The sequence below is a fragment of the Phenylobacterium sp. genome, assembly GCF_013822795.1.
In the GTDB taxonomy this organism is placed as follows: Bacteria; Pseudomonadota; Alphaproteobacteria; order Caulobacterales; family Caulobacteraceae; genus Phenylobacterium.
In genome coordinates, this window is record NZ_PNLB01000009.1 from 1 (window position 1) to 55,469 (window position 55,469).

53 protein-coding genes, 1 other RNA gene and 1 pseudogene (1 of these 55 running past the window's edge) are annotated in these 55,469 nt (G+C 68.2%); 37 read left to right on the forward strand and 18 right to left on the reverse strand.

Features of this window, described 5'->3' with window-relative positions:
- On the reverse strand, positions 1-343 hold a 343-nt coding region (locus tag C0481_RS09530; RefSeq protein ID WP_293403330.1), incomplete at its 3' end, for a carboxyl transferase domain-containing protein.
- Between the two features lie 146 nt (positions 344-489).
- Here C0481_RS09530 and C0481_RS09535 point away from each other — a divergent pair.
- Positions 490-1,899 carry an XRE family transcriptional regulator gene (locus tag C0481_RS09535; RefSeq protein WP_293403025.1) on the forward strand — a complete coding sequence of 470 codons (1,410 nt, stop codon included), beginning with the start codon at positions 490-492 and terminating at the stop codon, positions 1,897-1,899.
- Here C0481_RS09535 and C0481_RS09540 read toward each other — a convergent pair.
- From C0481_RS09540 to C0481_RS09560, 5 genes are all read right to left on the reverse strand, one after another.
- Positions 1,896-2,369 (reverse strand): DUF411 domain-containing protein, encoded by a 474-nt coding sequence (locus C0481_RS09540; RefSeq protein ID WP_293403027.1) that lies wholly within the window; start codon positions 2,367-2,369, stop codon positions 1,896-1,898. The genes C0481_RS09535 and C0481_RS09540 overlap by 4 nt on opposite strands.
- Positions 2,370-2,462: 93 nt before the next feature.
- Complete coding sequence (locus C0481_RS09545; protein ID WP_293403029.1) at positions 2,463-2,579, reverse strand: DUF2474 domain-containing protein; 117 nt, start codon at positions 2,577-2,579, stop codon at positions 2,463-2,465.
- Positions 2,579-3,580 carry a cytochrome d ubiquinol oxidase subunit II gene (gene cydB / locus C0481_RS09550; RefSeq protein WP_293403031.1) on the reverse strand — a complete coding sequence of 334 codons (1,002 nt, stop codon included), beginning with the start codon at positions 3,578-3,580 and terminating at the stop codon, positions 2,579-2,581. Before cydB ends, C0481_RS09545 begins: the two co-directional genes overlap by 1 nt.
- Positions 3,577-5,004, reverse strand: a complete 1,428-nt coding sequence (locus C0481_RS09555; RefSeq protein ID WP_293403033.1) for a cytochrome ubiquinol oxidase subunit I — start codon at positions 5,002-5,004, stop codon at positions 3,577-3,579. The genes cydB and C0481_RS09555 overlap by 4 nt, the downstream gene beginning before the upstream one ends.
- Positions 4,997-5,590 carry a GbsR/MarR family transcriptional regulator gene (locus C0481_RS09560; RefSeq protein ID WP_293403035.1) on the reverse strand — a complete coding sequence of 198 codons (594 nt, stop codon included), beginning with the start codon at positions 5,588-5,590 and terminating at the stop codon, positions 4,997-4,999. Before C0481_RS09560 ends, C0481_RS09555 begins: the two co-directional genes overlap by 8 nt.
- 144 nt (positions 5,591-5,734) lie before the next feature.
- On the opposite strand from C0481_RS09560, the gene dusA reads away from it, so the two are divergent.
- Positions 5,735-6,769, forward strand: a complete 1,035-nt coding sequence (gene dusA, locus C0481_RS09565) for a tRNA dihydrouridine(20/20a) synthase DusA (RefSeq protein WP_293403037.1) — start codon at positions 5,735-5,737, stop codon at positions 6,767-6,769.
- Here the strand turns inward: dusA and C0481_RS09570 are convergent.
- The 3 genes from C0481_RS09570 to C0481_RS09580 form a co-directional block, all read right to left on the reverse strand.
- A complete protein-coding gene (locus C0481_RS09570; RefSeq protein WP_293403039.1) occupies positions 6,713-7,216 on the reverse strand; it encodes a TIGR02281 family clan AA aspartic protease in 504 nt (167 codons plus the stop codon). The genes dusA and C0481_RS09570 overlap by 57 nt on opposite strands.
- A gap of 131 nt (positions 7,217-7,347) precedes the next feature.
- Positions 7,348-7,566, reverse strand: coding sequence for a DUF1289 domain-containing protein (locus C0481_RS09575; RefSeq protein WP_293403041.1), 219 nt, complete (start codon positions 7,564-7,566; stop codon positions 7,348-7,350).
- Between the two features lie 19 nt (positions 7,567-7,585).
- Positions 7,586-8,008 carry a PaaI family thioesterase gene (locus C0481_RS09580; RefSeq protein WP_293403043.1) on the reverse strand — a complete coding sequence of 141 codons (423 nt, stop codon included), beginning with the start codon at positions 8,006-8,008 and terminating at the stop codon, positions 7,586-7,588.
- A gap of 173 nt (positions 8,009-8,181) precedes the next feature.
- Here C0481_RS09580 and C0481_RS09585 point away from each other — a divergent pair, with 173 nt between their 5' ends.
- Both C0481_RS09585 and C0481_RS09590 read left to right on the forward strand, forming a co-directional pair.
- Positions 8,182-8,499 carry a hypothetical protein gene (locus tag C0481_RS09585; protein WP_293403045.1) on the forward strand — a complete coding sequence of 106 codons (318 nt, stop codon included), beginning with the start codon at positions 8,182-8,184 and terminating at the stop codon, positions 8,497-8,499.
- 146 nt (positions 8,500-8,645) lie between these two features.
- Positions 8,646-10,103, forward strand: a complete 1,458-nt coding sequence (locus C0481_RS09590) for a phospholipase D-like domain-containing protein (RefSeq protein WP_293403047.1) — start codon at positions 8,646-8,648, stop codon at positions 10,101-10,103.
- Here the strand turns inward: C0481_RS09590 and C0481_RS09595 are convergent.
- Positions 10,090-10,821 (reverse strand): endonuclease/exonuclease/phosphatase family protein, encoded by a 732-nt coding sequence (locus C0481_RS09595; protein ID WP_293403049.1) that lies wholly within the window; start codon positions 10,819-10,821, stop codon positions 10,090-10,092. The genes C0481_RS09590 and C0481_RS09595 overlap by 14 nt on opposite strands.
- A gap of 221 nt (positions 10,822-11,042) precedes the next feature.
- Here C0481_RS09595 and C0481_RS09600 point away from each other — a divergent pair, with 221 nt between their 5' ends.
- The 4 genes from C0481_RS09600 (at position 11,043) to C0481_RS09615 (ending at position 15,197) form a co-directional block, all read left to right on the forward strand.
- The gene (locus C0481_RS09600; protein WP_293403051.1) at positions 11,043-12,245 is read left to right on the forward strand and encodes an acyl-CoA dehydrogenase family protein; all 1,203 of its coding nucleotides are present in this window, start codon (positions 11,043-11,045) and stop codon (positions 12,243-12,245) included.
- A gap of 85 nt (positions 12,246-12,330) precedes the next feature.
- A complete protein-coding gene (locus tag C0481_RS09605; protein ID WP_293403053.1) occupies positions 12,331-13,476 on the forward strand; it encodes an acyl-CoA dehydrogenase family protein in 1,146 nt (381 codons plus the stop codon).
- 177 nt (positions 13,477-13,653) lie between these two features.
- Positions 13,654-14,688 carry an aldo/keto reductase gene (locus C0481_RS09610; RefSeq protein ID WP_293403055.1) on the forward strand — a complete coding sequence of 345 codons (1,035 nt, stop codon included), beginning with the start codon at positions 13,654-13,656 and terminating at the stop codon, positions 14,686-14,688.
- A gap of 80 nt (positions 14,689-14,768) precedes the next feature.
- On the forward strand, positions 14,769-15,197 hold the full coding sequence (locus tag C0481_RS09615; protein WP_293403057.1) for a VOC family protein: 429 nt from the start codon (positions 14,769-14,771) through the stop codon (positions 15,195-15,197).
- Here C0481_RS09615 and C0481_RS09620 read toward each other — a convergent pair.
- Positions 15,194-15,775, reverse strand: coding sequence for a gamma carbonic anhydrase family protein (locus C0481_RS09620; RefSeq protein WP_293403059.1), 582 nt, complete (start codon positions 15,773-15,775; stop codon positions 15,194-15,196). The two genes, C0481_RS09615 and C0481_RS09620, sit on opposite strands and share 4 nt — an antisense overlap.
- 107 nt (positions 15,776-15,882) lie before the next feature.
- Between C0481_RS09620 and C0481_RS09625 the strand changes: the two genes are divergently transcribed.
- The 4 genes from C0481_RS09625 (at position 15,883) to C0481_RS09640 (ending at position 18,864) form a co-directional block, all read left to right on the forward strand.
- Positions 15,883-16,776 carry a DMT family transporter gene (locus C0481_RS09625; RefSeq protein WP_293403061.1) on the forward strand — a complete coding sequence of 298 codons (894 nt, stop codon included), beginning with the start codon at positions 15,883-15,885 and terminating at the stop codon, positions 16,774-16,776.
- Complete coding sequence (locus tag C0481_RS09630; protein ID WP_293403063.1) at positions 16,773-17,498, forward strand: N-acetylmuramoyl-L-alanine amidase; 726 nt, start codon at positions 16,773-16,775, stop codon at positions 17,496-17,498. Before C0481_RS09625 ends, C0481_RS09630 begins: the two co-directional genes overlap by 4 nt.
- Positions 17,495-18,010, forward strand: a complete 516-nt coding sequence (locus C0481_RS09635; protein WP_293403065.1) for a GNAT family N-acetyltransferase — start codon at positions 17,495-17,497, stop codon at positions 18,008-18,010. The genes C0481_RS09630 and C0481_RS09635 overlap by 4 nt, the downstream gene beginning before the upstream one ends.
- A gap of 86 nt (positions 18,011-18,096) precedes the next feature.
- Positions 18,097-18,864, forward strand: a complete 768-nt coding sequence (locus C0481_RS09640) for an SDR family oxidoreductase (protein ID WP_293403067.1) — start codon at positions 18,097-18,099, stop codon at positions 18,862-18,864.
- Between the two features lie 166 nt (positions 18,865-19,030).
- Here the strand turns inward: C0481_RS09640 and C0481_RS09645 are convergent, their stop codons facing one another.
- Both C0481_RS09645 and C0481_RS09650 read right to left on the reverse strand, forming a co-directional pair.
- Positions 19,031-19,255, reverse strand: coding sequence for a hypothetical protein (locus C0481_RS09645; protein ID WP_293403069.1), 225 nt, complete (start codon positions 19,253-19,255; stop codon positions 19,031-19,033).
- Positions 19,256-19,390: 135 nt separating this feature from the next.
- On the reverse strand, positions 19,391-20,017 hold the full coding sequence (locus tag C0481_RS09650; protein WP_293403071.1) for a TetR/AcrR family transcriptional regulator C-terminal domain-containing protein: 627 nt from the start codon (positions 20,015-20,017) through the stop codon (positions 19,391-19,393).
- A gap of 87 nt (positions 20,018-20,104) precedes the next feature.
- Here C0481_RS09650 and C0481_RS09655 point away from each other — a divergent pair, with 87 nt between their 5' ends.
- From C0481_RS09655 to murD, 10 genes are all read left to right on the forward strand, one after another.
- Positions 20,105-21,427 carry a cytochrome P450 gene (locus C0481_RS09655; RefSeq protein WP_293403073.1) on the forward strand — a complete coding sequence of 441 codons (1,323 nt, stop codon included), beginning with the start codon at positions 20,105-20,107 and terminating at the stop codon, positions 21,425-21,427.
- 34 nt (positions 21,428-21,461) lie between these two features.
- Positions 21,462-21,840: RNase P RNA component class A (rnpB, locus tag C0481_RS09660), an RNA gene on the forward strand.
- 286 nt (positions 21,841-22,126) lie between these two features.
- The gene (locus C0481_RS09665) at positions 22,127-22,591 is read left to right on the forward strand and encodes a division/cell wall cluster transcriptional repressor MraZ (protein ID WP_183769392.1); all 465 of its coding nucleotides are present in this window, start codon (positions 22,127-22,129) and stop codon (positions 22,589-22,591) included.
- Positions 22,592-23,521: a 16S rRNA (cytosine(1402)-N(4))-methyltransferase RsmH gene (gene rsmH, locus C0481_RS09670; protein ID WP_293403078.1), complete on the forward strand. Its 930-nt coding sequence runs from the start codon at positions 22,592-22,594 to the stop codon at positions 23,519-23,521.
- Positions 23,518-23,841, forward strand: a complete 324-nt coding sequence (locus C0481_RS09675; protein ID WP_293403080.1) for a cell division protein FtsL — start codon at positions 23,518-23,520, stop codon at positions 23,839-23,841. Before rsmH ends, C0481_RS09675 begins: the two co-directional genes overlap by 4 nt.
- The gene (locus C0481_RS09680; RefSeq protein ID WP_293403082.1) at positions 23,838-25,592 is read left to right on the forward strand and encodes a penicillin-binding protein 2; all 1,755 of its coding nucleotides are present in this window, start codon (positions 23,838-23,840) and stop codon (positions 25,590-25,592) included. Before C0481_RS09675 ends, C0481_RS09680 begins: the two co-directional genes overlap by 4 nt.
- Positions 25,592-27,046, forward strand: coding sequence for a UDP-N-acetylmuramoyl-L-alanyl-D-glutamate--2,6-diaminopimelate ligase (locus tag C0481_RS09685; protein ID WP_293403084.1), 1,455 nt, complete (start codon positions 25,592-25,594; stop codon positions 27,044-27,046). The genes C0481_RS09680 and C0481_RS09685 overlap by 1 nt, the downstream gene beginning before the upstream one ends.
- Positions 27,039-28,436, forward strand: coding sequence for a UDP-N-acetylmuramoyl-tripeptide--D-alanyl-D-alanine ligase (gene murF, locus C0481_RS09690; RefSeq protein ID WP_293403086.1), 1,398 nt, complete (start codon positions 27,039-27,041; stop codon positions 28,434-28,436). The genes C0481_RS09685 and murF overlap by 8 nt, the downstream gene beginning before the upstream one ends.
- Positions 28,436-29,545: a phospho-N-acetylmuramoyl-pentapeptide-transferase gene (gene mraY / locus C0481_RS09695; protein ID WP_293403088.1), complete on the forward strand. Its 1,110-nt coding sequence runs from the start codon at positions 28,436-28,438 to the stop codon at positions 29,543-29,545. The genes murF and mraY overlap by 1 nt, the downstream gene beginning before the upstream one ends.
- Before the next feature lie 19 nt (positions 29,546-29,564).
- Complete coding sequence (gene murD, locus C0481_RS09700; RefSeq protein WP_293403090.1) at positions 29,565-30,980, forward strand: UDP-N-acetylmuramoyl-L-alanine--D-glutamate ligase; 1,416 nt, start codon at positions 29,565-29,567, stop codon at positions 30,978-30,980.
- Here the strand turns inward: murD and C0481_RS09705 are convergent.
- Positions 30,977-31,963 carry a class I SAM-dependent methyltransferase gene (locus C0481_RS09705; protein ID WP_293403092.1) on the reverse strand — a complete coding sequence of 329 codons (987 nt, stop codon included), beginning with the start codon at positions 31,961-31,963 and terminating at the stop codon, positions 30,977-30,979. The two genes, murD and C0481_RS09705, sit on opposite strands and share 4 nt — an antisense overlap.
- Here C0481_RS09705 and ftsW point away from each other — a divergent pair.
- From ftsW to C0481_RS09730, 5 genes are read left to right on the forward strand one after another with little or no spacing between them, the layout of a single operon-like run.
- Positions 31,962-33,146 carry a putative lipid II flippase FtsW gene (gene ftsW, locus C0481_RS09710; protein WP_293403094.1) on the forward strand — a complete coding sequence of 395 codons (1,185 nt, stop codon included), beginning with the start codon at positions 31,962-31,964 and terminating at the stop codon, positions 33,144-33,146. The two genes, C0481_RS09705 and ftsW, sit on opposite strands and share 2 nt — an antisense overlap.
- Positions 33,147-33,155: 9 nt before the next feature.
- Complete coding sequence (gene murG, locus C0481_RS09715) at positions 33,156-34,253, forward strand: undecaprenyldiphospho-muramoylpentapeptide beta-N-acetylglucosaminyltransferase (RefSeq protein WP_293403096.1); 1,098 nt, start codon at positions 33,156-33,158, stop codon at positions 34,251-34,253.
- Positions 34,250-35,662, forward strand: coding sequence for a UDP-N-acetylmuramate--L-alanine ligase (gene murC, locus C0481_RS09720; protein ID WP_293403098.1), 1,413 nt, complete (start codon positions 34,250-34,252; stop codon positions 35,660-35,662). Before murG ends, murC begins: the two co-directional genes overlap by 4 nt.
- The gene (gene murB / locus C0481_RS09725) at positions 35,659-36,567 is read left to right on the forward strand and encodes a UDP-N-acetylmuramate dehydrogenase (protein WP_293403100.1); all 909 of its coding nucleotides are present in this window, start codon (positions 35,659-35,661) and stop codon (positions 36,565-36,567) included. The genes murC and murB overlap by 4 nt, the downstream gene beginning before the upstream one ends.
- Positions 36,568-36,571: 4 nt before the next feature.
- Positions 36,572-37,120, forward strand: coding sequence for a histidine phosphatase family protein (locus C0481_RS09730; RefSeq protein WP_293403102.1), 549 nt, complete (start codon positions 36,572-36,574; stop codon positions 37,118-37,120).
- Here the strand turns inward: C0481_RS09730 and C0481_RS09735 are convergent.
- Positions 37,117-37,884 carry a THxN family PEP-CTERM protein gene (locus C0481_RS09735; protein WP_293403332.1) on the reverse strand — a complete coding sequence of 256 codons (768 nt, stop codon included), beginning with the start codon at positions 37,882-37,884 and terminating at the stop codon, positions 37,117-37,119. The two genes, C0481_RS09730 and C0481_RS09735, sit on opposite strands and share 4 nt — an antisense overlap.
- Positions 37,885-38,202: 318 nt before the next feature.
- Here C0481_RS09735 and C0481_RS09740 point away from each other — a divergent pair, with 318 nt between their 5' ends.
- The 5 genes from C0481_RS09740 (at position 38,203) to ftsZ (ending at position 44,703) form a co-directional block, all read left to right on the forward strand.
- Positions 38,203-39,579 carry a M20/M25/M40 family metallo-hydrolase gene (locus C0481_RS09740; protein ID WP_293403104.1) on the forward strand — a complete coding sequence of 459 codons (1,377 nt, stop codon included), beginning with the start codon at positions 38,203-38,205 and terminating at the stop codon, positions 39,577-39,579.
- Positions 39,576-40,523 carry a D-alanine--D-alanine ligase gene (locus C0481_RS09745; protein ID WP_293403106.1) on the forward strand — a complete coding sequence of 316 codons (948 nt, stop codon included), beginning with the start codon at positions 39,576-39,578 and terminating at the stop codon, positions 40,521-40,523. The genes C0481_RS09740 and C0481_RS09745 overlap by 4 nt, the downstream gene beginning before the upstream one ends.
- A 172-nt stretch (positions 40,524-40,695) precedes the next feature.
- Complete coding sequence (locus C0481_RS09750) at positions 40,696-41,403, forward strand: cell division protein FtsQ/DivIB (RefSeq protein ID WP_293403334.1); 708 nt, start codon at positions 40,696-40,698, stop codon at positions 41,401-41,403.
- A 23-nt stretch (positions 41,404-41,426) separates the two neighbouring features.
- A complete protein-coding gene (gene ftsA / locus C0481_RS09755) occupies positions 41,427-42,755 on the forward strand; it encodes a cell division protein FtsA (protein ID WP_293403108.1) in 1,329 nt (442 codons plus the stop codon).
- Between the two features lie 328 nt (positions 42,756-43,083).
- A complete protein-coding gene (ftsZ, locus tag C0481_RS09760; RefSeq protein WP_293403110.1) occupies positions 43,084-44,703 on the forward strand; it encodes a cell division protein FtsZ in 1,620 nt (539 codons plus the stop codon).
- Between the two features lie 55 nt (positions 44,704-44,758).
- On the opposite strand, the gene C0481_RS09765 is transcribed toward ftsZ, so the two are convergent.
- On the reverse strand, positions 44,759-45,514 hold the full coding sequence (locus C0481_RS09765) for a GNAT family N-acetyltransferase (RefSeq protein WP_293403112.1): 756 nt from the start codon (positions 45,512-45,514) through the stop codon (positions 44,759-44,761).
- 359 nt (positions 45,515-45,873) lie between these two features.
- Between C0481_RS09765 and lpxC the strand changes: the two genes are divergently transcribed.
- The 5 genes and pseudogenes from lpxC to C0481_RS09790 all read left to right on the forward strand — a co-directional run bounded on the left by lpxC (position 45,874) and on the right by C0481_RS09790 (position 52,644).
- Positions 45,874-46,767, forward strand: coding sequence for a UDP-3-O-acyl-N-acetylglucosamine deacetylase (lpxC, locus tag C0481_RS09770; protein ID WP_293403114.1), 894 nt, complete (start codon positions 45,874-45,876; stop codon positions 46,765-46,767).
- Between the two features lie 267 nt (positions 46,768-47,034).
- Positions 47,035-47,910: pseudogene (locus C0481_RS09775) on the forward strand (outer membrane protein assembly factor BamD); the annotation flags it as partial.
- Between the two features lie 214 nt (positions 47,911-48,124).
- Complete coding sequence (recN, locus tag C0481_RS09780; protein ID WP_293403116.1) at positions 48,125-49,822, forward strand: DNA repair protein RecN; 1,698 nt, start codon at positions 48,125-48,127, stop codon at positions 49,820-49,822.
- Complete coding sequence (gene ligA / locus C0481_RS09785) at positions 49,815-52,166, forward strand: NAD-dependent DNA ligase LigA (protein ID WP_293403118.1); 2,352 nt, start codon at positions 49,815-49,817, stop codon at positions 52,164-52,166. The genes recN and ligA overlap by 8 nt, the downstream gene beginning before the upstream one ends.
- 67 nt (positions 52,167-52,233) lie before the next feature.
- Positions 52,234-52,644: an EVE domain-containing protein gene (locus C0481_RS09790; protein ID WP_293403120.1), complete on the forward strand. Its 411-nt coding sequence runs from the start codon at positions 52,234-52,236 to the stop codon at positions 52,642-52,644.
- A gap of 145 nt (positions 52,645-52,789) precedes the next feature.
- On the opposite strand, the gene C0481_RS09795 is transcribed toward C0481_RS09790, so the two are convergent.
- Both C0481_RS09795 and C0481_RS09800 read right to left on the reverse strand, forming a co-directional pair.
- Positions 52,790-54,607 carry an aminopeptidase P family protein gene (locus C0481_RS09795; RefSeq protein WP_293403122.1) on the reverse strand — a complete coding sequence of 606 codons (1,818 nt, stop codon included), beginning with the start codon at positions 54,605-54,607 and terminating at the stop codon, positions 52,790-52,792.
- A gap of 37 nt (positions 54,608-54,644) precedes the next feature.
- Positions 54,645-55,469, reverse strand: the 3' portion of a protein-coding gene (locus tag C0481_RS09800; RefSeq protein WP_293403124.1) for an MFS transporter. It continues 348 nt past the right edge of the window; the window shows 825 of its 1,173 coding nt (coding positions 349-1,173); its start codon lies beyond the right edge, outside the window; it ends in the stop codon at positions 54,645-54,647.

The following is a 55,469-nucleotide window of genomic DNA, read 5'->3' on the forward strand; positions in this document are numbered from 1 at the left end:
GGGCGTGGGCGTTCGACAGCGAGCCGCCGAACACCGTGAAGTCCTTGGAGAACACGAACACCAGCCGGCCGTTGATCCGGCCCCAGCCGGTCACCACCCCGTCGCCGGGCACCTTGTTGTCGGCCATCCCGAAGTCGGTCGCCCGGTGCTCGACGAACATGTCGAACTCCTCGAACGAGCCCTCGTCCAGCAGCAGGTCCAGCCGCTCGCGCGCCGTCAGCTTGCCCTTGCCGTGCTGGCTGGCGATCCGACGCTCGCCGCCGCCAAGACGCGCCTCTCCGCGGCGCTTCTCAAGCTCTTCAAGGATGTGCTTGGCGCCCGTCGGCGCGAGGTTGCGGACGATGGAATTCACGGGCCTGGCCTTAGGTCTGCAGCGCCATCGAAAGCAGGCGCGGACCTGCGATAGGCGCCATGGCAGGTGACGTCATGTGAATAGAGGCGCTATTGTGAAAAACACGCTTCACAAATTCACATTCTGCAAAGTTGCAAATGTCGCAAAAGCTGTTCGTCGGACCGAAGGTGCGCCGCCTGCGCGAGGCGCGGGGATGGAAGCTGGAGCCTTGTGCGGCAAGGCTTGGCTTGTCGGTGAGCTATCTCTCGCAGATCGAGGCCAATCAGCGGCCGGTCACCGCCCGGGTGCTGATCTCGATGATGCGAGTGTTCGATGTGGACGCCGCATCGCTCGACGCGGACGACGATCAGCGGATGATCGCCGACCTGCGCGAGGCGACGGCGGAATCGGCCGCCGAGGCGCCGGCCCCGTCGTTGGCGGAGCTGAAGCTGGTGGTGACCAACGCGCCGAGCTTTGCGCGGCACTATCTGGATCTGCACCGCGCGCACCGTCGTGCTGGCGAGCGGCTGAGCGCCACCGACGAGGCCCTGGCCTTGGACGAGACGGTCGCGGCCAGCGCACAGCTGCCCTACGAGGAGGTGCGCGACTACTTCCACTACAAGAACAATTACATCCACGCGCTGGACGTGGCGGCCGAGGAACTGCACCGCCGGTGCGGGCTGGCGCCGGAGATCCCGCTGGAGTCGGCGCTGGAGGCCTATCTGCGCGACAAGCTGCAGGTCGCCGTGCGGCGGGTGGCCGAGGGCGACCTGATGCGCCGCTACGATCCCGGCAAGCGGGAACTGACGCTGAACATGGCGCAGCCGGCCGAAACCCGGACCTTCCAGATGGCCTGCCATGTGGTCGCCGCCGAACTGGGCGAGATCATCGAGGCCGAGCTGGAGGCGTCGGAATTGCGCAGCCCGGCGGCGGTCGACATTTGCCGGATCAGCCTGACCAACTATGCGGCCGGGGCGCTGGTGCTGCCGTACGAGGCGTTCCGCCAAGCGGCGCAGGAGCTGCGGCACGACATCGATGCCCTGACCCTGCGTTTCCAGTCCAGCTTCGAGCAGACCTGCCATCGCCTAAGCACCCTGCAGCGGCCCAGCGCGCGCGGGGTGCCGTTCTACTTCGTGCGGGTCGACCCGGCCGGAAACATCACCAAGCGCCACAGCGCCACCCGGTTCCAGTTCGCGCGGTTCGGCGGCACCTGTCCGCTGTGGAACGTGCACGAGGCGTTCGGGCGTGACGGCCGCATCCTGACCCAGGTGGCCGAGATGCCGGACGGCGCGCGCTATCTGTGCCTGGCCTGGAGCGTCCTGAAGCGATCGGGCGGCCACGGCACGCCGGATCGGCGCTACGCCCTGGGACTGGGCTGCGAGGTCGAGTACGCCGACGCCATCGTCTATTCCGACGGGGTCGACTTGAAGGGGCCGCCTGCGCGGATCGGGGTCAGCTGCCGGATCTGCGAGCGCGACGATTGCCTGCAACGGGCGTTTCCGCCCGTTGACCGCAGCTTCCGCGTGTCGCGCACGGAACGCTCGATCGTGCCGTTCTCGCTCAGCTAGCCGTGGCGGGCGAAGACCTGGGTCTTGCCTGATCGATCGAGCAGCAGCAGCGTCGCATAGGCCTCGGTCTGGCCGCTGGGGATTTCCATGCCGGGCGAGCCGATCGGCATGCCCGGAACGGTGAGGCCGAGCGCCTTGGGCCGCTCGTTCAACAGGCGCACAACGTCGGCGGGCGGCACGTGCCCCTCGACGACATAGCCGCCGATCAGGCCGGTGTGGCAGGAGGACAGCTCGAAGGGCATGCCGTGCTTGTCGCGGATCGGGGCGAGGTCCTCGACCTCGTGCACCGTCGGCTTGAAGCCGGCCTTGGCCATGTGGGTGATCCAGCCCTTGCAGCAGCCGCACCAGGGGGTCTTGTAGACCACCAGATCGCGGGTCGGCGCGGCTTGGGCGCAGCCCGCCGCCAGCAGCAGGGCAGATGCCGCTAGCAGCAGGCGCCGCCGATTGGGGGCCGGGTTCGACGAACTCATCAACTCAAACACCATTACTCACAGGATGGTCCCCGCAGGCGGGGGAGACCCGCCCACAGGGAAGATACGCACCGGGCGCGCGGGCCCCTCAGGTCACAGCAGCCAGGCGCGGATCAGGTAGCTGACGGCGCCGACCGTCAGGACGCCGGCCAACCAGAGGCCGACAAACCAGGCCAGCCGCCGCCAGGACGAGGAAGAGGGCGTGGCCATCAGTGATAGCCCTCCTGGCCGACCTTGCCGCGAAACACCCAGTACGAGTAGCCGGTGTAGGCGAGGATGATCGGGATAAGCACCGACGCCCCGACCAGCATGAACAGCAGGCTGGAGTCGGGCGCAGCGGCTTGCCAGATCGTCACTGCGCCGGGCACGACATAGGGGAACATGCTGATCCCTAGTCCCACGAAGCTGAGCCCGAAGAGGGCGAGCGCCAGCAGGAAGGGCCAACGTTCGTGGCCCTTGCGCAGGCTGCGGAAGAACAGCACCGCGCCGATCAGCACCAGCAGCGGCACCTGGGCGGTGAGCAGGACGCTCGGCCAGGCGAACCAGTTCTCGTAGTAGGCGCCTTCCAGGAACGGCGTGACCGCGCTGACCACGGCGATGAGCAGCACTGTGCCGGCGCCGAGCCAGGCCGACATGCGCCGCATGTGGGACTGCGTTTCGCCCTCGGTCTTCATGACCAGCCAGGTGGCCCCGAGCAGGGCGTAGCCGACGACGAGGCTGACGCCGGTGAGCAAGCTGAACGGCGTCAGCCAGTCCCACCAGCCGCCGGCGTACTGGCGGCCCTCGACGGAGATCCCTTGAAGCAGCGCCCCCAGGGTCACGCCCTGGGCGAAGGCGGCGACCACCGAGCCGGCCGTGAAGGCGACGTCCCAGAACGGGCGATGGCCCGGGTCACGCCAGCGGAACTCGAAGGCCACGCCGCGGAAGATCAGCGCCAGCAGCATGGCGATGATCGGGGCGTAGAGGGCGGGCAGCACGATCGCATAGGCCAGCGGGAAGGCGGCCATCAGCCCGCCGCCGCCCAGCACCAGCCACGTCTCGTTGCCGTCCCAGACCGGGGCGACCGAGTTCATCGCCGAGTCCCGCTCGGGGCCAGGCTTGAAGGTGGGGAACAGGATGCCGATGCCGAGGTCGAAACCGTCCATGACGACGTAGGCGAAGACTGCGAAGGCGATGACGAACGCCCAGACGAAGGGGAGGTCGAGGCTCACGAGGCGTCTCCCTGGCCGGCGCGGTGGACGGGGATGCCGGGGGCCGGGGTGATGCCGGCGGTGCGGACCGGATGATCGGGGGCGGGCTCCAGGCCCGGCTCGCCCGGATGGGGCGCGTGGCTCATCAGTTTGAGGATGTAGCCCGTGCCGGCCGAGAACACGATGAAGTAGACGGCGACGAAGGCCAGCAGCGAGGCGGCGACGGCCGGCGCGTCGAGCGGCGCGGCCGACTGCGAGGTGCGCAACAGGCCATAGACCGTGAACGGTTGGCGGCCGACCTCGGTCGTCACCCATCCCGCGAGCACGGCGACGAAGCCGGTCGGGCCCATGACCAGGGCGAAGCGATGCAGCCAGCTCCAATCGTAGAGCTTGCGGCGGGTGCGGGCGAACAGGCTCACCGCGCCCAGGGTCAGCATCAGCATGCCAAGGCCGACCATGATCCGGAACGACCAGAAGACGATGTCGACGTGCGGCCAGTCCTCGCGCGGCACGGTGTCGAGGCCGGCCAAAGGCGCGTTCGGGTCATGCTTGAGGATCAGCGAGGAGGCTTTGGGGATCGAGACCGCGGCATGGACTGTGGCCGCCTTCTCGTCGGGGATGCCGAACAGGATCAGCGGGGCGCCGTCCGGATGGCTCTGGAAGTGGCCTTCCATGGCCATGACCTTGGCGGGCTGGTGCTCCAGGGTGTTGAGGCCGTGCATGTCGCCGGCGAAGATCTGGATCGGGGCGGCCACGGCGATCATGCCCATGGCCATGTTGAACATGACCCGCGCCCCGGCGTTGCCCTTGTCCTTCAGCAGGTGCCAGGCCCCGACTGCGCCGACCACCAGCGCAGTGGTCAGATAGGCGCCGAGCACGGTGTGGACGAGCCGGTAGGGGAATGAGGGGTTGAAGACGATGGCCCACCAGTCGGCCGGTTCGAACTGGCCGGCGGCGTTCATCACAAAGCCCTGCGGCGTCTGCATCCAGCTGTTGGCCGAGAGGATCCAGAAGGCCGAGATGAAGGTGCCGATCGCGACCGCCAGGGTGGCCATGTAGTGCAGCTTGGGCCCCACGCGGTTCATGCCGAACAGCATCACGCCCAGGAAGCCGGCCTCCAGGAAGAAGGCGGTCATCACCTCGTAGGCCATCAGCGGGCCGATCACCGGTCCGGCCTTGTCGGAGAACACCGACCAGTTGGTGCCGAACTGGTAGGACATGGTGATGCCCGAGACGACGCCCATGGCGAAGGCCAGGGCGAAGATCTTCAGCCAGTACTTGAAGAGGTTGAGATAGACCTCCTTGCCGGTCTTCAGCCACAGCCCCTCGAGCACGGCCAGGTAACTGGCCAGCCCGATCGAGAAGGCCGGGAAGATGAAGTGGAAGGAGACGGTGAAGGCGAACTGGGCCCGCGCCAGGGTGAGCGCGCTGATGTCGTCAAACATCGGCCGGGCCCTCGGACTTGGCGCGGCGGCGCGACTTGCCGCCGGCGACGACCTTAAGGCGGTCCTTGATCTCGAAAACCTTCTGCACCTTGGAGCCCACCTCGAGCAGTTGGATCAGGGTCTGCGTCTCGAGCTTCTGGATGTCCTCCGACCAGCGGGTGACGAGCTCGATGAGGCCGTGCATCTCGGCCATCCGGGCCTGGGCGTGGCGTTCGTCCTCGGTGGCCGGCGTCTCGACCAGCGCCTGGCGCAGCATCGATAGGGTCGGGTCGATCTCCCGTTTGCGCCGTTCCTCGGCGAGGATGCGCACGATCTCCCAGATGTCTTCGGGCGTCGAGAAGTACTCGCGCCGGTCGCCGGGCTTGTGCTGCAGCTTCACCAACCGCCAGGACGACAGCTCCTTCAGGCCCATGCTGACGTTCGAGCGGGAAAAGCCGAGCTTTTCGGTGATGTCGTCTGCATTGAGCGGCTGCTCGGCTAGGAATAGCAGGGCGTAGATCTGGCCGACTGTGCGGCTGATGCCCCAGCGGCTCCCCATCTCGCCGAAGTGGAGGACGAAGGCCTGGGTGAGGGGAGGGAGATTCATTTTCACGAACTTTCAGGAATTTCTGAAAATTAGGAAATCGGTGACGCTGGGTCAATGCCCTCGACGGCGGCTGAACGCCGCGCGGGTGGAAAGCGAGCGCTCCCTGTACTAAGTGGCCCCCGAAGACAGCCCCGAGCGACCCGATTGGCCACCCAGACCGAACATCGCGACAGCTACCGTCTGTCCGTCGCCCCTATGATGGACTGGACGGACCGGCACTGCCGGAGCCTGCACCGCACCCTGTCGGCGCGGGCGCTGCTCTACACCGAGATGCTGACCACTGGGGCGGTGCTGCACGGCGACCGCGAGCGGCTGCTGGCCTATGACCCCGCCGAGCATCCGGTGGCGCTGCAGCTGGGCGGCTCGGATCCGGCTGACCTAGTCGCCGCCGCGAAGATCGGCGAGGCCGAGGGCTATGACGAGATCAACCTCAATGTCGGCTGCCCGTCCGATCGGGTGCAGAGCGGGCGGTTCGGCGCCTGCCTGATGCGCGAGCCCGAGCTGGTGGCCGAGTGCATGTCGGCCATGGGCGCGGCGGTGAAGGTCCCCGTGACCGTCAAATGCCGGATCGGCGTCGACGACCAAGACCCGGAGGAAAGCCTGTTCCAGCTGGTCGACCTCGGCGCGCAGGCCGGTGTGTCGCTCTTCGTCGTCCACGCGCGCAAGGCGTGGCTGAAGGGGCTGTCGCCGAAGGAAAACCGCGACGTGCCGCCGCTGGACTATCCGCTGGTGCACCGGTTGAAGCGTGAGCGGCCCGACCTGACCATCGTGATCAACGGCGGGATCGGCTCGCTGGACGAGGCCGAGCCGCATCTGGACGCCGTCGACGGCGTGATGCTGGGGCGCGCAGCCTATCACACGCCCGCGCTGCTGGGGCAGGTCGACCGGCGGGTGTTCGGCGCCGATGTCGAGGATATCGACAGCTTCCGCGCGGTCGAGCTCTACCGGCCGTATGTGGAGCGCGAGCTGGCGGCCGGCACGCATCTGGCGGCCATCACCCGGCACATGCTGGGCCTGTTCCACGGCCTGCCGGGCGCGCGCGCCTGGCGGCGGGTGCTGACGGTCGAAGGGGTGAAGGCCGGCGCCGGCATGGACGTGATCGACGCAGCCTTGGCCGAAGTCCTACGGGCGCAGGATGAGCGCCGTGCGCGTGGCCTCGAAGCTGGCGAGGCGGCCTAGATAGGTCATGCCGAGCAGCGAGCTTTCCAGCCCGCTCTCGATCACCATGGCCTGTACGTCGTTCAGCGCGGCCCCAGCCACCGAAACGCGGCCAAGGGTGACGGCCGCGGCGCGGGTCTCGCCCGAGGCGGTGACGACCTTGTAGTTGTAGTCGAGCTTGTCGGTGGCGATGCCCAGGCGCTGGGCGTCGGCCAGGGTCAGGGCGACGGCGCTGGCGCCGGTGTCGACCAGGAAGCGCACCCGCGAGCCGTTGACGTCCGCTTCGGCCCAATAGTGGCCGTCGCCGCCCTTGGCGATCGAGGCGGGTTGGGCGTGCGTCACGGCCTGGGGCGCGATGGCGAGGGCTGCGCGCAGTTCCGGCTTCGGATTGGTGAAGGTGTTCAACGCTTCGGCCGCACCCACCGCAGACACGGCGCCCAGAAGCGCCACTATCGCCAGTTTGAGCATGTCCCACACCTCGCCGCTTCGGCTCACCGCGGGCCGTTTTCGGCCCTGTTCGGCGCGGACATTACGCTGACGGGGTTTGCAAGGCGTGAATCGAAGCTTGCCAAAAACCTAACTACAGCAAAGGTTTAAGGTTAAAACATTCCCAACTTTTCTGGGCGGATCTGGCCGCGGCGCGAGGGCAGTTCGGCCATGATCCGGGTGCGGTCCTCGTCGCTCAGCTTGGCCCAGCCGGCGACCTCGCTAAGGCGGCGATAGCAGCCGAGGCAGAGCCCGCTCTCGCCATCGACGACGCACACCTTGATGCAGGGGGTCTTGATCGGGGCGGGCGGTCTGGCAGGGGTGTCGGTCATGGTTCCAGGCGAGATTTGATCAGGGGATAGCGTAGGTGACGGTGGCCTGCGCCGCCAGCCGGTCCGGATGTTCGGTCCAGAGCCGAACGTCGCAGACGGCGTTGCGTCGGCCGAGCCGCAGCATCTTCGCCTCGGCGTGAAGATCCCCTGGCTGGGCCCCACGCAGGAAATTCATCACTAGAGAACTGGTCACGGCCATCAGTTGGTCGCCGATGTGAGCGAGGATCAGCGCGTAGGCTGCGGTGTCGGCCAGGCCCATGAGGGTCGGGCCGGAGACCAGCCGGCCAGGGCGCAGCATGCTGTCATGATAGGCGCGCACGACCAGCGCCCGTCCGGACGCGAGCTCGGTCACCCGAGGGAAGTGGGCGTCCGATCCGTCGGGGAAGGCGCCTCGAAGCAGCGTGTTGACCTGAGTGGCGTCAAGCTTGAGCGAAAGTGTCATGCCTTAGCTTCGCGTCGCTCGCGGAGCATTACAAGATATTTATGTTCTCTGGCAGAAGTCGCGCATCATGACTTTAATTTAATCTGCGAATACTAATCATTGCCGGGAATTCATTTGAGTGTTCGTGGCCCCGCGAGCAGTTTCCCCTCATCGAAATTCGAGGGAGTAACGCCATGAAACTGTTCGCCATCGCCGTGACGTCCGCTGGTTTGCTGGCTGCGGCTGGTTCTGCGGCGGCCGCCGTCAGCGACGTCGATTATCTGAAGGCCAACCGCTGCCGTGGCTTGGCCGCGTCCGGCATCGCCACCGTCGACACCGCCGCCATGGACGCCTTCATCAAGAACGAGGGCCGCACCCGCAACGCCTTCGTCGCTGATCGCGGCAAGACTGAGTTCGACAAGGCCAAGCGTGAAGGCAAGACCGACAACACCGATCGCAAGGCGCGGCTCGTCGCCGAGCTGAACGGCCCCTGCCAAGTCTATAAGGGATAGAACTCGTCTGTCGGTCCCCACCCGGCAGTCGCGTCCAGACTGAGCGCCCGCGTCCCCCCGCCGGGCGCTCTTTTCTTTTGCGGCGGAACCCGGCTTGGCCGTACGCTTTGATGGGTGGAGGTCGTAGCTGGGCGATTGGGTCGGTAATGGATTTGTTGAGGCCCGGCGAGACGTGCTGGCGCAAGGAACGCGCAGGCCGAGCGGCCTTTCTGGTCGACACGGAAGCCTACTTCACCGCGGTGTTCGAGGCGTTGCGCAAGGCGCGCCGCTCGGTGCTGCTGCTGGGTTGGGGGTTCGATCCGCGCGCGCGGCTGTTTCCTGACGGCTTCGACGGCCCGGCTGACCCCGATGAGGTGGGCCGCATCCTCGTGGCGCTGGCCAAGGCGCGGCCGGACCTCGACATCCGCGTGCTGATCTGGAAGTCGGCCCTGCCGATCGCCGCCAGCCAGCAGTTCTTCCCGCACAAGGCGCGCAAGTGGTTCCGCGGCACGGGGGTGAAGTTCTGGCTGGATGATCATGTGCCGTTCGGCGCCTGCCACCATCAGAAGGTGCTGGTGGTCGACGACGCGCTGGCGTTCTGCGGCGGCGGCGACATCAGCGTCGATCGTTGGGACACTCCGGGTCATCTGGAGCACGACCCGCGCCGGATCATGCCCGACCAGCACCATCACGCCCCGCGCCACGAGGTGATGATGATGGTCGACGGCGCGGCCGCGGAGGCGCTTGGCGACCTGGCGCGTGAACGCTGGCGTCGTGCGACCGGCGAGGCGCTGCCCAAGCCCGAGCCGACCGGCGAGGATCCCTGGCCCGCCTATGTTCCGGCGCACCTGAGCGACGTCGACATCTCGATCCAGCGGACCGAGCCGGCCTGGGACGAACGCCCCGGCGTCACCGAAATCCGCCGCTTGACTATCGAGTCGATCATGGCGGCGAAATCGGTGATCTACTTGGAAAATCAGTACTTCGCCTCGCCACTGTACGCCGCGGCGCTGGCCAAGCGGCTGGCCGAGCCGGACGGGCCGGAGGTGGTGCTGATATCGACCGGCCAGAGCCCGAGCTGGTTCGATCAGCTGACCATGGACCGCGCCCGCTCGAACATGCTTTGGCGGCTGCGTTCGGCCGACATCTTCGGGCGGTTCCGGGCGTGGTATCCGACCACGCCGGCGGGCACCAAGATCATCGTGCACTCCAAGGTGACGATCATCGACGAGCATCTGGCGCGCGTTGGCTCGGCCAATCTCAACAACCGCTCAGGCGGCTTCGACACCGAGGTCGAGCTGGGGGTGCAGGTCGAGGACGGCGGCGAAGAGCGGACAATCGGCGCGCTGCGCGACCGGCTGATCGGTCACTTCCTGGGTTGCACCGGCGATGCGGTGGCCAAGGCGAGGTCCGAGCGCGGCGGGATGATTTCGGCGATCGAATTCCTGAACACCGAGGGGCGGCTGTCGCCGATCCTGCCGATGAAGCAGACGCCGCTGGGCGAGATCATCGCCACCTATCACCTCGGCGATCCGTATTCGGTGACCGACTCCTGGCGGGCCACCCGTCGGCGGGATCTGCTCTACACCGAGGACCTGATGCACACGCGGTTCATGCCACGCTGAAGTCCATCACCAACGGCAGATGGTCGGAGGCGACCCGGGTCAGCGGGTCGAACGGGACGAACACGTTCTCGACCTTGATCTCCGGGCTGACGAAGATGTGGTCGATGCGCAGCACCGGCAGGGCCGAGGGGAAGGTCGAGGTCGGCGACTTCTGCGGCGACAGCCGTCGAGCGGCGTTGAGCTTGGCGTTCAGCGTCCGGTAGACGACAGAGCTGCCGGTGGCGTTGAAATCGCCGAGCAGGATGGTCGCCCCTTGGCGCATCGGATGCCCGAGCCAGGCGGGACCCGCGAGCCAGCCGGCCTGCAACTGCTGCTCTTTGGGCACGAGGCCCAGGTGGGTGTTGATGATCTGGACGGGCCGGCCTTCCACCTCAGCGGAGATCCAAACTGCGCCACGCGGCTCCAGGCGCGGGATCGCCGGGTGGCCGGGCAGGGGGCCGGTCTGGATCATCCGCTCGGGATAGGTGGTCAGGATGGCGTCGCCGTAGAGCTCCTCCTCGACCCGCAGGGCCGGGTGGAAGTGGAAAGCCATCTTCAGCCGCCGGGCGATCTGGTGGGCCTGGTCGACGCCGCCGGTGCGGGCGCGGCCGACGTCCAGCTCCTGCAGGGCGACGATGTCGGGCTCCAGCCGCGCGATCACCTCGGCTACGCGGCCGACGTCCAGTCGCCGGTCGGTGCCGACGCAGCGGTGAACGTTGTAGGTAAGGATGCGCGGCATGGGGCTCAGGGATGCACGCCGCGAACGCGCGACGCAACGGCTCCAACGCCGGCGCAAGGCGAAGGTTCGCTAGTCGAGAGGCGTTGGGCGGCGGGCGCCAACTGAACCGCGATAAGTTGATGTGACGTTGACGTAAGCGTCATCTTCACATCGCCGCGCGACGCGGGTATGGTCCGCGCCCAACGACATACGCTGTAAATGCTCGCGCCTGGGAGCCGCCTATGAACCTCGATTTTTCGCCCGAAGACGCCGCTTTCCGTGAGGAGGCCCGCAGCTTCATCGCCCAGAACTATCCCAAGGAACTGCGCGAGAAGCAGGATCGCGGCGAAGAGCTGAGCAAGGAGGACTATCTCTCCTGGCACCGCATCCTGGCCAAGAAGGGCTGGGCGACGCCGTCGTGGCCGATCGAGTTCGGCGGCACTGGCTGGACCCCGACCCAAAAGTACATCTGGTCGGAAGAGCAGGCCCGCGCCGACACCCTGGGTATCCTGCCGTTCGGCGTCTCGATGCTGGCCCCGGTGATCTACACCTTCGGCACCCAGGAGCAGAAAGAGCAGTTCCTGCCGGGCATCCGTGACGGCCTGGTGTGGTGGTGCCAGGGCTATTCGGAGCCGGGCGCCGGTTCCGACCTGGCTTCGCTGAAGACCAAGGCCGAGCGCGTCACCGGCGACGACGGCAAGGAATACTACATCGTCAACGGCCAAAAGACGTGGACGACGCTGGGCCAGCACGCTGACTGGGGCTTCTTCCTGGTCCGCACCGATCCGGACGCCAAGCCGCAGTCGGGCATCTCGTTCCTGCTGATCGACATGAAGACCCCGGGCATCGAGGTGCGCCGCATCACGACCCTCGAAGGCGGTCATGAGGTCAACGACGTCTTCCTCGACAACGTGAAGGTGCCGGTCGAGAACCGCGTCTTCCACGAGAACCAGGGCTGGACCTGCGCCAAGGCGTTGCTCGCCCACGAGCGTACCGGCATCGCCGGCGTCGCCCGCTCGAAGCGCGGCCTGGAAAAGGTCCGCGAGATCGCCTCGACCGAGCTGTCGGACGCCGGCGGTAAGCTGCTGGCCGACCCGTTCTTCAAGCGCAAGGTCGCCGAACTGGAGATCGACCTGACGGCGCTGGAGTTCACCGAACTGCGCACCCTGGCCGGCGAAAGCAGCGGCAAGGGCCCGGGCCCGGAAAGCTCGATCCTCAAGATCAAGGGCACCGAGATCCAGCAGCGCCTCACCGAGCTGGTGCTGGAAGCGGTCGGCCACTACGGCGCGCCGTACCTGCGTGACCTCGGCCACAACGCCAACATCGGCCCCGACTACGCCGACGGCGTGGCCGGCAACTACTTCAATATGCGCAAGACCTCCATCTACGGCGGGTCGAACGAGATCCAGCGCAACATCATCGCCAAGATGGTGCTGGGCCTCTAAGCGCCGATCGTCTTAAGTCACATAACAACGCCTATTTCCCGCCTGGGCCGGAGCGCCCGGGCGGGGTGATGCACGGGGAAACCAGATGGATTTCAGCTTCACCGAAGAACAGTCGATGCTGCGCGACACCGTCGCGAGCTATCTGGCCGACCACTACAGCTTCGAACAACGCCGTGACGCGCTGAAGGCCGAGCCGGGCTGGCGTCCGAACGTGTGGAAGGCCTTCGCCGAAGAGCTGGGCATCCTGGGCGCGCCGTTCGCCGAGGAGCTGGGCGGCCTGGGCGGCGGCTCGACCGAGAACATGGTCATCATGGAAGAGCTCGGGAAGTCGCTCGTCGTCGAGCCCTATCTCGGCACCGTGGTGATCGGCGGGGGCTTCCTGAAGCACTCGGGCTACGCCGGCGCGGCCGACCTGATCGGCGGCATCATCGGCGGCGAGACGATCATCGCCTTCGCCTATGCCGAACCGCAGGCCCGCTACACCTGGCAGGACCTGAAGACCACCGCCAAGAAGGACGGCGGCGGCTACGTCATCAACGGTCAGAAGGCCGTGGTCATCGGCGCGCCGTACGCCACGCACCTGATCGTCACCGCCCGCACCGGCGGCGGCCAGCGCGACGCCCAGGGCGTCTCGGTGTTCATCGTGCCGAAGAACGCCAAGGGCGTCACCACCCGCGACTACCCGACCGTCGACGGTTTCCGCGCTTCGGAAGTCACCTTCGAGAACGTGTCGGTCGGCGCTGACGCGCTGATCGGCGCGGAAGGCGCGGGCCTGCCGCTGGTCGAGAAGGTGATCGACGAGGCCATCGTCGCCACCTCGGCCGAAGCCTGCGGCGTGTTCCGCAAGCTGCATGAAGGCACGCTGGAATACACCAAGCAGCGCAAGCAGTTCGGTCAGCCGATCAGCCAGTTCCAGGTGCTGCAACACCGCATGGTCGACATGTTCATCAACCTCGAGCAGTCGATCTCGATGACCTACATGGCCAACATCAAGCTGGCCGACAGCGACGTCGAACGCGCCAAGGGCGCCTCGGCGGCCAAGGTGCAGATCGGCAAGGCGGCCAAGTTCATTGGGCAGAACGCCATCCAGCTGCACGGCGGCATGGGCATGACCGACGAAATGGCTATCGGCCACTACTTCAAGCGCGCCACCATGATCGAGAGCGCCTTCGGCTCGACCGATCATCACCTGGGCCGCTACGAGAACCTGAGCCTCGGCGCGGCGGCGTAAATCGCCCCCGCCCATTCGGCGAAAGTCGAACGGCGCTTCAGCTTGCTGGAGCGCCGTTTTTCGTGGGCGGTGGGCGTCTTTGCGTGACTTCAATTCATAGATGCTAGTCTTGTTGCGCTGCTAATTCTCAGGTGAGATCGCCGCTATCTCCATGCTTCACCGGCAAGGAGAGCCACCATGGAATACAGAACCCTCGGCAGGTCGGGCCTCAAGGTCCCCGCCCTGAGTTTCGGCGCGGGCACGTTCGGCGGGCAGGGGCCTCTGTTCAGCGCCTGGGGCGACACCGACACCGTACAGGCCCGGCGGCTGGTCGAGATTTGCCTGGAGGCGGGGCTCAACCTCTTCGACACCGCCGACGTCTACTCCAACGGCGCCTCGGAGGAGATCCTGGGCGCGGCGCTGCAGGGCCTGCGCGACCGGGCGCTGATCTCCACCAAGATCGGGTTGCCGATGGGCGAGGGGCCGTTTGACGCCGGCGCATCTCGGCTACGGCTGACGCGCGGCGTCGAGGCGGCGCTGAAGCGCCTGAAGACCGACCGCATCGACCTGCTGCAGCTTCACGCCTTCGACGCCGCGACCCCGGTGGAGGAGACGCTCTCGGCGCTCGACGATCTCGTGAGGGCCGGCAAGGTGCTCTATGTCGGCGCCTCGAACTTCGCCGGCTGGCAGCTGATGAAGTCGTTAGCCGCCGCCGATCGGCATGGCTGGCCGCGCTACGTCGCGAACCAGGCCTACTATTCGCTGGTCGGCCGCGACTACGAGTGGGAACTGATGCCGTTGGGGCTCGACCAGGGCGTCGGGGCCATGGTCTGGAGTCCGTTGGGTTGGGGGCGCCTGACCGGTAAGATCCGCCGCGGCCAGCCGCTGCCCGAAGTCAGTCGCCTGCACGACAGCGCCGACTTCGGCCCGCCGGTTGACGACGAACGCCTCTATCGCGTCGTCGAGACGCTGGACGAGATCGCCGCGGAGACCGGCAAAAGCGTGCCGCAGATCGCCATAAACTGGCTTTTGCAGCGGCCGACGGTTTCCAGCGTGATCATCGGCGCGCGCACCGAGGCCCAATTGCGAGAGAACCTGGAAGCTGTCGGTTGGAACCTGACGATAGAGCAGGTCGCCAGACTGGATGGCGCCAGCGCTGCGACGCCCGCCTATCCCTACTACCCCTACTGGCGTGAGGGCGGCTTCAAGGCCGTGAACCCGCCGCCGGTTTGATTGAAAAAAGTTCGCATGTGGTGTCGGGACGGCGGGAGCGAGTTCGTCCTAGGGTGGACAACCCCCGGAGGAGACACCCCATGCGGATGATTTTTGTGAACCTGCCCGTGAAGAGCGTGGCTGCGTCGCGCGCGTTCTTTGGCGCGCTGGGCTTTTCGTTCAACGAACAGTTCTGCAGCGAGAACACCGCCTGCATGGTGATCGAGGAGAACATCTTCGCCATGCTGCTGGAGCACGATCGCTTCAAGGACTTCATCACCGGCGACATCGCCGACGCCCACAAGGCGACCGAGGTCCTGACCTGCCTGTCCGCCGACAGCCGCGCCGAGGTCGACGGCCTGCTCAGCAAGGCGCTGGCGGCGGGCGGCAAGCCCTGGAAGCCGGTCTTGGACATGGGCCCGATGTACGGTTGCAGCTTCCAGGACCTCGACGGTCACGTCTGGGAAGTGATGTTCATGGACCAGGCGGCGATGGCGCAGGGCGCCACGCCGGAAGCTGCGAACGCCTAGCCGAACAGGGCCGCCAGCCGTGCGTGCTCGGCGGCCATTTCGGCTCGGAAGCTCTCCTTCGACCAGAGGCGGTAGTCGCCCTGCGCATAGGCCTGGGCGTTACGCCAGTAGAGGAAGGCGTTCATCGCGTTGGCGCGGCTGTTGTCGCGGGTCTTGGTCGCCGCGCCTGGCGAGCCCATGACAATCGAGTTGGGCGGGATAACGGTACCCTCTTTGAGGAAGCTGCCGCCGGCCACGATCGAGCCCGCGCCGACCACGCAGCCGTCCATGATCGTCGCGCCGATGCCGATCAGGCAGTTGTCGCCGATATCGCAGCCGTGCAGCGTGACGTGATGGGTGATCGAGCAGTTCTCGCCCACGATCGTCGGCGTGCCCGAGCCGACGTGGATCATCACGAAGTCCTGGATGTTGGTCCGCCGTCCAATCACCACCTTCTGGCTCTCGGCGCGCACGACGACGTTGCACCAGATCGAGGCCTCCGGCGCGATCTCCACAGCGCCGAAGATCCGCGCCGAGTGATCGATCCAGGCCGAACCCTGGTCTTGGACGTCGGGGCCGAGGAAGGGGGCGACGGGCATGTCTGGAACTCCGGAAGTGAACAGGGCGCCACAATCGGGGATTTCCCAAACGTCAGACAAGTCGCGCACTTGCCAAACGCGGTCCAACCGCGCCTAACGCCAGGGTCATGGCCCTTCGCGACTTCGCCCTCCTGGTCTTCGTCTGTCTGCTGTGGGCGACGAACAACATCGTGTCGAAGTACGTCGTGGCCTATCTGCACGCCCCGCCGCTGTTCTATGCGGCGGTCCGGTTCATCATCGTCGCGGCCGCGGTGTTTCCATGGCTGCGCAATCCGCCGCGGCCGCTCTGGCGCCTGCTGCTGATCGCCGTCTGTATGGGGGCGGGGTCGTTCGCATTCATGTTCATCGCGCTGAAGACCGCCAGCCCGTCGTCGGCGGCGATCGTGAGTCAGCTGATGGTGCCGACCACCACCTTTCTGTCGTTCATGCTGCTGGGCGAGCGGCTGAACCGCCGCCGCATGCTGGGCATCAGCCTGACCCTGGTCGGCGCCCTGGCGGTCATGTGGGACCCACACGGCTTCACCCTGACCGGAGGCCTGGCGTTCGTGCTGGTCTCCGTGGTGCTGGGTTCGCTCGGCTCGGTGCTGATGAAGCAGATGGAAGGGGTCAAGCCGCTGCAGTTCCAGGCCTGGGTCGGCGTGGCTTCCGCCGCCGTGCTGATCCCGATGTCGCTGATCTTCGAGCCCGGCGGGATCGAGGCGGGCCTGGCGATCGGCTGGCGGTTCTGGGCCGCGGTGATCTTCTCGGCCCTGGTGGTCTCGGTGTTCGGCCACACGGCCTACTACTGGCTGATCCAGCGCTATGAGGCGAACCTGATCTCGCCGTTGACCCTGATGACCCCGCTGGCCACCATCGGCCTCGGAGTCGCCATCACCCACGACCCGTTCGACGCACGCATGGCTTTCGGCGCCGCAGTGGCGCTGGCGGGCGTTCTGATCATCGCCATGAGGCCCAACCAGATCATGCTGCTGCTGCTCAACCTGCGGGGACGCGCCGGATGAACTTCATCGAAGCCGTTTCGCCGAACTTCAACGAGCGCAAGGTTCCGCCCGACATCATCGTCCTGCACTACACGGGGATGAAGACCGGCGAGGAGGCGCTGGCCTGGCTGTGCAACGAGGAGTCCAAGGTCTCGTCGCATTACCTCGTCGAGGAGGATGGGCGGGTGTTCCGGCTGGTGCCCGAGGAGCGGCGCGCCTGGCATGCCGGCGTCGCGTCCTGGAAGGGCGAAACCGACATCAACGGCCGCTCGATCGGCATCGAGATCGTCAATCCCGGCCACGAGTGGGGCTATCGCCCGTTCCCGAAGGCCCAGATCGATGCGGTGATCGAGCTGCTCGGCGATATCCGCAGCCGCTGGCAGGTCGAAGACGGCCGCATCGTTGGTCACTCCGACGTCGCCCCGGCCCGCAAGGACGATCCCGGTGAGCTGTTCCCTTGGAAGACGCTGGCGCAGGCCGGTCACGGGCTGTGGGCCGAGCCCGACGCTGCGCCCGGCGCCTCGCTTTCCGAGGGCGAGGAGAGCGCCGGGGTGTTCGCGCTGCAGGCCGGGCTGACCCGGCTTGGCTACGCCAGCGCTCCCTCAGGCAAGTACGACGCCGACACCACCACCATCGTGCGCGCCTTCCAGCGTCACTGGCGTCCGGAGAAGGTCGACGGTGTCGCCGACGGCATGACCCGCGCGCGGCTGATCGCCCTGCTGCGGGCGGCGGCGGGCGCGTGAGCGCGCCCCTCATTCGGGCCACGAGGGGCGAGGACGCCGCGCAGGTGCTGGCGCTCTATCGCGCCGCCGCCGCCGGTACGGGCGGCTTGGCGCGGCGGCCGGACGAAATGGACCTGGCCTATGTCGAAGGTTTCCTGGCCAAGGCGCGTGCGGGCGGCGTGACCCTGGGGGCCTGGATCGACGGGCGGCTGGCTGGCGAGATCCACGCCTCGCGTATCGGGCCGGATCAATTCGCTCATGTACTTTCGGACCTGACGATCGCTGTCGACCCGACCCAGCAGGGCAGGGGCGTCGGACGGGCTCTATTCGCGGCCCTGTTCGATGCGGCGCGGGCGCTCTCGCCCCAGGTCAGCCGCATCGAGCTGATGGCGCGTGAGGGCAATATCGACGCCATCCGGCTCTACGAGCGGCTCGGCTTCGTGATCGAGGGGCGCTTCGTCCAGCGCGTGCGGACGCCCGATGGGCGGCTCGAGGACGACATCGCCATGGGACTGCTGCTGACGCCGGCTTGACGGCTGGCGCGACGCCCGGCAGCACTGCGCGTCACGAGTTTTTCGCCCTTCGTCATACCCATATTTCGAAATTGAGGACGTATTCGATGCGCAACCTGTTCAGCGTTGAGGGCAAGGTCGCCCTGGTCACCGGCGGCAGCCGCGGCATCGGCGAGATGATCGCCCGCGGCTATGTCGAGAACGGCGCCAAGGTCTACATCTCCTCGCGCAAGGCCAATGTCTGCGACGGGCTGGCCGAGGAGCTGTCGAAGTACGGGACCTGCATCTCGCTGCCCTTCGACCTGTCCAACATGGACGGCATTACCGGCCTGGCCGCGGCGCTGGCCGAGCGCGAGGACAAGCTCGACATCCTGGTCAACAACGCCGGGGCCACCTGGGGCGCACCGATCGACGAGTATCCGGAAGACGGCTGGGACAAGACCGTCGACCTGAACGTGAAGTCGATCTTCTTCCTGACCCAGAAGCTGCTGCCGCAACTGCGCGCTGCGGCCACGCATGAGAACCCGAGCCGAGTGATCAACATCGCCTCGGTCAACGGCATCGAGCCGCCGGCGCTGGAGACCTACGCCTATTCCACCTCGAAGGCCGGCTGCATCATGCTGACCCGCCACCTGGCCAAGCGCCTGGCTCCCGAGCACATCCTGGTCAACGCCATCGCGCCTGGTCCCTTCCAGAGCCACATGATGGCTGCAACCCTGGCCCGTGCCGGCGACGCCATCGCCAAGTCGAACCCGCGCGGCCGCATCGGCACGCCCGAGGACATCGCCGGCGTGGCGATCTTCCTGGCCAGCCGCGCCAGCGCCTACACCACCGGGACGGTTGTGCCCTGCGATGGCGGTTCGGCCGAGTTCTAGGGGCGACTAAAGCCCCACGTGTCATCCCGGTTTCGGCCTTAGGCCGAAGACCGGGCCCCATTGTCGCCTGATCCCTGAGATGGGGCGCGGTTGCGCCGCGTCCTGCTCCATCCGGTGTTCATGGGTCCCGGTCTTGCTTCGCAAACCGGGATGACACGGCTTGGGCCTAGCCCCGTCTACCCCGCCCGCCGGGGCGGATAGGGGCCGGGGACCAGCCGCCCTTTCCAGGCTTGTGCACGCCGCCGGCCTTGCCGCCGTTCAGGCCTTGGTGGCCGTGCTGCTTCTTGGCCAGTTGCTGCTCGATGATGGCGCGGGCGCGCTCGGCGGCGGTCGGCTCGTGGGCGGATTCCGGATGATGCGCCGGCGCGCGCGGTTCTTTTGATTTCGGCATGATGTGTCCAGTCGAGATGAGGCGCTCGCGCCCATTGGGCGCAGCGGGGAGTGCGGGGCTCAGCCCAGCGGTCTCACGGCCTCAATCGATCACAGCACACACGTAGGCATCCTCTTCCGGACGATTGCGGAGAAGCTAGGCGCGCGCGGCGTGATCCGCAAGGCGTCGCTCAAGCCCGGCGATCAGCAGGTCAAGCCCGAACTCGAAGCCGGCTTCGGGGTCGACCGGCCCGCCGGCCAGCGCCCAGGCCAGATTGGGCATGGGAGCGGGGGCGGTGTCCGTGGGCCTGGCCTGTGCTCGCCGCGTGGCTTCGAACCGCGCCCAGCCGACGATGAACGATAGGGCGACGCCGTAGGCCATCAGGGCGTCTGGACCCGGCAGTCCAGCCTGGCGCAGCAGGCCCAGCGACGTCTCCAGCGGACGCGCCGCCCGGGGCCCCGAGCTGTAGTCGTCAGGGAACAGGCGGGTGATGTCCCGCGTCTCGACCAGCCGCGTGCGCAGCGCCTGAGCCATGCGGCGCAGGTCGGCGCGCCAGTCGCCGCTCGCCGCGCCGTAGTCCAGGTCCGAGATCAGGTGGTCGAACAGCAGGACCGACAGGTCCTCCTTGCTGCGCACATGCCAGTAGAGCGCCGGCGCCTTGACGTTCAGCTCGGCGGCGACCGCGCGCATGGTCAGGCCATCATAACCGTTGCGCTGCAGGACGCGCGCGGCGGCCTGGATGACGTCGTCACGGCTGAGTTGTGGGCCGGGTTTGCGGGGCATGAGGCGAGGAGGCCGGGTTTATTTAACATTGTAAAGTTCGACGTGTCGGATTAACGTTCATTTAACGCCGTTAAATTGGAGGTGGTCATGCAGCCGCCCCTGCCGCCGGCTCCGATCCCGCCGCCGCGTCCGTTGCCGTTGCTGCAGGCCCTGAAGGTGGCTCGAGGCAACACCCTTGCCGTGATCCCGCAGGCGGCCTTCGTCGAGCCGGTCTTTCAGCAGCGCAGTCCGCTGGGGCCGAGCTTCCTGGTCAGCGCGCCGGAGGGCGTGAAGCGCGTGCTGCTGGATGCGGCCGACAACTATCCGAAGGCCGCGATGCAGAGCCGGCTGTTCGAGGCCTTCCTCGGCGAGGGGATCCTGACCAGCGAGGGCGAGACTTGGCGGCGGCATCGGCGGATGATGGCGCCGGCCTTTGATCCGCGCAGCGTCGAGGCCGCGCTTCCCACCATCGCCGCGACCGCGCGCGAGTTCGTCGACGGCTGGCGGCCGGGCCAGGTGATCGACGTCTCCGCGGCGATGGGTGAGCTGACCTTGAAGATCATCGCGCGAGTGATGTTTTCCGCGGCCGGCGACGACCTGGGCCCGGTCATGGAGCGCACGCTGCGCTCAGCCGAGGCCGTGCTGGAGCGGTTCGGCGTCGCCGATTTCGTGCCGGGGTTGATGCAGCTCCGCGCGCGCCGCCGCGAGCGGGAGATCGGGGCCCGGTTCGCGGTGTTCGATGATTGGATATCGCGGCTGATCGCCGAGCGCCGGGCCGCGCCGGGGCATGGCGACCTGCTCGACCGGCTGATCGCCGCGCGCGATACCGAGACCGGCGCAACGCTTAGCGACCGCGAGGTGCGAGACCAGTTCGTGACCATCTTCATCGCCGGCCACGAGACCACCGCCGTCGCCCTGACCTGGACCTGGTACCTGTTGGCCCTGCATCCGCAGATCGAGGCGCGGCTGCATGCGGCGCTCGACGCCTCGCCGGATGCGCCGCCGGCCTATGCGCGCCAAGTGATCGAGGAGGCGATGCGGCTGTTCCCGCCGGTTCCTCGCATCCCGCTGCGGCAGGCGAGGGCGGACGACGAGATCTGCGGCGTACGCATTCCGAAGGGGGCGCTGGTCTGCGTCGCGCCCTGGGTGGTGCATCGCCACCGCGACCATTGGGACGATCCGGAGCGTTTCGATCCCGACCGTTTCGCCGGCGAGCGCCCGGAGCGCTACGCCTACCTGCCGTTCGGGGCCGGGCCGCGGGTCTGCATCGGCGCTTCGCTGGCCATGACCGAGGCCGTGACGGCGCTCTGCGAGATCGCCCGTCGCTACCGCCTGACGCTGGTCGATGCGGGCGGCGTCGGCATGAAGCCGCGGATGACGCTGCGGCCAATGGGACGAATTGGGATGGAGCTGATGGCGCGGGGTGCTTGACCGCGGCCGCGGGGCGGCCCACTTAGCGCGCGGACCAGACGGCTGGGCGATCGCGGCTGCTCACGCAGTCGAGGAAAGTCCGGGCTCCACTATGACATGGCGGCGGGTAACGCCCGCCGGGGGCGACCCCAGGGATAGCGCCACAGAGAGCAGACCGCCCCGGTTTCGACCGGGGTAAGGGTGAAAGGGTGGGGTAAGAGCCCACCGCGGACCTGGTGACAGGGACGGCATGGCAAGCCCCGCCCGGAGCAAGACCGAATAGGGATTCCGCGCCCCGCAAGGGGTAGGGCTGTCATAGGCCTGAGGCGTCCGGGTAGGTCGCGAGAACCGTCCAGCAATGGACGGTCCAGAGGAATGATCGTCGCGCCCGTTCGCGGGCGGCACAGAACCCGGCTTATAGGCCGTCTGGTCCGTACTTCCGTCCCCGCTTATCCACCGCCGCCCACAGGGCTGGCGGCTATACTTATGAAGTTCGCTGTATGTTCTGTGAATGTCGCCTGTGGATGCATGCGGTTGAGGCTCAAATTCTTTGAGATTCCCCGAAATTGCACCCTGGAGTCATTGTCTCCCAATTGATCCCATGTTAACCCAATCAGCATCCGTTGAGGATCTGCGGTGCGTCGGAGCTGGGGGCTTCGCGGGTCCGAGACGGGGTGAAGTTGGCGGCTCGCTAGGAGCCGCGATCTGGGGCGCGGCGGGATGTTTCTCTCGACCTTCGAGAAACAAGTGGACGCCAAGCGGCGCATCGTTGTGCCGCAGGAATTCCGCGCGCTCGTCTCCGGCCCCTTCGACGGCATTGTCTGCTTTCCCTCGATTGAGGCGGATTGCATCGAGGGCGGCGGCCGGGCGCTGTTCGACCGCTACATCGCGCTGATGGACGAAATGCCGTTCGGCGACCCGGTGCGGTCGGCCATCGAGCTGTCTGTACTGGGCGGCCAGGCCAAGATGAGTTTCGACACCGCTGGCCGGATCACCCTGCCTGAGCAGCTCTGCGACCAGTTCGGCCTGACCGACTGGGTCGTGCTGGTCGGTCTGGGCGACCGCTTCCAGATCTGGGAGCGCGAGGCGTTCCAGGCCCATCGCGCCGCCCAGCGCGAACTGGCCCGCGCCGGTCTGGCCGAACTGCGCGCGCAGCAGCGCGCCGCCAAGCTGGGAGCGGCTTAGGTGAGCGCGCCCCATACCTCGGTCCTGCTGGATGAAGTGATCGCCGCGCTGGAGCCGGCGAGCGGCAAGTTGATCATCGACGGCACCTTCGGAGCCGGCGGCTATTCGCGCGGCTTCCTGGCGACCGGCGCCGACGTTGTCGCCTTCGACCGCGATCCGAGCGCGCGCAAGTTCGCCGAGGGGCTGGGCGAGCGCTTCCGTCTGGTCGACGGACGCTTCTCGCAGATGGCCGAAGAGTTGGGCGAGGGCGTCGCCGACGGAGTGGCGCTGGATCTTGGCGTTTCGTCCATGCAGCTCGACCAGGCTGAGCGCGGGTTCTCGTTCATGCGCGATGGTCCGTTGGATATGCGCATGGGCGCCGACGGCCCGACCGCTGCCGACATCGTCAACACGGCCGAGCAGGCCGAGCTGGCGCGGATCTTCTATGTCTATGGCGAGGAGCGGCAGTCGCGCCGCGTGGCCTCCTTCATCGTCCGTCGCCGCGCCGAACAGGCCTTCACCCGCACCTTGGACCTGGCCGAGGTGATCGAGCGCGCCCTGGGCGGGCGTCGCGGCGCCAAGGTGCATCCGGCCACCCGCTCGTTTCAGGGGCTGCGCATCGCGGTCAACGAGGAGCTGTCCGAGCTTGAGGCCGGCCTGGTCGCCGCCGAGCGGGTCCTGAAGCCCGGCGGCCGGCTGGCGGTGGTGACCTTCCACTCGCTCGAAGATCGGATCGCCAAGGCCTACTTCACCGAGCGTGCGGGCAGGACCCCGGGCGGATCGCGCCATGCGCCGCCGGTTGAGGCCGGCGCGCCGCCGAGCTTCCAGCTGCTGTTCAATGGCGCCCGCGCGCCCGGCGCGGCCGAGACCGCGACCAATCCGCGCGCGCGATCGGCCAAGTTGAGGGTGGGGGTTCGCACCTCTGCTCCGATATGGAAGGAGGCGGAATGAGTCTCCTGAACCGCAAGATTCGGGGCTTTCGGCTGGTCGACGTGGTCGCGCTGGGGGTCCTGATCGCCGTCATCCTGTCGGTCTACCTGGCCAAGACCATGGCCGGTCGCGAGCGTGCGGAAATCGCTTCGGTCGAAAAGCAGATCGACGCCGAGAAGGCGCGCATCCGCCTGCTGCAGGCTGAAGTCGCCCACCTTGAGCAGCCTTCGCGGATCGAGGCGCTGTCGACCGCCCATCTGGGCATGGGCCCGGTCGGGGCCAAGCACGAGACCACCATCGACAAACTGGGCGAAGTCGCCCTCGGGAAGCCAACGCCGTGAGCCTTGCTCATCCATCGTTCGAAGCGCCGGGCTGGCGCTGGCTGAAGGCCAAGGTCTGGGGGCTGGAGCACGCCTTTGAGCGCGCCAAGGCCGCCGGTAAGGCCGAAGACGACACGCGCATCCGCATCTTCTTCGTGCTGGCGCTGTTTGCGACGGCCTTCTTGCTGCTGGCCATCGGCGCCACGCGCGCGGCGCTGTTCTCGGACGCTGGCCGCAGCGGCGGTTACGCCGTGCCGGTGGGCGCCTCGCGCGCCGATCTAGTCGATCGCAACGGCGCCATGCTGGCCGCCGATCTGCTGCACTACGGCCTCTACGTCGATCCGCGCGAGATCTGGGACGCCGACGAGACCCGCCGCGCCCTGCGCTCGGCCCTGCCGAACCTGAACCGCCAGCGTCTGGAGCGGGTGCTGGGCAGCGAGCGCCGCGGCTTCGTGGCCGCCGGCCTGACGCCGGAAGTGCGTGCGCGCATCCACGCCTTGGGCCTGCCTGGCGTGACCTTTGAGCCGGAGGAGCGCCGGGTCTATCCGCTGGGAACGACGGCCGCCCATCTGGTCGGGTTCGCCGACACCGGCGGCGTCGGCCTGGCCGGCGCCGAGCGGGCGCTGAACGACACCATCCGCGGTAATGCGGCGTCGAAGACGGCGGTGGCGCTGTCGATCGATCTGCGCGTCCAGGCTGCCCTGGAAGACGAGCTCTACAAGGCCGCGGCCGAATTCCAACCGCGCGGCGCCGTGGGCATCGTGACCAACGTCCACACCGGCGAAATCCTCGGGATGGCGAGCTATCCCACTTTCGATCCGAACCAGGTCGCCAAGGCCGACGACAACGCCAAGCTGAACCGCGCGGCGGCCTCGATCTATGAGATGGGCTCGACCTTCAAGGCGTTCACGGTCGCGATCGGGCTCGACACCGGCGTGGCCAACCCCTCGTCGACCTTTGATGCTCGCGTGCCGTACCAACTCGGTTATCGGACCATCAAGGACTATCACGCGGCCCGGAAGATCCTGACGCTGGTCGAGGTCTTCCAACGCTCGTCGAACATCGGCACCGCCAAGCTGGCCGAGAGCGTCGGCGGCGAGCGGCTGAGCAAGTACTTCACCGCGCTGGGCCTGACCAAGCCGGCCCGTATTGAGCTGCTCGAGTCCGCGCGGCCGCTCTCCCCCCGCAAGTGGGACATCGACACCGTGGCCTCGACGTCGTTTGGCCATGGCATGAATGTCAGTCCGGTCGCGCTCTCCAGCGCCATGGGCGCGCTGTTGAACGGCGGCTACATGGTTCCGTTGACGATCAAGAAGCTCGAGCCTGGCCAGCGGCCCCAGGGGCAACGCGTGTTGTCGGAACAGACCTCGCTGCAGATGTTGCAGATCATGCGCGCCAACGTCATCGGCGGCAGCGGAAAGTCGGCCAACGCACCCGGCCTGAGCGTCGGCGGCAAGACCGGTACTGGCGAAAAGTATGATCCCGAGATCCGGGGCTACTCGACCCAGAAGCAGGTGTCGTCCTTCGCTGCTGTGTTCCCGACCGCTGGGGCGGTGCAGGAAGATCGCTACTTCGTGCTGATCCTGATGGATGAACCGCACGGGACGGCCAAGACCTACGGCTTCTCGACCGGCGGTTGGGTCGCCGCGCCGGCCGCCGGCCGCGTCATCGACCGTATCGCGCCGTTCCTGGGCGTTCAGCGCCAGCCGGATCTGATCCAGGTGGTCGGCGACGGCTCCGTCGCCGCCGAGCCCATCGCGGACGGCCACTAATGGGCAAGACGCTTTCCCAGTTGGTTCAGCGGAACTTCGCGACCGATCCCATCGTGACCGGCGTGACGGCTGACAGCCGCAAGGTCCAGCCGGGTTTCCTGTTCGCGGCGCTGCCGGGCTCCAAGGTCGACGGCAAGGCGTTTGCAGCCAAGGCGGTCGAAGCCGGGGCTGTCGCCGTGATCGGGGCCGAGGACATGCCGGAACTCGGCGTGCCGGTCATCGTCACCCCCGATCCGCGCCGGGTCTACGCCCTGGCCGCACGGGCGTTCTGGGGCGCGCAGCCTCCAGTCGTCGTCGCCGTCACAGGCACCAACGGCAAGACCTCGGTCGCCGCCTTCTGCCGGCAGATCTTCAATCGCCTCGGCCACCGGGCCGCCAGCATGGGCACCCTGGGCGTGCGCGCTACCGGCCCGGGCCTCGATGAGCAGATCACTCCGCCGGGCTTGACCACGCCGGACGCCGCCGATGTCGCCGAGCTCCTGGCGACATTGGCCGGCAAGGGCGTCACCCATCTGGCGATGGAGGCCTCGTCGCACGGGATCGACCAACGCCGCCTGGACGGCGCGGGGCTGACGGCGGCCGGGTTTCTGAACCTGACCCAGGACCATCTCGACTATCACCACACCATGGAAGCCTATCGCGACGCCAAGCTGCGCCTGTTCGAGGCGCTGCTGCCGCGGGGTGGCGTGGCGGTGCTGAACGCCGACTCCGACGCCTATGGCGCCTTCGCCGCCGCGGCCGTGGGGGCGGGGCAGTCAGTGCTGTCGGTGGGCGAGGGCGGGCAGGGGCTGAAGCTGGTCGGCCACACGCCGACCCCGGAAGGCCAGACCCTGAAGATCGAAGCCAAGGGCAAGACCTACGAAGTCGCACTGCCGCTGGCCGGCGCGTTCCAGGCGTCCAACGCCTTGGTGGCGGCTGGGCTGTGCATCGCCGCCGGTGAGCCGGTCGAGGGCGTTCTGGCCGCGCTGGCGAACCTGGAGGGCGCGCCTGGCCGCCTGCAGCGGGTCGGAACCGGCGCCAAGGGCGGCGAGGCCTATGTCGACTACGCCCATACGCCCGACGGCCTGGAGACCGTGCTCAAGTCGCTGCGTCCGCATGTCGAAGGCAAGCTCATCGTCGTCTTCGGCGCCGGCGGCGACCGTGATCGGGCCAAGCGCCCGCTGATGGGGCTGGCCGCCGCCCAGCACGCCGACATCGCCATCGTCACGGACGATAATCCGCGCTCGGAAGTTCCCGCCGCGATCCGCGCCGAGATCCTGGCAGGCGCGCCGGGCTCGCGCGAAGTCGGCGATCGCCGCGAGGCGATCCGCGCTGGCGTCGCCTTGCTGGGCCCCGGCGATGTGCTGGTGGTAGCGGGCAAGGGCCACGAACAGAGCCAAACCATCGGTTCGACCGTTCATTTCTTCGACGACGTGGCTGAAGTGGCCGCGGCGCTGGAGGCTGCGCATGTCTAAGCCGCTCTGGACGTCCGAGGAGATCGCGGCTGCGACCGGCGGGCGGCTCTCCGGCCCGGCCTTTTCGGTCGATGGCGTGTCGATCGACACCCGCAGCATCGAGACCGGCGACCTGTTCGTCGCCCTGGCCGGCGCGCGCGATGGAAATGAGTTCGTGCCGCAGGCCCTGGCCGCCGGCGCGGCCGCAAGCCTGGCGTCGAAGAACGTCGACGGCTCCAGCGTCGTCGTAGCCGACACGCTCAAGGCCTTGGAACAATTGGGCGAAGCCTCGCGCGAGCGCGCGCCCCAGGTCCGCCGCGGGGCCGTCACCGGTTCGGTCGGCAAGACCAGCGTCACCCAGGCGATCCGCGCCGGGCTGGAGCGCGCCGGCCGGGCTCACTCGTCGATCAAGAGCTACAACAACCACATCGGCGTGCCGCTGACCCTGGCCCGGATGCCGCGCGACACTGAGCGGGCGATCTTCGAGATCGGCATGAACCACGCCGACGAGATCACGCCGCTGTCGCGGTTCGTGCGCCCGCACGCCGTGGCGATCACGACGGTCGGGCCGGTGCACGTCGAGAACTTCCCTGACGGCGAGATCGGCGTGGCGCGCGCCAAGGCCGAGATCTTCGCCGGCATCGAGCCGGGCGGCGTGGCGGTGCTGAACGCCGACAACAAGTGGTTCGAGCTGCTGGCCGAGGAGGCGCACAAGGCCGGAGCCACCGTCCGCAGCTTCGGCGTCGGCAAGGATTGCGACGCCCAACTGGTCGACTTCGCACCCGAGCCGGGCCGCGCGGTGATCAAGGCGCGGCTGCACGGCAAGGCGCTGGACTTTCCGATCCTGCAGACCGGATTCCACTGGGGTCCCAACAGCATGGCCGTGCTGCTGATGCTGGAAGCCCTGGGCGTCGGCCTGGACGACAGCCTGGCGGCGCTGGGCGCGTTCGAGCCGCTGGCCGGCCGCGGCGCCGAAAAGCTGGTGAAGCTGACCGGCGGGGTCTTCACCCTGATCGACGAGAGCTACAACGCCAATCCGATCTCGATGGGCGCGGCCTTCGCCAGCCTGGGCGCGCGCAAGACCGGTGGGCGGCGCATCGTCGCCCTGACCGACATGCTGGAGCTGGGGACCGAATCGCCGGCCTTCCATGCCGGCCTGGCCGCGCCGCTGGATGCGGCCAAGGTGGACCTGGTGTTCGCCGCCGGGCCGCTGATGAAATCCCTCTGGGACGCCCTTCCGCCGACTCGTCGCGGCGGCTACGCCGAGAGTGCGGCGGAGCTGGCGCCGCTGATCAGCGCGGCCGTGGAGCCGGGCGATCTGGTGATGGTGAAGGGGTCCAACGGCTCGAGGGCCGGCGCGGTCGCAGCTGCGCTGAGCGCGCTCGACGTGCGTTCGGGGGAGAAGGGCTGATGCTCTACTGGCTGTATCAACAGCTCGCGGCGGACGGCTACGTGCCGTTCCTGAACCTATTGAAGTATCAGACTTTTCGGACTGGCATGGCGCTGTTCACGGCCCAGCTGGTGGTCGTGGCCATGGGCTCGCGCTTCATCCGCTGGATGCAGGCCAAGCAGGGCAAGGGCCAGCCGATCCGCGCCGACGGCATTGAGCGGCACGTGGTCGAAAAGGCCGGCACCCCGACCATGGGCGGGGTGATGATCCTGGCCGGCCTGCTGGTCGGCACGCTGCTGTGGTCGGACCTTTCCAACGTCTACGTCTGGGCGGTGATCCTAGTGACCGCCGGCTATGGCGTGCTCGGGTTCACCGACGACTACGCCAAGGTCACCAAGCAATCGACCGCCGGGGTGTCGGGCAAGATCCGCCTGTTCATGGAGGCCGCCATCGCCATCGCGGCCGTGGCCCTGATGGTGATCTTCGGCACCAGCCCGCCGGAGACGCCGGAGCTGTCGACCTCGGTCGCGTTCCCGGTCTTCAAGCAGCTGTTGATGCCGCTCGGCTGGTTCTACCTGGCTTTCGGCGCCTTCATCATCGTCGGCGCGGCCAACGCCGTGAACTTCACCGACGGCCTCGACGGCCTGGCGACGGTGCCGGTGATGATCGCCGCGGCCGCCTTCGGTTTCATCGCCTACCTCGTCGGCAACTACGTCTTCGCCCAGTACCTGAAGCTGCACTTCGTGCCGGGGGTGGGCGAGATCGCGATCTATTGCGGGGCGATGATCGGCGCCGGGCTTGGCTTCCTCTGGTACAACGCCCCGCCGGCCAAGATCTTCATGGGCGATACGGGTTCGCTCGCCCTCGGCGGCGGGATCGGCGCGGTGGCCGTGGCCACGAAGCACGAGATCGTGCTCGGCATCATCGGCGGTCTCTTCGTGATGGAGACCTTGTCGGTGATGATCCAGGTCGCCTCGTTCAAGCTGACCGGCAAGCGGGTGTTCCGCATGGCCCCGATCCATCACCATTTCGAAAAGCTCGGCTGGTCCGAGAGCACGGTCGTGATCCGCTTCTGGATCATTGCGGTCATGCTCGCGCTGCTCGGTCTGGCGACGCTGAAGCTGCGGTAAGGGGAGGGCTGGCAGTCTCATGATCCCGGTCCGTGGCTTCGAAGGCAGGACGGTCGCCGTGTTCGGCCTGGCCCGCACCGGGCTGACGGCCGCGCGCGCCCTCGTGCTTGGCGGCGCCAAGGTCGTGGTCTGGGACGAGAAGCCGGAAAGCCGCGCGGCCGCGGAGGCCGAGGGCCTGGAGCTGCTGGACCTGACCACCGCCGACTGGTCGCAATTCGCCGCCCTCATGCTGTCGCCGGGCGTGCCGCTGACCCATCCCAAGCCGCACTGGACGGTCGAGAAGGCCAAGGCCGCGGGCGTCGAGATCCTTGGCGACATCGAGCTGTTCGCGCGGACCGTGAATGCGGCGCCCGAGCACAAGCGCCCGAAGATCGTCGCCATCACAGGGACCAACGGCAAGTCGACGACCACCGCCTTGATCGGCCACATCTGCGCGTCCGCCGGCCGCGACGTGCGGGTCGGCGGCAATATCGGCCTGGGCGTGCTGGGCCTTGAGGACATGCACGGCGGGGCGGTCTATGTGCTCGAGCTGAGCTCGTACCAGCTTGATCTGACCTCCAGCCTGAAGCCCGACGTGGCGCTGCTGCTCAACGTGTCCCCCGACCACCTGGACCGCCACGGCGGAATGGAAGGGTATGTAGGGGCCAAGCGCCGTATCCTGCTGAACCAGGGCAAGGGGGACACCGCCGTCATCGGCGTGGACGACCCCTGGGGCCAGCGGATCTGCACCGAGATCACCGCCGCCAACCGCCGCACCATCGTGCCGATTTCGGCCTCAAAGGCCATCGGCCGCGGGGTCTATGTGCTGCAGGGCCTGCTCTACGATGCGACCGGCGAGCGGGCGGTGGAGGTCGCCGACCTGCTGCGGGCTCGCTCGTTGCCCGGCCGGCACAATTGGCAGAACGCAGCCGCCGCCTACGCCGCCGTCCGAGGGCTCGGCCTGACCTCGCAGGAGGCGGCCGATGGCCTGATGAGCTTCCCGGGTCTGGCGCATCGGATGGAGACGGTGGGCGCGGTCGGCAAAGTCCGGTTCGTCAACGACAGCAAGGCGACTAACGCCGACGCCGCGCGCCAGGCGATGTCTAGCTATCCGAAGTTCTACTGGATCGCCGGCGGCGTACCGAAAGCCGGCGGCATCGACAGCCTGGGCGATCTCTTTCCGCGGATCGAGAAGGCCTATCTGGTCGGCGAGGCGCAGGACGCCTTCGCCGCGACGCTCGAGGGCAAGGCAAAGCTCGCCAAGTGTGGAACGCTGCCGGCGGCCGTGGCCGCGGCCTTTGCGGACGCCGCGGCCTCGGGGCAGGACGCGGTCGTACTGTTGTCGCCTGCCTGCGCGTCCTTCGACCAGTTCGCTGACTTCGAGGCGCGTGGCGAAGCGTTCCGCGAGGCGGTGCAGGGGCTGAGCCGCCCGGCGGCAAAGGGCGCGCGCGCCTAAGCCCGAGCGGTCACCAGCCAGCAGCCGGCGACCATCGGCACGACGCCGTCGACCGCTTCGGCTTCCAGCGCCGTTTCCACTGCCTCGCGCACCTTGCCGCGTGTCGTCTCGTCCGCCTCGCGAAGCGCCGCCGCGACCGGTCCCATCCGCAGGCTGAGCGTGACCAGATCGGGGAGCGCGATCGGTGTCGGCGCATCGAGCCGGGTGATGTCGATGTCGCCCCAGCCGCTACGCGCGAGGATGCCCCGCACCCGCTCTGCGTCAGCGAAGGCGAAGCGGCCGGGCGCTAGCGGATCTGCAGGCGGCGCGGGCGGCAGGAATGGTGCTGCGGCGCGTCCGGGGATGACCGCCATCGGGTTGTCGGCCGGGCTGCGCCAGCACGCGAAGACCAATTCGGCTCCGGGCTTCAGGCCGCTGCGGATGTTGGCGAAGGCGGCGTCGAAGTCGCCGAAGAACATCACCCCGAACCGCGAGATGGCCGCGTCGAACTGCGCGCCGGCGAAGTCGTAGGTCTGGGCGTCCGCCTGGACGAACTGCGCGCCCTGCGTCAACTGGGCTGCGGCGATCTCAATCAGCGGCGCGGAAATGTCGACGCCCAGGCTGAGGCCATCGGGGCCGAGCCGCCGGGCCATGGCCAGTGTGGTTGCGCCGGCGCCGCAGCCAATGTCCAGGACCCGTTTGCCGACCCCGGGAAATGCGCGTTCGACCAGGGCCTCCTCGATCGGCCGGTTGAGGGTATCCATCATGTCCTGCAGGTCGACCCAGGCCTGGCCGCCGGTCTTGTTCCAATAGGCGGCCTGGTCGGTCGGAGCGGAGGGGGCCTGGGGCATCGGGGCGTCCTTCTTCGGCTGGGCGACGATGTCGCCCGCACCGGCGAAAGAATTCAAGTCGCAGGGCGGTCGGACGGCTGCTTGGTTAAGATATTTTAAGCATGCCGCGGGCATCTGAAGGATACGGGCCGCTGCGCCCGCGGAGACGTCCATGAGTCACATCCATCGCCCTCAGCAGGCCCACGCCTTTGCGCGGAGCGACCGCTCGTCGGTCGGGATCTGGTGGTGGACGACGGATCGCTGGATGCTGGGGGCGGTCGCCGCCCTGATCGCCATCGGCGTGATGATGTCCTTCGCCGCCAGCCCGGCGGCGGCGGCGCGGATGAACGTCGGCGATCCCTTCCACTTCGCGGTGCGCCAGTGCGTGTTCGCGGTGACCGGCGCGGCGATCCTGATCGGGGTCTCGATGCTGGATGCGAAGGGGATCCGGCGGGCGGCGTTCTTCATCTATCTGGTCGCCATCGCGATCATGCTCATCCTTCCCTTCCTGGGGCATACGGCCAAGGGCGCGACGCGCTGGGTGCAGCTCGGCGGCTTCACCCTGCAGCCGTCGGAATTCATGAAGCCGGCGCTGATCGTGCTGGTCTCGTGGATGTTCTCGGAGGGCCAGAAAGGGCAGGGGGTGCCAGGCGTCTCGATCGCCTTCGGCCTCTACTTCCTGTCGGTCGGGCTGTTGCTGATCCAGCCGGACGTCGGCCAGACGGTGCTGATCACCATCGCCTTCGGGGCGGCGTTCTGGATGGCGGGCGTGCCGCTATCCTGGGTGATGCTGCTGGGCGGCGTGGCGGTGACAGGCCTCAGCTCGACCTATTTCCTGTTCCCGCACGTGGCCAGCCGCGTGGACCGCTTCCTCAGTCCCGACCGCGCCGACACCCACCAAGTCGACCGTGCCGCCGAGGCCATCGCCGCCGGCGGCTTCTTCGGCCGCGGCCCGGGCGAGGGCGTCATGAAGCGCCACGTGCCCGACCTGCACACCGACTTCATCTATTCGGTCGGCGCCGAGGAGTACGGCCTGATCTTTTCGCTGCTGCTGATCATCCTTCTGGGCTTCATCGTCACCCGCGGCCTCTATCGCGCCATGAAGCTGACCGATCCCTTCGAGCAGGTGGCTGCGGCCGGGCTGTTCGTCCTGGTCGGCCAGCAGGCCTTCATCAATGTGGCGGTGAACCTCAACATGATCCCGACCAAGGGCATGACTCTTCCGTTCATTTCGTATGGCGGATCGTCGATGTGGGCGATCTGTCTGACCTTCGGCATGGCGCTTGCGCTGACTCGCCGTCGACCGGGCGCCTATTCCCAGGGCGAGGGCCTCGCCAAGGCCGGCGCGTTCGCCTAAAGGCTCGTGATGCGCAAGATCGCTGTCGTCGCCGCCGGTGGAACCGGCGGCCATCTGTTTCCCGCACAGGCTCTGGCTGAGGCGCTGATCGCCCGTGGATGGCGCATTGTGCTGGCCTCGGACGAGCGCGCCGCCGCGTTCGCCGAGAGCTTCCCGGCCGAGGAACGCATTGGGCTGTCGGCCCGCACTTTCCAGCGCGGTGACGTGGTTGGCATGGCACAGGCCGGCATCGCGATCGTGCGCGGCGTCATGCAGGCGCGCAACGCCTTCACCCGTATCGATCCGGCCGTCGTCGTCGGCTTCGGCGGCTATCCCTCGGTGCCCGGCCTGCTGGCCGGCATCACCCAGGGCCGGCCGACCCTGCTGCATGAGCAGAACGCCGTGATGGGCCGCGCCAACCGCCGGCTGGCAGGCCACGTTCGCGCCGTCGCCTGTGCGTTCCCTGTGCTGCAAAAGGCGCCGGGCCGCGTCGCCGAGAACGCGGTGGTCGTCGGCAATCCGATCCGGCCGGACATCCGCGCGCTGGCCGACCTTCCCTATACGCCACCGACCGCCGACGGCCCGATCCGGCTGCTCATCACCGGCGGCAGCCAGGGCGCGCGCCTGCTCTCCGAGCTGATGCCGGAAGCGATCAAGAAGCTGCCCGAGGACCTCCGCCACCGGCTCGACGTCCAACAGCAGACCCGCAAGGAGTCGATGGACAACGCCCGGCGCATCTACGCCGACGCCATGGTCAAGGCTGAGATCGCCCCGTTCTTCCGCGACATGGCCAGCCGCCTGCGCGACGCCCATCTGGTGATCGGGCGCTCGGGCGCCGGCACGGTCTGCGAGTTCGCCGTGGCCGGCAAGCCGGCGATCCTGGTGCCGCTGGCCATCGCGCTGGACGACGACCAGGGACAAAACGCCCGTGTGATGGCGGACGCCGGCGGCGCCGAGGTGGCGCGCGAGAACCAGCTGACCGTCGATACCATGGCCGGCGCGTTGCAGAAGCTGCTGACCAACCCAGACCGCCTGGCGCGCATGGCCGCCGGCGCCCGCTCCATCGCCAAGCCCGACGCGGCCGAACGCCTGGCCGACCTGGTCGAGAGAACCGCCGTCCAAAAATGAACAAGCGCCCCGTCCCCTTCGCCCTCGGCCCCGTGCACTTCATCGGCATCGGCGGGATCGGCATGAGCGGCATCGCCGAGATCATGCTGCGCATCGGCTATACGGTGCAGGGCTCCGACGCCAAGGCCAGCGCCAATACAGAACGGCTGGAGAAGCTGGGCGCGAAGGTGTTCATCGGCCAGGGCGCGGCCAATGTCGAAGGTGCGTCGGCCGTCGTCTATTCGACGGCCATCAAGGCCGACAATCCCGAGATGGTCGCCGCGCGCGAGAAGCGCCTTCCGCTGGTCCATCGCGGCGAGATGCTCGCTGAGCTGACCCGCCTGCAGTACTCGGTTTCGGTCGGCGGCACCCACGGCAAGACCACAACGACATCGATGGTAGCCGCCCTGCTGGACGCCGGCGGCAAGGATCCGACGGTGATCAACGGCGGGATCATCAACGCCTACGGCACCAACGCCAAGGTCGGCGAGGGCGACTGGATGGTGGTCGAGGCCGACGAGAGCGACGGCACCTTCCTGAAGCTCAAGTCGACCTGCGCGATCGTCACCAACATCGACCCCGAGCACCTGGATCACTACGGCGACTTCGAAGCCGTGAAGAAGGCCTTCCAGGACTTTGTGGAGAACGTGCCTTTCTATGGCTTCGCGGCCGTCTGTACGGACCACCCGGAAGTCCAGGCCATGGCTGCGAGAGTGCAGAACCGCCGGGTCATCGCCTACGGGACCAATCCGCAGGCCGAGGTGCGCGCCGAGAAGATCAGCATGGGGCCGGACGGCTCGCGCTTCGACGCGGTCTTTGCTCCGCAGGACGGCCCGGTCACGCGGCTGGAGAACCTGCATCTGCCGATGGCCGGGCAGCACAACGTGTTGAACGCCACCGCCGCGATCGCCGTCGCGCGCGAGCTGGGCGTGTCGGACGGGGACATCCGCAAGGGCCTGGCCGGATTTGGCGGCGTGAAGCGCCGCTTCACCACGACGGGCGTGGCGGGCGGCGTGCGCATCATCGACGACTATGGGCACCACCCGGTCGAGATCGCCTCGGTGCTGAAGGCCGCGCGCGCTGTGACCGAGGGGCGCGTCGTCGCCGTGGTCCAGCCGCACCGCTACACCCGCCTGCACGATCTGTTCGACGAGTTCTGCGGCTGCTTCAACGACGCCGATACGGTGATCGTGGCCGACGTCTACACGGCCGGCGAGAGCCCGATCGCCGGCGCGGATCGCGACGGCCTGGTCGAGGGGCTGCGCCGCTTCGGTCATCGCCGGGCGTTGGCGCTGGAAAGCCCGGCCGATCTCGCGCGGATCGTGCACGAAGAGGCCAAGGCCGGCGACCTGGTCGTCTGCCTGGGCGCGGGCGACATTACGGTCTGGGCCCACGCGCTGCCCGGACAGCTTGAGGCGTTGAACGGATGAGCTGGCGAGACAACCTGCCTGAGGTGCGCGGGCGCGTGCTTCGGGACGAGCCGCTCGGCCCGTTCACCTGGTTCCGCGTCGGCGGCGCGGCCGAGGTGCTGTTCCTGCCGGCCGACGAGACCGATCTGAGCGACTTCCTGGCGGCGCTGCCGGCGGAGGTTCCGGTGACCGTGCTGGGCGTCGGCTCGAACGTCATCGTCCGCGACGGCGGCGTCGAGGGTGTGGTCATCCGCCTGGCCGGCAAGGCCTTTGCTGAGGTCTCGATTGACGAGGAGGAGGGTTGGGTCATCGCCGACGCCGGCGCGCTCGACGCCATGGTCGCCAAGGCGGCGGCCAAGGCGGGTCTGGCGGGGCTGGAGTTCTATGCCGGCATCCCCGGCACGATCGGCGGCGCCCTGACCATGAACGCCGGCTGCTATGGCAGCGAGACTAAGGACGTGCTGGTTTCGGCCTGGGGCTTCGACCGCAGCGGCGAGATCGTCAGCTATTCGCTCGAGGACTTCGGCTACACCTATCGCCACAGCACTGTGGCGCCGGGCGAGGTGATCTGGATGCAGGCGGTGTTCCAAGGCCGCCCGGCCGAGCCGGCCGCCGTCGAGGCGCGCATGGCCGAGATCACCGCCCGGCGTGAGACTACCCAGCCGATCCGCGAGAAGACCGGCGGCTCCACCTTCAAGAACCCGGAGGGCCATTCGTCCTGGAAGCTGGTCGACGAGGCCGGCTGGCGCGGCAAGCCGTTCGGCGGGGCGATGTTCTCGCCGCTGCACGCGAACTTCATGATCAATACCGGCGAAGCCACAGCGGCCGATCTCGAGGGCCTGGGCGAGGCCGTCCGCGCCGACGTCAAGTCCAAGACCGGTGTGGAGCTGGAGTGGGAGATCAAGCGGATCGGCCGCGCGGTCTGAGACCTTGCTGATCCTGGTCAAGCACGGCGCGCCGTACTTGGCGGCGGGGACGCCGCCTTCGCACTGGACGCTGGCGGCCGAAGGTCGCGAGCAGGCCGAGCGGATCGCCGGGCGGCTGATGAGGTTCTCGCCGACGGCGGTGGTTTCCAGTCTTGAGGCCAAGGCCGTTGAGACCGCCGCCGTGCTTGCCGGTGCGTTCGGCGTCGCTGCCGAGCGGGACGCAGGGCTCGGAGAGCAGCAAAACGACACTGGTCCGTTTACCGACGCCGCCGCCTTTCAGGCCGCGGTGGAACAGATGTTCCTGCGTCCGCGCGAGGTGGTGATGGGCGAGGAGAGCGCCGATGAGGCCCATGCGCGCTTTTCAGGGGCGTTGGACCGTCAAGTCGCCGCGCATCCTTCGCAGACGCTGGTAGTCGTGACCCACGGTCGGGTGATGAGTCTATGGGCTAGCCAGCGGTTCGGCTTCGCTCCGATGCCGTTCTGGCGCGGCTTGAAGCTGGGCGCGGCGTTGGTGGTCGCGTCGGACGCCGACTGGGAGCTGATCGAGCCTTAGGTGGCCAGGATGTTGCGCCGGCGACCAGCGCGCACGGCGGCGCCCGCCACACCGAAGCCGACGATCATCATCGCCCAGTTGGCGGGTTCAGGCACGACGGCAGAGACGAGGCGCAATTGGGCGCGTAGCTCGGCCGAGTTGCTCTCGTTCTCGCGCGTCCAGAACTCCTCAACCGGATTGCCGTTGTGGATAAGACCCGAGATGTCGAGAGCGTAGTACTTGCCGTTGATCTTCACCAACTCGGCCGACTTGAGCAGCGTCGCGCGAACACGGTCCGCGCAGCCATAGAGGTTGATGGCGTCTCGTTCGCGTTCGCCGTTCGCGCAGACGCCGTTCGCGCCGGAAACGTTGTTGGGCGTTTCCCAGTGATCGAAGCCGTAGACGAAGTTGCGCACGCCCTGATCGACGCCGTCGACAAACACCGACGTGGAGACCGAGAGCGTGATCCCGCTGATCGAGCCGCCGTTGATCTTGGCGTTGTTGTGAGTGAATGCGCCGATCGTGAACGGGCTGGCGGCGTCGTCGAGCGACGTGCTGACGTCGGACGCCCCAGAGAAAACGTAGCTGCTCTTGGCTAAGGCTTTGCCCCAGGCCGCATGAGCCTCCGTCGTGCCTGAGCCCGATTGGACGACGTTGGCGCCCACCGGATCTGACCAGAATCCAACGAAATCAGTGAACAGGATAGTAGCCGCAACAGCGGGAACGGCGGCCGCACCAAGCGCCAAGAACGCTGTGGCGGCGACCCCGATTGAGCACGCCCTCATCTGGAACCTCTTACCACCCGAGCTGGTCACGCCGGACCCGACGAACGTGGTTAATCGGTAGCGGCGTTACGTCGCATTTACAAGCGAGAATAGAGATTGTCGGGGATTCACCCGAGTAAAAGCTTGGCCGTAGGGGGCGGCCGTCTGCTTTCTGATACAAGTATTCGATGGCGCTTAAACTTGCTGAGCGAGTTAATGCGATCCGTAGTTGATTGCTAGTCGCGCTGCGCGGGTGCTGGTCGGGACGGCGCCTGCGGCCGGCGCGACGCGAGGCCCCGGCGCCTTGACAGGACTCCCGACGAAAGGCACGCGCCGCGGATGCGTATTGCTTTGCTTGCGGCCGTCGCCGCCACCTTGGTTTCGACCAACGCCGCCTCCGCCGCTGATCTCGCGGCGACCGCTGTCGCGCTGCGCGATAGGGCCCTGACCGACGCCACCGCGTGGGACATCACGGAGTCACTGACCACTGAGGTCGGGGCCCGGCCCCAAGGCTCGCCCGCGATGGACCGCGCGCGCGATTGGGGCGTCGCCAAGCTGAAGGCGCTGGGCTTTGAGAACGTCCACGTCGAAACCTTCGAGACCGAGTCTTGGCTGCGAGGGGCGGAGTCCGCCGAGGTGGTGGCGCCGTTCCCTCAGAAGCTGCAGATCCTGGGCCTGGGGCGCTCGGCGGCGACGCCGGCCGGAGGCCTGGAGGCCGAGATCGCGCTCTTCCGCAGCTATGACGAAATGCTGGCCCAACCGGCGGGCGCATTGAAGGGCAAGATCGTCGTGGTCACCGAGCCGATGCGCCGCACGCAGGATATCCGCGGTTACGCTGGCGCCGTGCGCGCTCGTTCAGGCGGCCTCGAGGCGGCCAAGCGCGGCGCGGTCGCCTATCTGGTGCGTTCGATCTCGACCGACGACACCCGACTGCCGCATGGCGGCGGCGCAGCGATTTCGGGCATTCCGATGGCGGCCCTGTCGCCGCCCGACGCCGAATTGCTGGAGCGCATGGCGGCTCGGGGCAAGCCGGTGCGGATCAAGCTGGCCATGGCCTCAACCTATCGCGCCAAGGCGCCGGCCTACAACGTGGTCGGCGAGATCCGCGGCCGCGAGAAGCCGGAGGAGATCATCGTCATCGGCGGTCACCTGGACTCCTGGGACGCCGGGACCGGCGCGGTCGACGACGCGGCGGGCATCGGGATCACCACCGCGGCGGCCAAGCTGATCTCCGACCTGCCGCAGCGCCCGCGCCGCACCGTCCGTGTGGTGATGTGGGGCGCCGAGGAGCAGGGCGGTTCGGGCGGGGCCTACGCTGAGGCCAATAAGGGCGAGGTCGCCAATATGATCGTCGCGGGCGAGAGCGACCTGGGCGCCGGCGAGATCTTCAACGCCAAGCTGCCCGCGGGCAGCCGCGGGCATCCGGCCATGCAGGCCTTCGCAACAGCGGTGAACCCGCTGCGGGTGATCATTTCGCGCGACCCGGCCGAGGACGGCGGCGCGGACGTAGCGGGGCTGAAGCGGCTGGGAACGCCGGTCGTCGAGCTGCAGCAGGACGCCGGCCGCTACTTCGACCTGCACCATTCCGCGGACGACACCCTGGACAAGGTCGATCCCAGGGAGCTCGCCCAGAACGTGGCCGTCTGGGCCGCGTTCGTTTACACCGTGGCGGACAGCGATATCGACTTCCGCAAGACTGCGAGCGTGAGCCAGTGAGCCTTCCCCTTTCCGGACACCACGTCGCCCTGCTGCTGGGCGGCCTTTCTTCCGAACGCGAAGTCAGCTTGTCGTCGGGCAAGGAGTGCGGCGCTGCGCTTGAACGCCTCGGCGCAAAGGTCAGCTATGTCGACGCCGGCCGCGACCTGGCGCAGGCGCTTACGGCGCTAAAGCCCGACGTGGTCTTCAACGCCCTGCACGGTGAGTGGGGCGAGGACGGCTGCGTCCAGGGCATTCTGGAGACCCTGAAGGTCCCGTACACCCACTCTGGCGTGCTGGCTTCGGCCCTGGCGATGGACAAGGCCAAAGCCAAGGCGGTGATGGCTGCGGCCGGGGTCACCGTGCCGGGCGGTGGTCTCTTCAACCGGCACGTCGCGGCGGCTGACCACGTCATGCCTCCGCCCTACGTGATCAAACCGAACGCCGAGGGATCGTCGGTCGGAGTGTTCATCGTTCGCGAGGGTGCGAATCGCCCGCCGCAGGAGCTGGTCTCGCCGCAATGGACCTTCGGCGAGGAGGTTATGATCGAACCCTATATCCGCGGCCGGGAATTGGCCGTCGCGGTCATGGACGGTAAGGCGTTGAGCGTTACCGACATCATCCCGCAGACTGAATTTTACGATTACGAAGCGAAGTACGCGCAGGGCGGTTCCGTGCACGTTGTGCCGGCTGATATTCCGAAGCATGCCTTTGAAAAAGCGTTGGAATTGTCGGAGCTGGCCCATGCCGCCCTTGGTTGCCGGGGAGTTACCCGGTCCGATCTTCGTTATGACGACATTAACGACATTCTGGTCCTTCTGGAGGTCAACACCCAGCCCGGCATGACGCCTACCTCGCTCGCGCCCGAGCAGGCGGCTCACAAGGGGGTGGATTTCGATCGTCTAGTACTTTGGATCACGGAGGATGCGTATGCCCGCGGCCATGCGGGGGGAGTCGCGAACTGAAGCGAAGCCCCGGGCTAAAACGCCCGCTAGCTCCAAGTCTGCCCCCCGCGCCAGAAAGCCGGGGGCGGCGTACGCGCCCGGCAAGCTGGGCGCCGCCCGCGGCGTCGGGCTGTCGCCCTGGCATGCGCTGATCGCGGCCGCCGGGGTGGTTACGATCGCGTTGACCGTGACCATGATGACCGGTCATCGCGGCGAGAAGCTGGGCGCCTCGATGGGCTCGGCGGTCGGCGGCCAGTTCGCCGGCTTCGGCTTCAAGTTGAAGGCGATCCACGTCGAGGGCGCATCGGAGATGGCGACGGCCGACATCCTGCGCGCTGCGGCGGTTTATCAGGACGAGCCGGTCATCGGCATGGATCTCGAGGCGATCCGCCAGCGGGTCGAGGCCGTCGGCTGGGTCAAGGAAGCGCGTGTCGTGCGCCTGCTGCCGGACACCCTGGTTCTGGCCGTGGTCGAGCGTCGTCAACTGGCGGTCTGGCAGAACGGCGGGCGCAGCTACGTCATCGACGAGACCGGCCGGGTGATCCCCGAAGCCGATCCGGGCCGCTTTGCGACCCTGCCGCTGATCGTCGGCGCGGGGGCCAACGAGGCGGCTGCGGCGATTCTGCCGGAAGTCGCGGCGCGGCCCCGCCTTGCTGAGCGGACCGAGGCGCTGGTGCGCGTCGATGGCCGTCGCTGGGATCTGAGAATGAAGGACGGATCGCTGGTGCAACTGCCGGCGGTCGACGAGGGCGCGGCCCTGATCCAGCTCGAACAGCTCGATCAGCGCTCGCGCATTCTTGAGCTGGGCTTCGAGCGGATCGACCTGCGCGATCCGACCGTGGTGGCCGTGCGCCCGCGCGATGGCGTGCTGCCGGGCCAACTGGTCGCCAACGGCGCGTGAGACTGAAGGAAGGACGTACGGACTTGTCGACCCGGGTTGATGAACGCAAGGAAAGCCGCGAGGGCCTGAAGGCCGCGCTCAGCCGCCAGCCTGTGGTGGCGGCCGTGGACCTCGGCGCGTCCAAGGTCACGTGCTTCATCATGAAGCCGGACGGCGTGCGTCGCGGTGATCGCACGCTGACGGCCGCGGGTGTCGGCTATGTCCAGTCGCGCGGCGTGCGCGGCGGCGCGATCATCAACCTCGACGAGGCGTCCGACGCCATCGCCCAGGCGGTCGAGCGGGCCGAGAACGTCGCCGGCGTGCAGGTTCAGGGCGTCACCGTCGCCACCGCCGGCGGCCAATTGGCCAGCCACCGGATCGCCGGCCGAGTCTCGCTGGGCGCGCGTCCGATCTCGGACGGGGACCTGGTCCGGGCCATCCAGCAGGCGCTGGGCCAGATCAAGATTCCGGGCCGTCGCGCCGCCCACATTCTGCCGGTCGCCTGGAGCGTCGACGGTCAGGCCGCGATCCGCGATCCGCGCGCCATGTTCGGCCGCTCGCTGGGCGTGGAGCTGCTGGTCGTCACCGTCAGCGAGGCCGTCTATCAGACCCTCGGCGCGTGCGTGGAGCGCGCCCACCTGCAGTTCGAGGGCGTGGTCGCCGCACCGTTCGCCTCGGCGCTGGCTGCGCTGGAAGAGGACGAGATGGATCTGGGCGCGGTCTGCATCGACATGGGCGGCGGCTCCACCTCTGCCGCGGTGTTCTCGGGCGGCAGCCTGATCCACGTCGAGACCCTGCCGGTGGGCGGGAGCCACGTGACCGCCGACATCGCCCGCGGCCTGTCGACTTCGGTCGCCGGCGCCGAACGCATCAAGACGCTGCACGGCTCGGCCATCGCCTCGGCCAACGAGGACCGCGAGATGATCGAAGCGCCGCCGCGTGGCGACGATCCGGGCGCGGGGCCCGTCATCGCGCCGCGTTCGCTGCTGAAGGGCATCATCGCCCCGCGCGTGGAAGAGACCCTCGAACTGCTCCGCGACCGCCTGAAGGCATCTGGCGCTCCGGTCGAGGCCGGCGCCGGCCTGGTGTTGACGGGCGGCGCCAGCCAGCTGGCCGGCGTGCGCGAGGTCGCCGTGCGGGTGTTCGACCGTCCGGTCCGCCTGGGCCGTCCGCGGCGGGTGCCGCACCTGGCCGATGCGGCCTCCGGGCCGGCGTTCTGCGCCGCCGCCGGGGTGCTGCAGCGTGCGGCGTTCGGCCCGCGTGAGGCGGTATCGTCCAAGACCCTGGCCAGCGCCAAGCTACGCCGTGAGCCGCTGGATCCGCGCGCCAACCCCGTCGCCAAGGCGGCGGCCTGGCTGCGCGAAAACCTTTAGACGGACCGTTTCAAGCTTCGCCATCAGGGTGAATCGTGCTGCGGGCATGCTCGCTCAGGGTGCGAAGTCCAGTCGCCAGAACAGCTTAGCGCACGCCGTTCGGTAAACGCCCGAGGCCGCACGCCGGTTGACGGCGTGGTTAACGCTCAAGCCTTACGCAGCAAGAAATTTTGTTGTGGATGCGCCTTCACCTGCCTCCGACTCGCCTTATGCAGTTAACCACCAATTAACGATGGTGGGCGCTTCCTTAACGTCAGCCGTCGCGGGAACCGGGCGGGCGGGTCGCTTTCAGTTCCCTTGACCACGGTACGGAGGACATAGGGTCCCAATGGCTATCGCACTTTCCGCGCCTCGCGCGACCGAACTGAAGCCGCGGATCGTTGTGTTCGGCGTCGGGGGCGCCGGGGGCAACGCCGTCAACAACATGATCGAGGCGCATCTCGAAGGCGTCGAGTTCGTCGTCGCCAACACCGATGCGCAGCAGTTGGCCTTCGCCAAGACCGATCGCCGCATCCAGCTCGGCGTGACGGTCACTCAGGGCCTCGGGGCCGGGGCGCACCCGGAAGTCGGGATGAGCGCGGCCGAGGAATCGATCCCGGAGATCGGTGAGCACCTCGACGGCGCCCACATGATCTTCATCACCGCCGGCATGGGCGGCGGCACCGGCACCGGCGCCGCGCCGATCATCGCCAAGTGCGCCCGCGAGCGCGGCATTCTGACCGTCGGCGTGGTGACCAAGCCCTTCCACTTCGAAGGCCGCCACCGCATGCGCCTGGCCGACGCCGGCATCGGCGAGCTGCAGCGCTATGTCGACACTCTGATCGTCATCCCGAACCAGAACCTGTTCCGGGTCGCCAACGAGCGCACCACCTTCGCTGAAGCCTTCGGCATGGCCGACCAGGTCCTGCACTCGGGCGTGCGCTCGATCACCGATCTGATGGTGCTGCCGGGCCTGATCAACCTCGACTTCGCCGACGTCCGTACGGTCATGACCGAGATGGGCAAGGCGATGATGGGCACCGGCGAGGCGACCGGCGAAGACCGCGCTCTCATGGCCGCTCAGAACGCCATCGCCAACCCGCTGCTCGACGAAGTTTCGCTGAAGGGCGCCAAGGCCGTGCTGGTCAACGTGACCGGCGGCCTGGACATGACCCTGCTGGAAGTCGACGAGGCGGCGAACGCTATCTCCGAGCAAGTCGACGCCGAGGCCAACATCATCTTCGGGGCCGCTTTCGATCCGACCCTGGACGGCATGATCCGCGTGTCGGTCGTGGCGACCGGCATGGACGGCGCCTCGATGGCCGCCATCGAACCGAAGATCGAGCGCAAGCCGCTCGCCGCCCCGCCGCTGCGGGCCGAAACCTCGCGTCCGGCGCCCGTGACTGAGCCGGTGATGCGCGCCACGCCGACCTACGAGCGCCCGTCGCCGCCGAGCTTCGCCGATCGTCCGGCGCCGCGTTATCCGGAGCCGGCCGCCTACGTGCCGCCGACCCCGGCCGTTGCGCCGGTCGCCGCCGCGCCGGCTCCCGCTCCGATCCCCGCGCCCGCGCCCGCACCGGTCAAGGCGGTCTTCGAGGAAGAAGAGCAAGGCGATCTCTATAGCGCCCCGGCTCCCGCGCCTGCGCCAGCCCCGGTGGTCGCTGCAGCGCCGGAACCGCAGGTCACGCGCCCGGTCACCCGGATCGTCGACCCGGCGGTCGAGGAGTTCGAGGAAGAGCCGCTGTTCAGCGAGCCGGCCTACGAAGAGCGCCGCCCGCAACGTGGCGGTTTCCTGAGCCTGTTCGGAAGCCGTCCGCGCTATGAGCAGCCGGCGCCGCAACCGACGCGTCAGCAGGCCCCGACCAGCCGTGGCGGCGCGCAGCCGGCCGAACAGCCGGCCCCGGAAGCGCAGTTCGACAGCCAGGAAGACCTGGAGATCCCGTCGTTCCTGCGCCGCCTGGCCAACTAGGCCGGTCGACCAGATTGATGAAACGGCCGGACGCGCGTCCGGCCGTTTTTTCGTTTCAGCTTCCAGAAACCTCCCAGGTCGGCCCGATGAAGGGCAGGCCGAGCTTGGCGGCGACGCGCTGCGAGGCGAGGTTCGTCTCCGACGTACTGTAGAACAGCGTCAGCTCACGAAGATCGGGCAGGGCGCTCCAGCCTGACACCGCCTGGGCGGCCAGGCCGCGGCCGCGGAAGGCCGGCAGGGTGGCCAGACCCAGTTCGGCTCCGTGCGCGCCGAGCCGAGCGGTGAACGCCAGCGCGGCGATCCGCCCCTCCGCGATCACCAGGCAGTAGGGCGGCCAGAGGTCGGCGACCGATCGAAAATTTAGGGCGAGCAGATCGGGCGGCATGCCGTCACGCGCGAGCCGAGCCTCCAACTCCAACGCCGCCGGCGTGCTGGACGCGATAGTTGGGGAGCCGTGGGGCAGGGGCGTCGCGTGCGGTAGGAGGAAGCTGAGACCTGCGTGCCCCGCCTGCGCGCCAAGCAGGGCCACATAGCGTTCTGCAGCGACGGGCGATCGGCCAGGAGCGAGCGCCGGCTCCTCCGACACGAGGTCGTTCAGTCGGTGGGTGATATCGGCGTCGATCGTTGCGGCGATCCAGGCGCGGCCAGCGGCCATGTACATGAGCGGCCCCGGCGCGTTGTCGGGCGGGCCCTCGCTGGCGATGCGGCCGTCTTTGAGGACGAAGCGGGTTTCCGCCTCGAGTTCGAGCAGTCGCCTGGCGTCATGCGCAGGCAGGACCGCGCGCAGCGGCGCGGCGTAGTGGTCGGACATGAGTGGTCTCGTCACAGGGCGCGGGGCGCCCGGAAGGCCGTTGGGCCAGGATCGTGACGGGGGGCCTAGAGAGAGCCCCGGCGCGTCACGGACGATGGAGGTGCGCTGAATTGGCTCATCGTGGCCTCCTTGGTCGCCGAACGTCTTGCAGGCAGCCTAGCGGCGCGCCAAATCGGGTGTCAACGAAATGGCGAGACAGTGGCCGCTTCCCCTTGAATCCTAAGGGTTTCTTAATCGTCCCAAATCGAAACATTGCGAAACAGGAAGTGTTTTGCTGCGGCGCGGCATAGCCCTTACCTGACAGGTGGGGCGTTATGCGGCCATCTGGCCGTGTGTCCGAACGAGGAAGGCGGCGAGTTTTGCGCGCACAAGAGTTTCAGCACACCCTGCAGGGTCCGGCGATCTTCGCCGGCGTCGGCGTCCATACGGGCGCCTATACGCGTGTCGCCGTTCGTCCCGCGCCGACCAATTCGGGCATCGTTTTCGTCCGCACCGACGTCACCGACCGTGACAACCGCGTCGCCGCGACCGGCGAGGCGGTGACCAAGACCCAACTGGGCACTGTCATCGAGAACGCGGCTGGCGTGTCGGTCTCGACGATCGAGCACCTGATGGCCGCCTTGGTCATGCTGGGCGTCGACAACGCCATCGTCGAGCTCGACGGCCCCGAAATGCCGATCATGGACGGCTCGTCGCTGCCGTTCGTCCAGATCCTCGATCGCGCCGGCCGGCGCCAGCAGGACGCGCTGCGCTCCTACATCGAAATCCTTGAGCCGATCGAGTTCATCGACGGCGACAAGCGCGCGACCCTGACCCCTTCGGACCAGTTCGAAGTCGCCTTCGAGATCCGCTTCCCGTCCGCCGCCATTGGCCGCCAGGCCGTGGACTTGGTGATGGACGAGCAGGCGTTCCGCGACGAACTGGCCGACTGCCGGACCTTCGGCTTCCTGCATGAGGTCGAGTACCTGCGCTCGATCGGCTTGGCCCGCGGCGGTTCGATGGAGAACGCCGTGGTCATCGAGGGCGACCGCATCCTCAATCCGGAAGGCCTGCGCCGTCCGGACGAGTTCGTGCGCCACAAGGCGCTGGACGCGATCGGCGACCTCTATGTGCTCGGCGCGCCGATCCTCGGCCGCTTCGAAGGCGTGCTGGCCGGCCACGGCCTGAACAACCAGCTGGTCCGCGCGCTGCTCGCGTCGCCCCAGTCGTGGCGCTACCGCACCCTGGCGCCGGAACTGGCTCAGGCGGTCTAGACGACTTACGTCCTTCCGGCCCCAAAAGCGGGCGCGACTTACGGCCATGGCCTAGGCTGGCCCATCGTATCTCCGACTGAGCCTATGGAGCGTCTTGCCGACGCTCTATGCCCACTGGCGCGCACCGTCCGGCGTGAGGAAGGCGCTGTCCTGATTGCGACGAAGTGGAGCGGGGCTTCTCATCATGCTCTGCCGCATTTGCGCCCTGCATTCCATGCTGTAGAAGCGGGGACTCGCGGCGCGGGGGCGCGCGTCGTTCCTTTTGAGGTGAAGGTGTCCTTGCTTCGCAATAACCGGACTCGCACGGCTCTTATCGTCGGCTGCGCCGCTCTCGCCCTGGCCTCTTGCGCAGGCAAGAAGGAAAAGCCACGACTGGCGTATGAAGAGCGGCCCGTGGAGCTGCTCTACGCCACCGGCGCCGACCGGCTGGACCGCGGCCTGTGGAATCAGGCCGTCCAGTACTTCGGCGAGGTCGAGCGTCAGCATCCCTATTCCGAGTGGTCGCGCCGCGCGATCCTGATGACCGCCTATGCCCACTATCAGGGCAACGACTACGCCGAGGCCATCGGCGACGCCGACCGCTTCATTTCGCTCTATCCGGGCAACCCTGCCGCCGCTTACGCCCACTACCTGAAGGCCATCTGCTACTTCGAGCAGATCGTCGACGTGGGCCGCGACCAGGCCGCGACCGGCCAGGCCCTGGCCAACCTGAACGAGGTCGTTCAGCGCTACCCGCGCACCGAGTACGCCGCCGACGCGCGTCTGAAGATCGACATGGTCAACGACCAGCTGGCCGGCAAGGAAATGACCATCGGCCGCTGGTATCTGCGTCAGGGCGACACGCTGGCGGCGATCGGTCGCTTCAAGACCGTCATCGAACGCTACCAGACGACCAGCCACACGCCCGAGGCGCTCTATCGCCTGGTCGAGGCCTATCTGACCCTGGGCCTGGCCGAAGAGGCCAAGCGTAACGGCGCGGTGCTCGGCTACAACTATCCGGGCGACGTCTGGTACCGCGACGCCTACAAGCTTCTGACCGACAAGGGCCTGCGCCCGGCGGTCGAGCCGGCCCAGTCGAAGAAGCCGAGCCTGGTCTCGCGCCTGCCGTTCGTGAAGGACAAGGACGCGACCATCAAGCCGCCGGCCGCCGACGTCGCACCCGCTGAAGTTCCGGCCGCCGAGACGCCGCCCGCCCTGGAGACGCCGCCGACGGCGTCGAATGACACGTCCGCGTCGGCCGCGCCGGCTCAGCGTCGTGGGCTGCTCTCGCGCATCCCCGGCCTGGGCGGCGACAAATAGAACCTAAAGCGAACTTAAGCGTCTTCCGAACCGGCTGATTCCGGGCGATCTTGCGGCCATGCTGATCGGACTTTGGATCCGCGACGTCGTGCTCATCGAGGCCTTGGACCTGTCCATCGGCCCGGGGCTGACGGCGCTGACTGGTGAAACTGGGGCGGGCAAGTCGATCATCCTCGACAGCCTGGGCTTGGCCGTCGGCGCGCGCGCCGACGCCGGGCTGGTGCGTCAGGGCGCGGCCCAGGCGGCGGTGTCGGCCGTCTTCGCGCCGGCGCCCGATCATCCGGTCTGGGACGTGCTGGAAGACAAGGGCATCTCCTACGATCGCAGCGAGGATCTGGTGCTGCGCCGGACGCTCAGCGCTGACGGCCGCAGCCGCGCCTTCGTCAACGACCAGGCGACCAGCGCCACGGTGCTGCGCGAGCTGGGTGAGATCCTGCTGGAGGTGCATGGCCAGCACGAGACCGTCGGCCTGCTCGACGCCCGCAAGCATCGCCCGTTGCTGGACGCGTACGGATCCGTCGCGGCGCTTGCGGCCGGGGTCTCCCGCGCTTGGAGCGACTGGCGGACTGCGCGCGGACGGGCCGAGGAACTACGTGAGACCGTCGCTCGCGCGGCCGAGGAATCCGAGGAATTGACCGTCCGGCTGGCGGAGCTCGACCGCCTGGACCCGCGCGAGGGCGAGGAGCCGGCCCTGGCTGAACAGCGCGCCATACTGGGCGCGTCCGAGAAGGCGCTCAGCGACATCGCCGAGGCGCGCGCCGCCTTTGAGGGGCTGGGGCCTCGTTTGGCCCAGGCCGTCCGCGCGGTCGAGCACGCCCGCACGCGCGCTGTCGCTGCAGGCGCGACCGAGGACTCGACCGCTGTCGCACGCTTGACCGCCGCAAGCGCCGCCATCGACCGTGTGTTCAGCGAGGCCCAGGAGGCCGAGGCGGCTGTCGACGCCGCCGCCGAGGCCTTCGACTTCCGATCCGATCAGCTGGAAAAGACCGAGGAGCGTCTGTTCGAACTGCGCGGCATGGCCCGCAAGCTGCAGGTCAGTGTCGAGGAACTGCCGCTGCTGCGCGTGCGCTTCGCCGAGCGGCTGCAGGCCATGGAGTCGTCCGAGGACGACCTGAGGGCGGCGGAGGCGGCGGTGGCTGCGGCCCGTGCGACCTATTTGACTGAGGCCGCCAAGCTGACCGAAGCGCGCCGCGCCACGGGCGAGCGGCTGGCGGTCGCGGTGATGGGCGAACTCGGTCCGCTCAAGCTCGACAAGGCCCGCTTCCGCGTGGCGGTGGACGCGCTGGGCGAAGACCGCGCCGGTCCGACGGGTCTTGATCGCGTGGCCTTCGAGGTGGCGACCAATCCAGGGGCTCCGTTCGGCGACCTGGGGGCTATCGCCTCGGGCGGCGAGCTGGCGCGCTTCGCCCTGGCGCTGAAGGCTTCTCTGGCCGGCCGCGCCGAGGGGCCGCAGCCGCTGATGATCTTCGACGAGGTCGACCAAGGGGTCGGCGGCGCCGTGGCGGACGCCGTCGGGATGCGGCTCAAGCGGCTGGCCGCCGACGCCCAGGTTCTGGTGGTGACGCACAGTCCGCAGGTGGCCGCGCGCGGCGACGCCCACTGGCGCATTTCCAAGAGCGGCGACGCCGAGCGCATTCGCACCGCCGTCGAGACCCTGTCCTTCGCTGACCGCGAGGAGGAGATCGCGCGGATGCTGGCCGGCGCACAGATCACCGACGCCGCCCGCGCCGCGGCCAGGGCCCTGATGCATGCCTGAAGCCGCTAAATCGCCTGCCGACCTGACCGAGGCCGAAGCGGTCGAGGAGTTGACCGCGCTCGCCGACGAGATCGCGCGCCACGACATCGCCTACCACCAGCAGGACGCGCCGACGATCTCGGACGCCGAGTACGACGATCTCAAGCGCCGCAATGCCGCGCTGGAGGCGGCGTTCCCGCACCTGGTCCGTGAGAACTCGCCCTCGACCCGGGTCGGGGCGGCGCGGGCCGAGCAGTTTTCACCCGTCGAGCACGGCGTGCCGATGCTCAGCCTCGACAATGCGTTCTCCAACGAGGATGCGCTGGAGTTCGACGCCCGCATCCGCCGCTTCCTGCGCCTGTCGGGCTCCGAGGAGGTCGGCTACACGGCCGAACCCAAGATCGACGGCCTCTCGGCCTCGCTGCGCTACGAGAAGGGCGTCTTCGTCCAGGGCGCGACGCGCGGCGACGGGCGGGTCGGCGAGGACGTCACCGAGAACCTGCGGACCATCGCCGATATCCCGAAGCGACTGGCCGGCGAGGGCTGGCCCGACGTCATCGAGATCCGTGGCGAGGTCTATCTCGGCCACGAGGAGTTCGCGGCGCTGAACGCCGCCAACGAAGCCGCGGGGCTGAAGACCTACGCCAATCCGCGCAACTCGGCGGCTGGGTCGCTGCGGCAGATCGATCCGAAGATCACCGCCACTCGGCCGCTGAAGTTCTTCGCCTATGCCTGGGGCCTGCTGAGCGAGCCGTTCGCCCAGAGCCAGTGGGAGGCGCTGGCCAAGCTCAAGGCCTGGGGCTTCCAGACCACCCCGCAGAGCTGCCGCGTGATCAGCGGGCAGGGGCTGCTCGACGCCTATGCCGAGATGGAGGCCGTGCGGCCCAAGCTCGGCTACGACATCGATGGCGTCGTCTACAAGGTCGACCGGCTCGACTGGCAGCAGCGCCTGGGCTTCATCACCCGCACGCCGCGCTGGGCGATCGCCCGCAAGTTCCCGGCCCAGCAGGCGCGCACGATCCTGGAAGCCATTGACATCCAGGTCGGGCGCACGGGCGCGATCACGCCGGTGGCGCGGCTGCATCCGGTGACGGTCGGCGGCGTGGTCGTCGTCAACGCCACCCTGCACAACGCCGACGAGATCGCCCGCAAGGACGTGCGGATCGGCGACACCGTGATCTTGCAGCGGGCCGGAGACGTGATCCCGCAGATCCTCGGCTACGTGCCTGAGGAACGGCCGGCCGACGCCGTACCTTATGAATTCCCGACGGTCTGCCCGTGCGACCTGAAGACGCCGATCGTCAAGGAGACCACGGCCGCCGGGGCCGAGACGGTGGTGCGCCGCTGCTCGGGGGAGTTCGCCTGCCCCTTCCAGCGGATCGAACACCTGCGCCACTTCGTGTCGCGCCGCGCCTACGACATCGAGGGGCTGGGCGAGCGACAACTCACGGCCTTCTTCGAGCGCGGCTGGGTCAAGGAGCCGGCTGACATCTTTCGGCTAGCCCGTGACGAGGAGAAGCTCGCCGAGCTGCGTGCCACCGACGGCTATGGCGAGACCTCGATCAAGAATCTGGTCGCCTCGATCAACGCCAAGCGGCGTATCCCGCTGGACCGCTTCATCTTCGGGCTGGGGATCCGCCATGTCGGCGAGACCACTTCCCTGGCCCTGGCCCGTCACTTCGAAACCTATGACCACTTCGTCCAGATCGCGCAGGCGGCGGCGGGGCAGGTCGGGGGCGAGAACTATGCGGCCCTGGTGGACCTCGAAGGCCTGGGGCCGACGGCGGTGCGCGCGCTGCTGGACTTCGGCGCTGCGCAGCAGGCCCTGCTGGTGCCGGACGATACTTCGCTCGACAAGCGGCTGCAATTGGCCGTGCCGAAGCTGAACTCTCGTGCCCGCGCGGCGCTGATCGAACGGTTCGGCGATTGGGACACCATTCTGCAGGTGGCGCGCTCGGCTTCGCGCGAAGAGCCGGGTGAGGAGTTCCGCGAGCTGTCCGGCGTCGACGCGGTCGGACCCGTGGCGGCGCGGATGATCGCCCAGTTCTTTGCCGAGCCGCACAACGCCGGGAAGGTCGTGGCGCTGCGCGAGCAGCTCGACGAAGTGATCGCCGCCGAGCGGCCGAAGACCGACACCGCGGTCGCCGGCAAGACCATCGTCTTTACCGGGGCGCTGGAGAAGATGACCCGCGACGAGGCCAAGGCTCAGGCCGAGGCGCTGGGGGCCAAGGTCTCCGGCTCTGTGTCGAAGAAAACCGACCTGGTGGTGGCCGGGCCGGGCGCGGGCTCGAAGCTGAAGACCGCCACCGACCTGGGCATCCAGGTCATGACCGAGGACGAATGGCTGGCCCTGGTGGCCGGCTAGGCGCAGACCGGGCTTGCCGCGGGGGCGCGCCGTCCCCAACCTTGGATCAGGCACAAGGAGGATCGTCGTGGCGTCACACTGGCTGGTGAAGTCCGAACCGGACACCTATTCCTACGCCGACCTCGAACGGGACGGCCGGACGACCTGGGACGGGGTACGCAACTTCGCGGCCGCCTCGCACCTCAAATCGATGAAGCTCGGCGACCAGGTGTTCTTCTACCACTCCCAGGAGGGCAAGGACGTGGTGGCGATCGCCCAGGTCGCCAAGGAAGCTTTTCCCGACGCCAGCGATCCGACCGGAAAGTTCGTCGCTGTGGAATTGACGCCCGTGCGCAAGCTGAAGACGTCCGTCACCCTGGCGGACATGAAGGCCAACCCCGCGCTGTCGGACATGCCGATGCTCCGCCAGGGGCGGCTCTCGGTCTCGCCGGTCAGCGACGCCGAATGGGCGACGATCCTGAAGATGGCGGGGGAGTAGGAAATGAATGCTCCCTCGTTGGGGGAACTGTCAGCCGCAGGCTGACTGAGGGGGACTTTGACTCAAGCGACTTGAGAGCAGTCCCCCTCCGTCTCGCCGCGGTCGCGGCGAGCCACCTCCCCCAGCGGGGGAGGATCTCAGTCTGTTAGAGCGGAGCGCAGGCCGCTTCGAGCCAGGCGCGCACGTCCGGCTGCTCGATCCGCGGGCCGACCACCGCCAGCACCCGGGCGTGATAGGCGTCCATCTGGGCGCGTTCCTGCGCCGACAGCAGCTCCACCACGATCAGACGGCGATCCATCGGCGCCAGGGTCAGGGTCTCGAAGCCCAGCATCTCGCGCTCGCCGCCGGCGATCGCGGCCGGCTCGGTGACGAATTGCAGGTTCTCGATGCGGATGCCGTAGGCGCCTTCCTTGTAGTAGCCGGGCTCGTTGGAGAGGATCATCCCCGGCCGCAGGGCTACGAAGTTCGGCAGCTTGGAGATCCGCTGCGGACCTTCGTGCACGCCGAGATACGAGCCGACCCCGTGGCCGGTGCCGTGGTCGTAGTCGAGGCCGACGTTCCAGAGCGGCGCGCGGGCCAGCACGTCGAGCGCCGAACCGGTGGTCCCGGCCGGGAAGCGGATCGCGGCCAACGCCAGATGCCCCTTGAGCACCAGGGTGAAGCGCTCGCGCATCTCCTGGCTCGGTTCGCCGATGGCGACGGTGCGGGTGATGTCGGTGGTGCCGTCCAGGTACTGCGCGCCGGAATCGACCAGCAGCAGCGAACCCTTCTCGGCCTGCTTGTTGAGCCGCGTCGTCGGCCGGTAGTGGACGATAGCGCCATTCGAGGCCGCGCCGGCGATGGTGTCGAAGGAGAGGTCCTTCAGCGCGCCGGTGTCCTGGCGGAAGCCTTCCAGGCGGGTGACCACCTCGACTTCGTCGATGGTGCGGCTCTGGCCCTCGGTGGCGACCCAGTGCAGGAAGCGGGTGACGGCGACGCCGTCGCGGGCGTGGGCCTCACGCGTGCCGGCGATTTCGACGCCGTTTTTGCAGGCGCGGGGCAGGGCGCAGGGGTCCTCGCCGCGCACGACCTCGGCGCCGGCCTTGAGCAGAGTGTCGAAGTACCAGGCCGAGGACTGGCCGGGGTCGACCAGCACCCGCTTGCCCTTCAGGTCGGCGAGAGCCGCGGCCAGGTCGTCCGGCGTCTCCAACGCCACCTCGTTGCCCAGCCACGCCCGCAGCTCAGGCGAAACCTTCACGGGATCGAGGAACAGGCGCGCCGAACCATCCTTGTTCAGGATCGCCTGGCCGAGCGGCAGGGGCGAGCGGATGACGTCGCCGCCGCGGACGTTGAACAGCCAGGCGATCGACGACGGCGCGGTCAGCACCGTGGCGTCGGCGTTCTTGCCAGCCAGCGCCTGGCCGATGCGGTTGCGCTTAGCCGAGGATTCCTCGCCCGCGTACTCCAGGGCGTGGGGCACGACCGGCGCGGTGGGCTGGGCCGGGCGCGCGGCGCCCCAGGCTTCGTCCAGCGGGTTGGCGGCGACCGGCTTCAGCGCCGCGCCGGCCTTGGCGGCGGCGGACTTCAGGCGCTCCAGCGCGTCCGGCGAGTGCAGGCGCGGATCGTAGCCGATCAGCTGGCCCTTGGCCGTGGCTGTCTCGAGGTAGGCCGGGACGCCGCCCTCGACGAGATCGCGGATCTCGAAGACGCCGGCGTCGACCTGGTCGCGGACCTGCAGGGTGTAGCGGCCGTCCACGAAGATCGCGGCCTTGTCGGCCAGGATCACCGCGGCCCCGGCTGAGCCGGTGAAGCCGGTCGCCCAGCCGAGCCGGTCGTTGGCCTCGGGCAGGTACTCGTTCTGGTGCTCGTCCTCGTGGGGCACCAGGAAGCCGTCCAAGCCTTGGGCCTTCATGGCTGCGCGGATCAGCGGAACGTGCTTCGGGCCGAAGGACGGATCGGTGGTTTCATCAAAGGTCTGACGCATAGCGCGAACTTAGTCCTCGCGCCGGGAGTGCGCCAGTCTAGGCGGCGGGTTTGCGCAGGGCGAAGAGGCAGCCGAGCGCGCCCAGGCAGGCGAGGATCAGCACCCAGAGCGACATCTGAGCCGAGCGCTCCATGCCGAGGGCGAAGATCAGCGGCGCAACGGCCCCGACCAGCCGCGAAGGCACGCTGAGCGTTCCCAGCCGGCGGCCGTAGTTGCGGCTGCCGAACAGCACCAGCGGCAGGGTGCCGCGCACGATGGTGAAGAGGCCGTTGCCCGCGCCGTACAGCGCTGCGAACGGCGCGGCGGCCAGGGGGCCTAGGGCCAGCAGCAATCCCGCGCCGGCCGGAAACATCGCCACGGCGACCCGGGCCGAGACCAGCGGGTGGATGCGCCGGACCAGGAAGAACTCGCCCAGCCTGGCGACGACCTGGGCCGGGCCGACCAGCATCCCGGCGGCGATAGCGGCTGTGGCGCTGGCTCCCAGCCCGATCAACAGTAGCGGCAGGTGCGCGGCCATCACCGAGCCCACCCCGGCCATCACCGCCAGCGCCGTGGCCAGCAGCACCATCTTCAGGGCCGCGCCGGGCACGGGTGGTTCGTCCGCTTCGTCGGGCGCGGCGTGGGCGGCTTCCGCCGGCTGCGTCGGGCGTGGCAAGGTCCAGTGCAGGGGCAGGGCGATCAGCAGGTTGGTCGCCGCCCAGAACAGCGCCGTGACCCGCCAGCCGTAGGCGCCCTCCATCCAGGCCGACAGCGGCCAGGCGATGGTGCTGGCGAAGCCGGCGATCAGCGTCACCCCGGTGATCGAGCGCCTTGCGTCCTGGCCGAACCAGCCGACCAGTCCGGCGAAGGCGATGTCATAGAG

Bases quoted from the DNA above. Each gene is read 5' to 3' on its own strand.
- C0481_RS09535 (WP_293403025.1), top strand. From the start codon at position 490: ATGTCGCAAAAGCTGTTCGTCGGACCGAAGGTGCGCCGCCTGCGCGAG.
- C0481_RS09540 (WP_293403027.1), bottom strand. From the start codon at position 2,369: ATGAGTTCGTCGAACCCGGCCCCCAATCGGCGGCGCCTGCTGCTAGCG.
- C0481_RS09545 (WP_293403029.1), bottom strand. From the start codon at position 2,579: ATGGCCACGCCCTCTTCCTCGTCCTGGCGGCGGCTGGCCTGGTTTGTC.
- C0481_RS09555 (WP_293403033.1), bottom strand. From the start codon at position 5,004: ATGTTTGACGACATCAGCGCGCTCACCCTGGCGCGGGCCCAGTTCGCC.
- C0481_RS09560 (WP_293403035.1), bottom strand. From the start codon at position 5,590: ATGAATCTCCCTCCCCTCACCCAGGCCTTCGTCCTCCACTTCGGCGAG.
- C0481_RS09570 (WP_293403039.1), bottom strand. From the start codon at position 7,216: ATGCTCAAACTGGCGATAGTGGCGCTTCTGGGCGCCGTGTCTGCGGTG.
- C0481_RS09575 (WP_293403041.1), bottom strand. From the start codon at position 7,566: ATGACCGACACCCCTGCCAGACCGCCCGCCCCGATCAAGACCCCCTGC.
- C0481_RS09580 (WP_293403043.1), bottom strand. From the start codon at position 8,008: ATGACACTTTCGCTCAAGCTTGACGCCACTCAGGTCAACACGCTGCTT.
- C0481_RS09585 (WP_293403045.1), top strand. From the start codon at position 8,182: ATGAAACTGTTCGCCATCGCCGTGACGTCCGCTGGTTTGCTGGCTGCG.
- C0481_RS09590 (WP_293403047.1), top strand. From the start codon at position 8,646: ATGGATTTGTTGAGGCCCGGCGAGACGTGCTGGCGCAAGGAACGCGCA.
- C0481_RS09595 (WP_293403049.1), bottom strand. From the start codon at position 10,821: ATGCCGCGCATCCTTACCTACAACGTTCACCGCTGCGTCGGCACCGAC.
- C0481_RS09600 (WP_293403051.1), top strand. From the start codon at position 11,043: ATGAACCTCGATTTTTCGCCCGAAGACGCCGCTTTCCGTGAGGAGGCC.
- C0481_RS09605 (WP_293403053.1), top strand. From the start codon at position 12,331: ATGGATTTCAGCTTCACCGAAGAACAGTCGATGCTGCGCGACACCGTC.
- C0481_RS09610 (WP_293403055.1), top strand. From the start codon at position 13,654: ATGGAATACAGAACCCTCGGCAGGTCGGGCCTCAAGGTCCCCGCCCTG.
- C0481_RS09615 (WP_293403057.1), top strand. From the start codon at position 14,769: ATGCGGATGATTTTTGTGAACCTGCCCGTGAAGAGCGTGGCTGCGTCG.
- C0481_RS09620 (WP_293403059.1), bottom strand. From the start codon at position 15,775: ATGCCCGTCGCCCCCTTCCTCGGCCCCGACGTCCAAGACCAGGGTTCG.
- C0481_RS09625 (WP_293403061.1), top strand. From the start codon at position 15,883: ATGGCCCTTCGCGACTTCGCCCTCCTGGTCTTCGTCTGTCTGCTGTGG.
- C0481_RS09630 (WP_293403063.1), top strand. From the start codon at position 16,773: ATGAACTTCATCGAAGCCGTTTCGCCGAACTTCAACGAGCGCAAGGTT.
- C0481_RS09640 (WP_293403067.1), top strand. From the start codon at position 18,097: ATGCGCAACCTGTTCAGCGTTGAGGGCAAGGTCGCCCTGGTCACCGGC.
- C0481_RS09645 (WP_293403069.1), bottom strand. From the start codon at position 19,255: ATGCCGAAATCAAAAGAACCGCGCGCGCCGGCGCATCATCCGGAATCC.
- C0481_RS09650 (WP_293403071.1), bottom strand. From the start codon at position 20,017: ATGCCCCGCAAACCCGGCCCACAACTCAGCCGTGACGACGTCATCCAG.
- C0481_RS09655 (WP_293403073.1), top strand. From the start codon at position 20,105: ATGCAGCCGCCCCTGCCGCCGGCTCCGATCCCGCCGCCGCGTCCGTTG.
- C0481_RS09665 (WP_183769392.1), top strand. From the start codon at position 22,127: ATGTTTCTCTCGACCTTCGAGAAACAAGTGGACGCCAAGCGGCGCATC.
- C0481_RS09675 (WP_293403080.1), top strand. From the start codon at position 23,518: ATGAGTCTCCTGAACCGCAAGATTCGGGGCTTTCGGCTGGTCGACGTG.
- C0481_RS09685 (WP_293403084.1), top strand. From the start codon at position 25,592: ATGGGCAAGACGCTTTCCCAGTTGGTTCAGCGGAACTTCGCGACCGAT.
- murF (WP_293403086.1), top strand. From the start codon at position 27,039: ATGTCTAAGCCGCTCTGGACGTCCGAGGAGATCGCGGCTGCGACCGGC.
- mraY (WP_293403088.1), top strand. From the start codon at position 28,436: ATGCTCTACTGGCTGTATCAACAGCTCGCGGCGGACGGCTACGTGCCG.
- murD (WP_293403090.1), top strand. From the start codon at position 29,565: ATGATCCCGGTCCGTGGCTTCGAAGGCAGGACGGTCGCCGTGTTCGGC.
- ftsW (WP_293403094.1), top strand. From the start codon at position 31,962: ATGAGTCACATCCATCGCCCTCAGCAGGCCCACGCCTTTGCGCGGAGC.
- C0481_RS09705 (WP_293403092.1), bottom strand. From the start codon at position 31,963: ATGGACGTCTCCGCGGGCGCAGCGGCCCGTATCCTTCAGATGCCCGCG.
- murG (WP_293403096.1), top strand. From the start codon at position 33,156: ATGCGCAAGATCGCTGTCGTCGCCGCCGGTGGAACCGGCGGCCATCTG.
- murC (WP_293403098.1), top strand. From the start codon at position 34,250: ATGAACAAGCGCCCCGTCCCCTTCGCCCTCGGCCCCGTGCACTTCATC.
- murB (WP_293403100.1), top strand. From the start codon at position 35,659: ATGAGCTGGCGAGACAACCTGCCTGAGGTGCGCGGGCGCGTGCTTCGG.
- C0481_RS09735 (WP_293403332.1), bottom strand. From the start codon at position 37,884: ATGAGGGCGTGCTCAATCGGGGTCGCCGCCACAGCGTTCTTGGCGCTT.
- C0481_RS09740 (WP_293403104.1), top strand. From the start codon at position 38,203: ATGCGTATTGCTTTGCTTGCGGCCGTCGCCGCCACCTTGGTTTCGACC.
- C0481_RS09750 (WP_293403334.1), top strand. From the start codon at position 40,696: ATGATGACCGGTCATCGCGGCGAGAAGCTGGGCGCCTCGATGGGCTCG.
- ftsZ (WP_293403110.1), top strand. From the start codon at position 43,084: ATGGCTATCGCACTTTCCGCGCCTCGCGCGACCGAACTGAAGCCGCGG.
- C0481_RS09765 (WP_293403112.1), bottom strand. From the start codon at position 45,514: ATGTCCGACCACTACGCCGCGCCGCTGCGCGCGGTCCTGCCTGCGCAT.
- recN (WP_293403116.1), top strand. From the start codon at position 48,125: ATGCTGATCGGACTTTGGATCCGCGACGTCGTGCTCATCGAGGCCTTG.
- ligA (WP_293403118.1), top strand. From the start codon at position 49,815: ATGCCTGAAGCCGCTAAATCGCCTGCCGACCTGACCGAGGCCGAAGCG.
- C0481_RS09795 (WP_293403122.1), bottom strand. From the start codon at position 54,607: ATGCGTCAGACCTTTGATGAAACCACCGATCCGTCCTTCGGCCCGAAG.